A 41,920-nucleotide genomic window follows, 5' to 3' on the forward strand; every position below is an offset into this window, starting at 1 on the left:
CTTTCCGGCACGGTGGAGAACCTGTCCATCCGCACGCTGCGCCTGCGGGCCAGCGACGGGTCGGTGCATATCATCCCCTTCAGTTCGGTCACGACGGTGACGAATATCAATCGCGGTCTGGGCAATGCCGCGGTCACCGTGACGATTTCCTATGAGGAAGACACCGATCGCGCGGCCGATCTGCTGAAGAAGATCATCCTGGACCTGCGCGCCGAGGAAGCCTTCTCGGCCGGCATGTTGAGCGACTTCCAGTATTGGGGCGTCGATAAGATCGACGGCACCATCGCGACGCTGGCCGGGCAGGTCGTCTGCACCGACAAGGCGCGCTGGGGCGTGCAGCGCGAACTCAACCGGCGCATCAAGCTCGCCTTCCAGGAGGCCGGTATCCGCATCATGCCGCCGGCAACCGTCTCGGCCTTCCAGCATCCGCTGGATGTGCGCGTGGAAATGGCGGAGCGCGCGGGGCCGGACCGGGCGCCGGCCTTGCCCGACATCGAACCGCCCACTAACGAACCGCCGGCAGCGACCGCCGGGCCACCGCCACAGGGATCATAAGCCATGGGTCTGTTTTTCTGGCGTGCGCGCCCCGTTCCGGTGGTCGAACTGCGGGGCATCATCGCCGGGCGCCAGGGCGCTTTGAACATTCAGGGGGCTGGCCCGCTGCTGGAACGCGGCTTCGCGCTGGCCAAGGCCGGTCCGCATAAGCGGCTGATCCTGGCGATCGAAAGCCCCGGCGGGTCGCCCGTGCAATCCGACCTCATCGGCCAATTCATCCGCCGGCGCGCGGATGAAACCGGCGTCCGCGTCATCGCCGTCATCGGCGATGTCGGGGCCTCGGGCGGCTATTGGATTGCCTGCGCGGCGGATGAGATCCGCGCCAATCCGATGAGCATCGTGGGCTCCATCGGCGTCATCGGCGGCGGCTTCGGCGTGCCGCGCCTGCTGGAGAAGCTCGACATCGACCGCCGGGTCTATACGGCCGGCGAGAACAAATCCCGTAATGACCCGTTCAGCCCCGAGAAGCCCGAGGATGTGGCCTTCACCCGGGCGCTGCTGACCGATCTGCATGGGCATTTCAAGGACTGGGTGCGCAGCCGGCGCGGGACCAAACTGACGCGACCGGAGGCCGAGCTGTTCGACGGCAGCTATATGATCGGCTCACGCGCGGCGGAGGCCGGGCTGATCGACAAGCTTGGCGACGTCGACGGGCTGCTGCGGGAAATCGGCGGCGCCAAGGCCCGCGCCGCCTGGCTGAAGCCGAAGCGCAAGACCGGGCTGGTCATGCGTCTTCTCGGCCGTGGCGCCGAGGCGGCGGCGGCCGAGATGGCGGAAGTCTGGCAGGCGCGGGCCGAGTTTCGGAAGCCCTGACCCCGCCTGGCGCGGCGCATTGATCTGCGTCAGGTCTTGGTCTGCGTCGGCCGCTTGCCACCGGCCCAGAGCCTTCATGACGCTATCGCGATCTGCGTGCTAGTCTTGCATCGTCAAGCGCCCGATGGTGAATTCGGGTGGGTTTTGGGGACGGTGAAGACAATGCGCATGGACGCCCTGAGAAAGTCCTGGGATGAGCTGCCTTTGGTCAGCCTGGATGAGATGTTGCGGGGCCGGCTGCCGCTGATCATCGCGCCGCATCCCGATGACGAAAGTCTCGGCTGCGGCGGGCTGATCGCCCAGCTTTGCGCCGCCGGCACGCCGCCGCATGTGGTGATCTTGACGGATGGCTGCCTGTCGCATCCCAATTCACAGACCCATCCGCCGGAAAAACTGCGTCATATGCGGGAGGAGGAAGCGCGCGAGGCGCTGCATATTCTGGGCCTGCCGCATGGCTATACTTGGTTCCTTGGCTATTCCGACCATGAAATGCCGAGTGCCGGACCGGCCTATCAATTCGCCGCCCGCCGCGTCGCCGGCATCTGCGAAAGCCATGGCTGCAACCTTATCATCGCCACCTGGCGGCATGATCCGCATGCCGACCACCTGGCTGCCGCAACGCTCGCCGAGCATGTGGCAGCGCGCGAGGGACTGCCGCTGCTCAGCTATCCGACCAGCGGCTGGGCGCTGCCGGATGAGACGGAGGTGGATGAGCCGCCGGCCCATGGCTATCGGCTGGATATCGGCGACGAGATCACGCTGAAGCAGCAGGCGATCATGACGCATGCCTCGCAATATGGCGGCGTCATCCTGGACTGCCAGGGCCATGCTTCGCCCGAGACCGAGGCGGTGATGGCGGTGATGCGCCGCCCGGTGGAAACCTTCCTGGCATCTTGATTTTTACGAAATCAGAATAATTTCCTAGGATTAGAATCCTAGGAAATTATTCTGTGTCGTTGCGGAACGTCACCTGCCGCCCATCACCTTCATGCGCGGGCGGTGTGGATCGCAGGGTGATTGTGCGGATGGTTTGTTTTTACAACCATCACGAAATAGCGAGACAATATCTGAAGAATTGCGCGGCGAGTTCCGCGATCACAATCACGTCACGTTTCAAACTGTAAACGGCGCCGCCGCAATCTTGCCCGTCTCTTCCGCGAAAGCAGAGAGGAATGAGCATGAATGTGAGGCAATGATGAACGCTCTCGCGACAGGGACCGCCGTCAGACGGCGTCTCGGGCAGCAATGGGCCAAGCTGGCCGTTCTTGCCGGTATCGGTGCGCTGGCGGCGGTCCAGCCATCGGCCGCACAGGGCTATTGGCATGGCGGCGGTGGCCAGGGGCATGGCGGTGGTGGCCATTACCAGGGGCATGGTGGCGGCCAGCCCGGCTGGGGCGGTCATCCGGGCGGCGGATGGGGCGGTCATTCCGGCGGACCGGGATGGGGCCGGCAGGCCTATGGCGGTCCCGGTTGGGGCCATGGCGGCTGGGGTCGCCCCGGTTATGGCCCACCCGGCTGGGGTCATGGCGGCTGGGGTCGGCCAGGCTATGCCGCTCCGCGCTATGCTTATGCCTATCGCGGCCCGGCTTATCGTGGCCCGGCCTATGTCGCTGCCTGGGGCCCCGGCCGAGCCGGGTGGCATGGCTGGGACTGGCACAATTCCTGGGGCGTGGGGCAGCCCTATGCCTGGGGTGCGCGCAGTTGGGCCTGGGACAGCATGATGGTGGGTGTCGCCGCCGGGCTGGTCTTTGCGCCGCCGGTCGTCTTCGCGGCCCCGCCGATCTATGCCGTGCCGCCGCCCGTGGTGCTGGGCCTGCCGGCGATCGCGCCGCCGCCGGTCATGCTGCCGACCATGCCCGTCGTCGCTTCCGCGCCGCCACTGCCGCCGGTCGCCTTGCCGCCGGCGCCGCAAATGCTGATGGCGGCGGCCCCGCCGCCCATCGTCGTGCTGCCGCAGCCGGCGGTCGTCGTGGCCGCCGCGCCGCCGCCGGTCATCTTCGCGCAGCCAGCCTACGCGCTGGGCCTGTGCCCGCCTTCGCTCGCCTTCGTCGCCCCCCGGCCTGAATGGTATTCGCACGGCTATATAACCGGTGGCGCGGTCGTCGGTGGTCTGGCGGTGGCGGCCGTCGGCCTCGCGGTCATCCATCCGCACGGCTATTACGCCGTCCCTTACGGCCATGCCGGATGGGCGCGTCCGGGCTGGGGCGCCCGGCCGGGCTATCGCGGTCAAGGCTGGGGCCGTCCCGGCTATGGCTACGGCCATGCCGGATATGGCTGGGGCCATGGTGGTGGCTGGGGTCACGGCGGCGGCGGTGGCGGATGGCATGGCGGTGGCCATGGCGGCGGCAATCCCTGGCGCCACTAGGGCAGATCCTGGTCAGATGGAACCATCTGGCCGGGTGAAGATGCTCGCGAAAACAATAATCTAGAGCGGCGTCTGTGAGCGTAAGCGAACAGGAAACGCTCTCGTCTCACGTCATTCGCATTTCGCAGAAAAATACAGGACCATCATGAAGACCTCTATGACGCTCCGCGCCGCGGCCCTGGCCCTGGTGCTGATCCCGACGCTCGGCCTCGCACATAGCTTGACCGCTCATGCGGCGACGACAGCCGATGTCAGCAACAGCACCGCCAAGGCGATCGATGACCGTATCGCGGCGTTGAAGGCGCGGCTTGCCATCAACGCGGCCGAAACCCCGGCCTGGGACGCCTTCGCCCAGGCCATGCGCGACAATGCGGCCGCCACGGACGCGGTATTCGCGCAGCGCGCGCAGACCGCGAAGACCATGAACGCGCTGCAAAACATGCAGTCCTACGCACAGGTAGCCCATGCCTATGCCGATAATACGCAGAAGCTCGCCGATGCCTTCGCAACCGTCTACGGCCAGTTGTCAGTGACGCAGAAACAGACGGCCGATACGCTGTTCCGGGAGCAGGCGACGACCACGGCAAAGTAAAACGGCTGGTCCGGGCGGCAAGGGCGGAGAGGACGTGACAGATTAAGGCGTCATCCTCCTCTCGCGCTATGCCGCCGATTTACGCCTGACAGACGGCACCGAAACCCCTATCATCCGGCAGCATGCCAGCCGCAACGCCGGCCGGCGGCAGAAACCCAAGCGACAACGAAGCGACGACTAAAAAGTTGTCAGTCAATAAAAGGGAAATGCCGATGTGGGGTTTGGACGGACGAGTGATTCTGGTGACAGGGGCATCCGGCGGCATCGGTGGTGCGACCGTGCGTCAATTGGTCGCGGCGGGCGCCGAGGTTATCGCAAGCGGCCGCTCGGCGGCGGCTTTGGACAAGCTGGCGACAGAAACGGGCTGCCGCACACTCGCTTTCGATCTTGAATCTGAAGAGAGCATCAAGGGCGCGCTGGACGGGCTCGATCTTTGGGGCGTCGTCAATTGCGGCGGTTTCGGCGGAGAGATCGCAACACCGATGGATACGGATATTGCGGTGTTCGACCGAGTGATGAGCATCAATGCGCGCGGCGCGCTGCTGGTGACGAAATACGCCTCGCAATCCATGATCCGCTTGGGGCAGGGCGGATCGATCGTCAATGTCTCCAGCCAGGCAGCGCTGGTCGCCTTGAAGGGGCATATCTCCTACGGATCATCCAAGGCAGCGCTCGACAACATCACGCGGGTTTCGGCGCTGGAACTGGGCCGCTACAATATTCGCGTCAATAGCGTGAACCCGACGGTGGTGATGACAGAGATGTCGGCCTTCTATTGGGGAAGGCCGGATATCGGTGACCCGTTCCTGGCGCAGATGCCGCTGCATCGTTGGGCGACCGAAGATCAGATCGCATCGCCGATCGTGTTTCTGCTGGGTGAGGGGGCTGCGATGATCACCGGCGTATCCCTGCCGATCGATGGCGGTTTTACGGCCTGTTGAGGCGATGAGCGGGGTCTCTCCCGCTCGATCTACCTCTCGTTGCAGGCGAAACGATTATCTCTCACCCCCGCAAAACGGCTTCGGTAATTTCCTGATCCGCTTCCAGCTTGCGGCGCGGACGCAGACCTTCCTTGGCCAGCGCATCGTGATAGGCGCTGACGGCATCGGACGGCGCGACATCGCCGTCCGCGACCGCGCGCATGAAACGCAGCAGCGTCAAGGGCGATTCGGCCAGGTTGATCTTACGACCGAACAGCGCCAGCCGGGCGCCCGCACGTTCCGCCTGATGCAGCAGCTCGAACGTATCCCGCGTCGTGCCCGCGCCGCCGCCCAGCACGCCGATGACGACGGACGGATCGTAATGCGCGAGTTCCGAGATGGCGCGATGCCCGTTGAAAGGAATCTTCAGGAAGCGCGGGCGTTCTACCTGCGTCAGCCCGGACAGGCAGCGCAGCAGGCAATCATTCATGAAAGCGGGCGATGTCTCCGGCGTCAGCCCGACCGGCGCATTCGGATTGAAGACTTCCAGAAAATAGGTGAAGCCCAAACGAACGGCGTCCTCGCGAAAGGCCGCGAAAGCGTCGAGCGACCGCATATCGGCGTCGAGGTCGTTGTTGAAGGTGATGGAGTATAGACCAAGATCGGTGCCGGTGATCGGGTCGCCTTTCTTGCCGTCCTGTTTGCCATACATGACCTGGGCGATATTGGCCGTGCGATAGGGACGCGACATCTCCTTCGCATAGGACGATCCGCGCACCCCGCCCCAGCAATCCGTCGCGTCATTGCCGCGAATGGCGGGTTTGACGGCGGAACCCTTATAGACGCCCTCCTGTGTCAGCCGTTCCATATTGGATGCCGAGGTCAGCATGATATCGACGACGTCCTGTTTCACGACGGCCGCGATCTGATCCAGATAGTCGCGCCGCGTCTTCCAGCCGATCTGCTCGCCCTGGGTATCGTAAAGTGGGCCGCCGGTGGTGACGCCGGACCCCATATCGCCGTCCTTGGCGTCGGCGATGATGAAATCGCCCCGGCGGTAATTGCCGGACAGAATACGGTTCAGCTTTTTGTCGAGACGGGCCATGAGGGAAACTCCCGGAAACGGATAAGGGACAAGGATGTCAGGTCAGCGGCGCCGCAAAGACGGTTGCGGCATGAAGCGGAACCGAAAGATCGGAAAATTTCGGCTGGCCGAGCACGAGCAGACAGCCGGCCATGAAGGTGTCGCCCAGACCCAAGGTCGTCCGGGGCTGATGCAGATGCGGGCTGGGGCAGGAGACGATATGCCAGCCGCCATGGCTCTCCTCGGGCGGCGGGGCTGAAAATTCGGCACCCAAGGGCAGGCCGTCCGGCAAAGCCAGGCCGCCGGCCGCGGCGCGCGTGCTGGCAAGCAGGCAACCCATCATCAGGGCCTCGCGCTCCTGATCGGGGTCCGCCCGCGTCGCGGTCATGGCCCAGTCATCGGCATGGACGGTGACGCGCGAGACGCTCAGCTTTTCGCCCAGGCAGCGCATGCCTGCGCCCAGATCGCTTGTCTGCGCATCGATCGCGCGGAATTCCGACAGGCTCATGCCGATGGAGGTCATCGCGCCGACCATTTCCCGCAGCGTATGGTCGCGATAGTCGGGCCGCTCATAGCCCGCCAGTTCGACATGGATGATGCCGATACCGGCCGCTTTCCAATCGGCCGCGAGTGTGCGCGCATAGGCGATGCCGGCATCCAGCCGCGCGCCGCCGCCGAGGGAACTGAAGCCGGACAGAATGCCGCTGCCTTGCCCGGCGCAGCCCAGCAGCAGGCGTGACGACAGGCGGGCGAAATCCGCATCCTGCTCCAGATCGAAATCGTGAAAGCGCACGATGATGCGGGAGGAGCGCGGCGGGATGACGCCGCCGATACTGTCATGCGCCGTATATTCGAACACATAGACGCGCGACCGATCCTCGCCGGTGGCGGGCACGTCGGTGGCGCGCACAGGACCGCCTGCCGCCAGCAGCATGTCGGGGTCCAGCACAGCCAATTGTTCGGGCGTGCGATGCTCCAGCGCCAGCAGCGCCGGCGCGCCCAGCCGCGTCAGCAGCCGCGCGGCATGGGCCGGCGTGCCGCCGAGGGCGATACGCATGGGGATATGCGCGTCCAGCCAGGCCGGGCCTTCGTCCCAATCGACGCGCAACTCCCCGCCAATCCCTGCCGCCGCGCGACGCTGCAATTCGGCGCCCAGCGCGCTTGCCTTGTCCGGACCGGCCGCCAGGCGCGCGGCACAGGCGGAATCCAGCCGGGTGAAGGCGTCGACGCAAAGCGACAGCCCGCACAGTGTCCAATTTGCCCGCGCGGCATAGGCGCCCAGCCTTTGGTGGATTGCCGAATAGGCCTCGTGCCAGACGCTTTGCACGTTTTCTTCCCCCCGCGTTGTCGCGGCTTGTGGCGGTCTTTTGATTGGACCGGCTCGTTCTCATGCAACATTTGACGCAAAATGACGCAAGGTCAATTGGAAATATGCGCATTTATGCGATAGGTTGCGCTGCCTTGCCGGCCGCCCTGGCGCGTCTCGCGTCGTCCGGATAGGAGGTGGGGGTCGAAAAGCCAGTCCTGTCAGGGGGAAAGCCGCGTTGTGAGCGAAACGACAGAGGATTTCATGCTGCCGGGCTCACGCCAGCGCAGCCTGGTCGATTTCATCCGGCACAAGGGTCACGTCACGGTCGCCGAACTCACCACCATGTTCGGCGTGTCGCGCGATACCATCCGCCGCGATCTGCAGGTGCTGGAACGCCAGGGCGTGCTGACGCGCACCCATGGCGGCGCGCTGGCGGGCGACGGGCTGGTGGCGCGGGAAACCCGCTTCCAGTCGCGCATGACCGAACAGACCAGTTCGAAACGCCTGATCGGCCGTGCCGCCGCCGGGCTGATCCGCGAGGGCGAGACCTTGATCCTGAACGGCGGGTCCAGCACCTGCGCCTTCGCCGCCGAACTGGGCCGGCTGCGCGATCTGACGATCGTGACCAACAACCTCATGCTGCCGACGCTGGTGCCGCGCAGTGCCGCGCGGTCCATCTATCTTCTCGGCGGCGCCTATTGGGACAATGCGCAGATCACGGTGGGGGCGGTGAAGATCGCGGGTTCGGCCCGCATCAGCGTCGATACGGCGGTGGTGGGCGTCACCGGCATCGATGCCACGGGGCTTTCCATCAGCCGGTTGGAGGAAGCGCAGGTGACGGTCGAGATGATGGACGCGGCGCGGCGCGTCATCGTTGTCGTCGACAGTTCCAAATTCGATGCGCCGGCCTTCGCCCATGTCGCGGATTTTGCGCGCGTGCAATATGTGGTGACGGATCGGGCGCCGCCCGCCGATATCGCCGATGCGATGGCGCAAGCGGGGGTTGAACTCGTGATCGCGAGCGGCTGAGCCGGCCGCTTTGAAGGAATGACTGGCATGGATCGGAGATTGCGGCTCGGCTGCCAGACCTATACCTGGGAAATGCTCGGCGATGCCTATCAGGACGGGCCGGACAAGTTGCTGGAGATGATCGCCGGCGCCGGCTATGCGGGGATTGAGATGACCGATCGGATGATCGGTCATTACAAGGACAGTCCGCAGGCTTTCGCGCGCGCCCTGGCGCAGCAAGGGCTGGTCTTGGTCGCTTATGCCGTCGGCAGCGACAGCGGCTTTACCGAACCCGCGATGCTGTCGGCGGACCTCTCGGCTGCCGAACAGGCCATTGCCTTTGCCGGGTATTTTCCCGGTGCGCTCGTCTGTTTCGGCAGTGCGACGATCCGATCACCAGGCGCGCGGGATGATAAATTCGCCGCCGCCGCCGCTTTCTATAATGCGGCCGGGGAGCTGGGTCGCAGGGCAGGGGTCGGTATCGCGCTGCACCCAAGCTCGCATCACAATACGCTGCTGTTCAATCGCGCTGATTACGACATGATCTTTGCGCGCACGGACCCGATGCTGATCGGCTGGGTGCCCGATACCGGTCATATCCTGCGCGGGCATGAGGATATGCTGGACCTGTTGCGCACCTATAGCGACCGCATCCGCTATCTGCATCTGAAGGATCTCGACGAGGACGGGCAATGGGCGATGCTCGATACCGGGGATTGCGATCTTGACGCGGTTGTCACGACCGTGCGGCGGGCTGAAAATTTCAACGGCTGGCTGGTGATCGAGGAGGAATCGGACCAGGCGGCCCGTGATCCGCTGGCGGCGGTCAAGGCGAACCGTGATAAGATGCGGGAGTTTGGGCTTTAGGCCGGGTTGTGCGCGCGGTAGCGGGTAGGTCCCCGGGACAAGCCCGGGGATGACGAAGCAAGATAAGCGCCTGCCCAATCATCGTCATCCGCGCACTTGTTGCGCGGACCTACCCGATACCGCAGGCGAGACCAGCTCAACTCGCCGTATAGCCGCCATCGACCGGGATGGTGACGCCGTTGATGAGCTGTGCCGCCGGGGAGGCGAGAAAGATCGCCGTGCCCGCCAATTCCTCCGGCTCCGCCCATTCGCCGTTGGGAAGCCGCGCGACGACTTTGGCGTTGAAGTCCGGGTCCTCGCGACCGCGCCGGCTGATTTCCGTCTTGATCCAGCCGGGGGCGATGGCATTGACGCGAATACCGTCGGCGGCAAAGCCGAGCGCCAATGACTTGGTCAGCGACACAACGGCCGTTTTCGCGGCCGAATAGCCCGGCACATGCGCCGCGCCGAAATAGGAATACATCGACGCGATATTGATGATGCAGCCCTTCGTCCGTTTCAAATGCGGCCGAAAGCTGGTCGCCAGGCGCAGATTGCCGACAAGGTGAATGTCCAAAATATCGGCAAAGACCTCGGGCTTATATTCCTCCCACCGCACCAGCTTGCCGGCACAATGGATGAGCACGTCCAGGCGGTCGATCGTCCCGGCCAGTGCTTCGATTGCGGCGCTGTCGCGCACGTCAAGCTGGACATGGCGGATCTCGGGGTCCGGGTCGCTCGGCAAGGTCAGGTCCGCGACGATGACCGACGCGCCATGGTTGAGGAATCCTTGGGCGAAGGCACGGCCGATGCCGCCATTGCCCCCGGAAATGAGCACGGTCTTGCCGGCCACGCTGAAGCTTGGCGTAATCATCATCGACGTTTCCACTTTTCTTATGATTGTGTCAGCGATGAGCGATCACCAGATCGTATAGCCGACATCCGCCAGAACGATCGAACCCATCAGCGCGCTTGCGGCATCCGAGGCCAGGAACAGGATGACGGAGGCGATTTCCTCGGCCGTCACGGCGCGATGGGCCGGCGTATTCTCCATCCAGATCTTGGAGAGTTCAGGCGTCCTTAGCCCGCGACCGGACATGGCGGTATCGACATAGGTCGGCGCCACGCAATTCACCCGCACGCCGCGATCCGCCCATTCCCCCGCCAGCGACCGCGTCATGTGATGCACGGCGGCTTTGGCGGCGTTGTAATGCACCTGCCGCTGCGGCTTGTTGGAAATCACGCCGGACATGGACCCGACGGTGACGATGCTGCCCGCGCCGCGCGCCAGCATATGCCGGCCGAACGCACGGCAGCTCCAATAACAGCCGTTGAGGTTGATATCGATCATCTTCAGCCAGACATCGTCGCCCATTTCCTCGCCCGGCGTATCGGGCCAGGAGATGCCGGCATTCGCGACCAGAATATCGACGCCGCCCGCCTGGTTGAACCGGTCGGCGGCGGCCGTCACCGCGTCCGATTGCGTGACGTCAAGCTCAATGCCCTCGGCGGCAGGGTAAAGGCGCCGCAGGGCCGTCAGCCCCTCGTCCAGAACGGCAGGGTCGCGGTCCGCGATAATCGGCTTCGCCCCGCATTCGGCCAGCGCCATGGCGGATGCCAAGCCGATTCCGCGACCGCCGCCGGTCACGAAAGCGGTCTTGCCGGTGAGGTCGTATTTTTCACGATACATGCGCTTGGCCGTCTTTTATTTAGCGCGAGACTTGCCGCCGATAGCCGCCGAGTCAATCGAAGACGGCGCAAATCTGCATGAGCCGTCCTGCATGAACCTATGGCGCAGTGGCGCCCATCCGTGCAGGATCACGCGGGTTTTTCGGAAAGTCTTGCCATGCCGTCGGTGCAGGATCCCTTACGAGACGGCTGGGCCTGGGCCGAGGCCGGGGAGGCTGTCGCCGTCGCCACGGTGCTGCGCACCTGGGGCAGCGCACCCTCCGCCGCCGGCAGCCATATGGTCGTCAGCGGGTCCGGGCGGATCAGCGGCGCGGTCAGCGGCGGCTGCGTGGAAGGCGCCGTCATCCAGGCAGCGCAGCGCCTTCTGACCGAGGGCGGCACGGAACGGCTGAGTTTCGGCGTCGCGGACGAAGTCGCCTGGTCGGTCGGTCTGGCCTGCGGCGGTCAGATAGACATCTATGTCGCGCCGCTTTGGACCGAGACTCTGCCGGCACTCTTCGCCGCTCAGGATAGACGGGACATTCTTGCCGTCGCGCATCGGCTGGACGGCGGCGGCAATGCGGCGGTCATCCTGCCCGGAGATGCGCTCGCGTCGGCAGCAGCGGAGGCATTGTCGCGTGATGCGCCTGTTCTGCTGCCGGGGGATGAGGGGGAAATCTTCGTCGAGGTCTTCAACCCGGCACCGCGCCTTGTCATCATCGGCGCCGTGCGCATCGCACAATCCCTGGTGCCGATGGCGCGGCTGGCGGGGTTCGAGGTGATCGTCATCGACCCGCGCGAGAGCTTCTGCACGGCAGAGCGCTTCCCTGAGGCAAGGCTGATGCTGGATTGGCCGGACAGCGCCTTGGCGACGCTCGGGCTCGACGCCGCGACAGCCGTGGTGACGCTGACGCATGATCCGAAATTCGACGAGCCTGCCTTGGCGGAAGCGCTCGCGTCGCCGGCTTTCTATGTCGGCGCGCTCGGGTCCCGCCGCACCCATGCGGGGCGGCTGCTCCGGCTGGCGGAGAGTGGTGTCGCGCAGGCCGCGCTGGCACGCATCGACGCGCCGATCGGCCTGGATATCGGCGCCATAGGACCGAACGAAATTGCGGTGTCCATCCTCGCGGGTTTGATCGCGGCGCGGCGGCGGCCGATATCATGCGTTTCGTAAGCCGGCCGCTGGATCAGGCCGAGGGCTGCATGCTCGCCCAGACGGTGCAGGCCGGCTCGCAGCGCTTGCGCAAGGGCGTGGTGCTGACAGGTTTGATGTGTCATTGGCTGGCCGCCGCAGGCTATGCGCAAGTGGCGGTCGCTGAGTTCGGGCCTGAGGATCGGGCCGAAAACCTGGCCGCCCAAATGCTCGCCGCGGCCTTGGCGGGCGAGGGGCTGGTGCATGACGCGCCGGTCAACGGCCGCTGCAATCTGCGCGCGGCGGCGGATGGGCTTTTTCGGCTGGACGCGACACGTCTGGCGCGTCTCAACCTGCTGGACGAAGCCGTCACGCTCGCGACATTGGCGGATCGGCAGCCGGTGAGGGCAGGGGAGGTTGTCGGTACCGTCAAGATCATTCCCCTGGCCGTCGAGGGCAAGCTGTTGCAGCGGGCTCAGCGTATCGCGCGCCAGGGCGTCTGCCGCTTGGCGGCCTATCGCGCGCGGCATTGCGCGCTCATCCTGACGCGGTCGCCCTTGCGAAAAGACGCCGTGCTGCTGAAGACGGTGGCGAGCATGAATGCCCGTATCGCGCTACGCGGTGGGGTGATGCTGCCGCCGCGCTTCTGCGCCCATGAGGCCGAGCCATTGGCCGCCGAAATTGCTGGCGCCCAAGCGGATGGCGCGGATCTGCTGCTGATCGCGGGGGCGTCCGCCGTCGCGGACCGCGAGGATGTCGCGCCGCGCGCCGTGGGTCTGGCCGGCGGGCAGATCCTGCGCTTCGGCATGCCGGTCTTTCCCGGCAATCTCATCTGCCTCGGCCTTGTGGGCGGCGCCGATCTGATCATTCTGCCCGGCTGTGCCGGGACCGACCGGCTGAATGGTGCCGATTGGATTCTGGACAGGTTTTGCAGTGGGGAGCAGGTGACGCCAGAGGATATCGCGCTGATGGGCGTGGGCGGGTTGCTGGACGGTGCGGAAGCCGCGCCGGGTGTTTTGGCACGGACGAAGGCAAGACGATGATCGCGGCGATCGTTCTGGCGGCCGGCCTGTCGCGCCGTATGGGGGCTGCCAATAAGCTGCTGATGCCCTGGCCCTCCGGCGGCACGGTCTTGACGGCGAGCCTGTCGCAGGTGCTGGCGACCGGTGCCGCGCCGGTCATTCTGGTGACAGGGCATGAGCGTGCGGCGGTGGAGCGCGCAACCTTCAACCTTCCGATCAGCTGCGTGCAAGCGCCAGACTATGCGGATGGATTATCCGCCAGCCTGCGCGCGGGCATCGCCGCCGTTCCAGCCGATTGCGAAGGCGCCTTGATCTGTCTGGGCGATATGCCCTTCGTGCCGGCATCCGTCATGCAGGCGATGATGGCGGCTTTCGCCCCGGATAGGGGCCAGAGCATCATCCGCCCGTGTTTCGGCGGGCAGAATGGGAATCCAATCCTATGGGGCCGTGCGCATTTCGCCGCACTCAGCGGTTTGACCGGGGATCGCGGCGCGCGGGATATCCTGGCCGCCCGCACGGACGTGCATCTGGTTACGGTCGACAGCGCCGGCATTCTGGACGATCTGGATACGCCGGAGCAGTTCGCCGCGATCAGCTATCCTGGGTAGAGACCGTGCGCCGGACACCCGCCTGCCGATAGAGCATAAGCGCATCATCGTCGGCGTCGGACACAAGGTCATCGATCTCGCTGCAGGGACAGACGACGGTGCGGCTGACCCAGCCGAGCTTGGTATGATCGGCCAGGACCAGAATGCGCGCGGCATTCTGCGTCATGGCGCGGGCGACCGCGCCTTCGTCCAGATCGTGATAGGTAAAGCCGGCGCTCGCGTCCAACGCGACCGGTGAGAGGATCGCGACATCGACGCGATGGCGGCCGATCTCGGCGATCGTCACATCGCCGTGGGTGGAGGGCACTTCCAATCCCATGCGACCGCCGAGCAGAAGGATCTCGGCATTGCTTTGCGCCGCGCGCAAGGTCATCGCGACTTCCAGGGAATTGGTGATGACCAGGAGATCGGACAAGCGCACCAATTCCGCCGCGAAGGCGGCCGTGGTTGTGCCTGCATCGATGAAGCAACTGCTGCCGGGCTTGATCAGTGCCACGCCCGTGCGCGCGATCTCGCGCTTCGCGTCCATCTGCACGCGTTTGCGTGTCCGAAACGGCCGCTCGGGCGGCGGGTCAGCACGCACGGCGCCGCCATGAACACGGCGCAGCTTGCCGTCACGCTCCAGCAGCAGCAGATCGCGCCGGACCGTCTCTCGTGATACTTGAAGCTCAGCCGCAATCGCATCGGTCTCGACACGGCCGACCGTGCCGATCATCTCCATGATGCGTTGCTGGCGTTCGTCGACCCACATAGCGCGCCCTCGGTCCAGCGCCGAATGATGCCGTGCGTCCCCGGCGGACCGCAAGCGGGTTTGTGTGGTTTTTTGTTTTTTTGTGGATTTGTGGATTTTCCTCTTGGCGGCGGCGAATGTCTGCCGCTAGGATCGCGCATGACAGACCTCCGGCGGCGGCCTTCAATGACTGCCGGATATTCAGGGACTACCCAGTCGCTAACACGGTACCGGAGTTCACGCGTTTCACGCTGAGGGTTCTATGTACCAGTTATCTCGTCGCAAGCTGCTGACGGCCACAGCCGGTTCGGCGGCCGCCTTGGCTTTGCCGATGCCGTTCATTCGCCGTGCGAATGCGGCCGGCCGCAATACGCTCGTCTTCGCATCCGCGGAGCCCGTGACGGGCAACTGGGATCCGACGAGCCACACGTCCCTGGGCCAGATCAACTTCGAAGGCTTCGTCTTCGGGCAGTTGTTCCGCACGCCCATGCGCGCGGCAGACCCGACCGCCATGGTCTGGGAATTGGCGACGGGCCAGAAGCTGGTCGACCCCTATACGCTTGAAATCACGCTGCGCGACGGCGTCACCTTCCACAACGGCGCGACCTTCGGGGCCGAAGACGTGAAGGCGACGATGGAATATTTCACCGACCCCGCGCGCCCCGCCAGCGCCTTCTTTCCGGGCCAGTGCGAGGTCGAGGTCGTCGACCGTCTGACCGCCCGCGTGCACACCAAAAAGTTCGGCTTCCCGGCCTCGGCCTTCCAGTTCATGGGCGGCTATATGGCGATCCTGTCCGCAGCCGATGTGAAGAACCCGGCCATTCTGGCGCAGCGGCCGAACGGCACCGGGCCGTTCAAATTTACCAATCAGAAGGGCAACGTCACTTATCTCGACGCCTTCGACAAATACTATCAGGGTCGTCCGATCCTGGATCAGGTCCAGTTCAGCTATGTCGGTGACGCGACAACCCGCGTGCTCGGCCTGCTCAGCGGCGATATCGACATTCTGCAGCGGCTGGAGCCGGAGCAGTATGCGACGCTGAAGAAGGACAAGCGCGTGGCCGTCAGCCGCACGCTGTCGACGGAAAACAAGTATCTGCATTTCCGCTGCAACAAGAAGCCCTTCGACAACCCCCTGGTGCGTCTGGCCGCCTGCCATGCCATCGACCGCTCGCAGATCATGGATCTGATGGGCGATGCCGGCGGGCAGTCCAGCGACTATATCAGCCCGCTGAAATTCGGTTATGAGGCGGTGCCGAACTATCCGGAATTCGATGCCGACAAGTGCCAGGCGCTACTGAAACAGGCGGGCTTCCCCAATGGTCAGGGCCTGCCGGAAATCGACTATATCACCTCGACCGGATTTTACCCCAAGACCAAGGATTACGGTGAGCTGATCACCGGCATGATGCAGGACCAGGGCTTCAACGTTAAGCTGAACGTCATGGAAACCGGCGCCTGGGGCGATGTGCTGTATCAGCACAAGGGCCAGGAACCGGCCGGGCATATGATCGATTGCGGCTGGTCCACGGCGACGCCGGAGCCCGACATGGTGCTGCGCGCCATGTTCTATTCCAAGGCGGGTCCCGTCGGCGGCATCATCAACGGCATTTCCGATCCCGATATCGATGCGGCTTTCCTGGCCGAGCATACCGAGACGGATACCGCGAAGCGCAAGATGCTGGTGGGCAAGGCAACCGAGGTCATCGCGTCCAAGGCGCCGTCGCTGTCGCTGTTCACCTCGGTCAATCTGAACGCCGTCAATGCGGGCCTCAAGGATTTCTATATCTATCCGAACGGGCCGATGGATGTGCACAAGGCGAGCTTCGCAGCCGCCTAAGACGGAGGCCGCGTCATGGCTTTTCTCGCGACCTTTCTGATCCGCCGCCTGGCGCAGGGTCTGCTCATCGTGCTGATCGTGTCTTTCGCGATCTTCACGGCGCTGCGCCTTGTGCCGGGTGATCCGGCGCGCCTGATCCTGGGCCCCATGGCAAGCGACGCCGTGGTGGAGCAGACGGCGCGCGAGATGGGCCTGCGCGACCCGATCCCCGTGCAATATGTCCATTGGCTTGGGCAGGTTCTGCACGGGAATCTCGGTACCTCCTTCATCAAGGCGAAATCGGGCGGGGAGGCAGCCGGTGGCCGCGATGTCTCGGCTTTAGGCGACAAGGCAACGGTTGTGGAACTGCTGGAGCAGTCGGTACCGATGACCTTGCAGCTGGCCGCCCTCGCACTCGTCTTCGCCTTCATGATATCGCTGCCGATCGGCATTCTGGCGGGGATGAATTCCGGCGGCTGGTTCGACCGTTTCGCGGTCTATCTGGGCTCTGCCTTCGTCTCCATCCCCAATTTCTGGCTGGCGATCGTGCTCGCTCTGGTGGTGACGGCCGAACTGCAATGGATTCCCTCCATCGGTTATGAGGGCTTCGCTTATACCATCCTGCCGGCCTTCGTGATCGCGATCGAGATGTCGCCCATCTTCATGCGCAGCCTGGCGAGTTCCATCGCTTCGGCCAAGCAGCGCAATTTCGTGCAATTAGCGGATGTGCGCGGCCTCTCCAAACGCCGCGTCTTCCTGCGTCATATCCTGCGCAATGCGGCGGTGCCGGTGCTGAACGTCTTCGGCGTGCAGATCGGCGCCATGCTCGGCGGTGTGCTGATCGTCGAATATATCTTCAACTATCCCGGTGTCGGGCTACTGACCGTACAGGCGGTGCTGGAACGCGATTTCCCCGTCATTCAGGGCGTCGCGCTGATCTCTGCCTGTCTCTTCGTCGTGATCAATATCCTCGTCGATCTTATTTCGACGAAGATCGACCCGAGGTTGGATTTCTGATGTCCTCAGACACGGTTATCGAAACGGCCCCGCCGCGCACGCGCGCGCGGATGGAAACACCGGGCCGGCGCATCTGGCGCGCGACCTATCAACAGTTCGAGTTCAAACTCGGCCTTTTCCTGTTGGTCGTGCTGGTGGGTGCGGCGCTGATCTATCCGCATATGACCAAGCTGTCGCCGACGCGCATGCATATCATGCAGCGCTTCTGGCCGCCGGTCTTTCTGCCGGGCGGGCATTGGTCGCATCTGCTCGGCACCGATCAGCTGGGCCGCGATCTGTTCCTGCGCTCGCTGATCGGTTTGCAGAATGCGTTGATGATCAGCGTCTCCGCCGTCATCATCATGTTCGTGGTCGGCGCCATCGTCGGGCTTCTGGCGGGTTTCTACGGCGGCATCATCGACACGGTACTGATGCGCATCACGGACGCGCAGCTGGCCGTGCCGGTCATCATCCTGGCCATCACCATCCTGACGGTGCATCGGCCGAGCCCGGAAAGCGTCACTCTGGTGCTCGCCTTGTCTGGCTGGCCTGGCTATGCGCGCGTCGTGCGCTCCGTCACGCTCGCCGAGCGACAGCGCGAATATGTGCGCGGCGCCAAGATCCTCGGCGCATCGCCGATCCGCATCATGCTGCAGATGATCGCGCCGAACGTGTTGCCGCCCATCGCTTTCGTCGCCGTGCTGGATATCGCGCGCATGATGATTTTCGAGGCGATCCTGGGCTTCATCGGCATCGGCGTACAGCCGCCGACGCCGACCTTCGGCAATATCATCGCCGACGGCCGTCAGTACCTGATCAATGCCTGGTGGATTTCCACCATGCCGGGCGCCTTCCTGTTCACGACGCTGCTCGGCATCAATCTGGTCGGCTCCTCCATCGAGCGTGCGCGCAACAAGGTTCTGGAGGGACGGATCTGATGGCGACCTTGGCGTCAGTCCCGCTGCTGCGGCTGGAGAATCTGTCCATTACCCGGCCGGATGGGTCATTCGTTCTGGCGGGCGTCGATCTGACGGTGCCGGCGGACGGCGTGCTCGGCATTCTGGGTGAAAGCGGCGCCGGCAAGACGACGCTGGCCAAGGCCATGGCGGGCTGGGTCTCGGACCCACTGCGCGTGACCGGCGGCGGCATCCGCTTTCGCGGTGAGGATCTGCTCAGCCGCGACGTGCAGAAGAAAGTCCGCCCGCGCATCGGCTTCATCGGCGCCGACCCCGGCAATGCTTTCGACCCGACGCTGCCCGTGGGCGTGCAGATCGCCGAGAAGCTGTTGGCCGTGGCCCCGGACACGGCTGCGGCCGAGGCGAAGAAGCGCGTCATCGCGCTGCTGGATGCCGTGCGCATCCCTTCCGCCGCGCGACGGTTCGCGGAGTTTCCCGGCCAGTATTCGGGCGGCATGCTGCAGCGCGCGGTGATTGTGGATGCGCTGATCAACGAGCCTGACCTGCTCATCTGCGACAATATCATCCAGCCGCTGGACGTGACGGTGGCGGCCCAGATCGTGCGGCTGCTGAAGGAACTGCGCGTCCGCACCAATGCCGGCATCGTCTTCATCACAACCTCCGTCCCCTCGGTCGCCGAAATCGCGGATGAGGTTGCGGTGCTCGCCGCCGGGCGCATCGTCGAGCGTGGTCTGCCCATGGCCATCGCCCGCACGCCGCAGCATGCGGTGACGCAGGAACTGGTCGCCCGCACGCCGCGTATCTGGACGGGCGAACCCGCGCCGGAACCGTCATCCGCCGAAGTCACGCCCATCCTGCAGGTCTCCGACATCACCAAGACCTATTCGGTGAAGGATCGCGCCCGCTTCTTCGGCAAGCAGCATGTGCAGGCCGTGCGCGGCGTCAGCTTCGATGTCTATCAGGGCGACAATTTCGGTCTGGTCGGCGAATCCGGCTGCGGCAAGTCCACGCTGTCCCGGCTGCTGTCCTGGGTGGAGGAGCCCGACAGCGGCGCCATCCTGTTCGAAGGCAAGAATATCGCGGAGATGACGGGGCGCGAGCGTTTCGGCATGCGCCGTGGCTTCCAGCTGCTGTTGCAGGACCCCTATAACTGCCTGCCGCCGCATCTGCCGGTGGGCCGCACCATCGGCATGGCGCTGTCCATCCATGGCGTCGGCCGCAAGGAGACCGCCGAGCGGGTTCGCGCCGCCATGGCCGAGGTCGGGCTGTCGCCCGACGATCTGCACCGTCTGCCGGTGGGGATGAGCGCGGGGCAGCGCCAGCGCGTCAATATCGCGCGCGCCTTGGTGCTGGAGCCCAAGCTGCTCATTCTTGATGAGACGCTATCGGCGCTCGATCCGGTGGAGCAGGGGCGTTTGCTCAATCTGTTCGAGCGGTTGCAGGCCAAGCATGGGTTGACCTATCTCTTTATCTCCCATGACCTCGCCATGGTGCGGCGCGTCTGCACCCGCATCGCGGTCATGTATCTGGGCAAGATGGTGGAAATCGCCGATACCGGCGGTGTCTTCTACGACCCCGGCCACCCTTACACGAAGGCGCTGCTTTCGGCCGTGCCGACGCTGGACGAGCGGCCCTATCGGACGGAAGATGTGCTGCTGGACGGGGAACCGCCCAGCCCGATCGACCTGCCGCCCGGCTGTTCCTTCACCGCGCGCTGCCCGGAAGCGATGACGACCTGCCGCATCAAGGAACCGGCTTTGTGGAGCCGCCAGCCCGGCCGGCTCGCCGCCTGCCACGTGACCGCGCCCGCGCCCTGATTCTGCTTCACGGAAGACTGAGACTGCCATGATCAATACGACCCGCCTGCATAAGCTGATGGATGATTTCATCCCCCATGGCGGCACGCCGGACGGCGGCATGCATCGGCTGACGCTTTCGGCCGAGGACGGTGCGGCGCGCGACCATCTGGCGGCATGGTTTACCGAGCAGGAAATGACGCTCACCGTCGATCGCATGGGCAATATGGTCGGGTTGCTGGATTGGGCCGGGCCGGACGCACCGGTGGTCATGACCGGCTCGCATCTCGACAGCCAGCCGCGCGGTGGGCGTTTCGACGGCGCCTATGGCGTGCTGGCCGCCTGCGAAGCGGTTCAGGCCGTGCGGGAGGAGATGGCGGCGACCGGAAAGGCCCCGCGCTGCAACCTCGCCATTGTCGATTGGACGAATGAGGAGGGCGCGCGCTTCCAGCCCAGCCTGCTCGGTGCCTCCGTCTATACCGGCATGATGACGGCCGAGGACGCGCTGTCCCGGCGTGACGGCGACGGCATCACGGTCGCCGAAGCGCTGAAGGACATCGGCTATGATGGGCGCGACAAAAACTTCCCTTATCCGCAGGCCTATATCGAGCTGCATGTGGAATGCGCGAAGGTGCTGGAGGCGAACGGCCAGCATTTCGGCGCCATTACCCGCCACTGGGGCGCCGTGAAATACCGGCTCGCCTATATCGGTCGTCAGGCCCATACCGGCCCGACGCCGATGGCGGACCGGCATGACGCGCTGCTGGGCGCGGCGCATCTGATCTCCGCCCTCGGCGCCATGCCGGCGCGGGCCGCCGGCACCTTGCATACCTCGGTCGGGCGGCTGGAAGTATCCCCGAATTCCCCCAATGTCGTGCCCGGTGAAGCGGTGATGTTCCTGGAACTCCGCTCGCCGGATCAGGCCGTGCTGGACTGGGCGGAGGCTGAGATGCTCGCCGCCGCCGATGTCGGCGCGGAGATTGCCCGCGTGACGCATGAGACGCGCTTCATCGACCGCCGCCCGGTCGGCTATTTCGATGAAGGGTTGGTGGCGCTCGCGACCGATTGCGCGGCCGAACTCGGCCATGGCACCATGCGGCTGGATACCATTGCGGCGCATGACGGCATCTGCATGATCCCCATCTGCCCCTCCATCGTCGTGAACGTGCCGAGCGTCGACGGCGTCTGCCATCACCCATCCGAATATACGGCGCCGGATGATATCGAGCTTGGTGTCGAGATCCTGGCCCGCATGCTCTACAAGCTTTGCGATGAAGGTCTGGACGTTTTGCAGGGAAAAGCATGAACCTCGCGGACGCGATTGCGGCCTCGCCCTGGGCCGGGGCGATCCCGCGTCCGGGTGTCGCGGCGGTGGCTTCCCCCATGTGGCAGGCGGTGGAATGGTCCAACGCGATCATCGGCGACGGCGCTGACGCGATCTTCCTGAAATGCCTGGAGCCTGATATGGCCGGCGCGATCGACCCGGTCGCGGCCTATGACGGCGCGCTGGCGGCAGCCGGGCAGGGCGTCGGGCCGGAGGTGCTGTTTGCATCGGCGGATCGGCAGGCCATCGGCTTCCGCTATCTGGCCGCGCCCTGGCGTCATGCCTGGCTGGGCGATTTGCAAAATCCCGATGTGCTGGCAGGCGTGATCGCGGCAAAAAAGGCATTTCGGCAGGCGCCGCCGCTGACCCGTGTTTGGGATGTCTTCGCGGCGTTTCGGTTCTGGCTTGCCCGTGCGGCAGAGACGGGCACGGCACTGCCCGCCGATATGCCGGCCTTGGCGCAGGTCGTGGATCAGATCGCGCAGGCGATCACCGCTGCCGGGTTTGATCTGGCACCCGGCCATAATGATGGTCAGGCCTCCAATATCATGCTGGGGTCAGACGGCGCGGTCATGCTGGTCGATTGCGACTGCGCGGGGATGAGCGATCCCTATTACGACTTGGCAGCCATCCTGGGCGAGGCCTGCCTGTTCGAGGCCGATTGGCGCGCCGGCATCGTCCTGCATGACGGTGCCTGCGCCGAGCCTGTGCTGCTCCGCTGCCGCGCCTATAGCGTGGTCGATGACCTGCTATGGGGTCTGCGCGGCCTTGTTCTGTCTCAGACCTCGCCACGACGCGGCCTCGAATTCCTGAAATATGGGGAGTGGCGCCTGCTGCGCGCGCGCTCCGCCTTGCGGGATGCCAAGATCCCCCAACGCCTGAATCAGATCTAGGTCGCACCCATGGAAAGACGGTTGGGAGAGGCGGATACGGAAGCCGAGGTCGATCTGGAAGTGGCGGTCGGCCGCGTCTCGGCCTGGGCCGGGCAGGACCTGCGCTATGCGCCCGTCTCAGGCGGCATCAGCAACCCTAATTGGCGCGTTTGGGTAGGCGATTCCCCGGCCAGCTTCTTCGTCAAAATCCCTGGCAAAGGGACGGAGATGTTCATCGACCGTGCGGCGGCGCTGGATGCCAGCCGCAAGGCCGCAAGTCTGGGCATCGGCCCCAAAGTCTACGAATATCTGGCGGCTGACGGGATTGAGATCACCGATTTCATTGAGGGCCGGCGGTCCTGCACCCATGTCGATTTCCGCAATCTCGATCTTTGCCGCACCGCGCTCGATGTTTATCGCCAGCTGCATGACGCGAGCCCGCTGGTGCTGACCAAGACGGTGTTCGACATGATCGATGAACATGTCGATCAGGTGAAGACGCTCGGCGGCTGGGTGCCGCCCGATTTCGATTGGCTGAATACGGAATATCGCCGCGCGCGCGCCGCGCTGGAGGCATCGGGCCTCGACCTCGTGCCTTGTTTCAACGACCCGATGGCCGGTAATTTCATGGTCGACGATGCCGGCACCATCATGCTCATCGACTACGAATATGCATCGAACAACGACCGTTGCTACGACCTGGGCATCTGGTTCGGGGAGATGTTTTTTGATGAGGCAACGGAACTGGCGCTGATCGAGCATTATTTCGGTCGTGTCGATCCGGCCTTGGTCGCGCGCGTCGCGGTGCATCGGGCGCTGGCCGACGTCAAATGGGCGACCTGGTCGATGGTGCAGCAGAAAGTCTCCGCGCTCGACTTCGACTTCTATAAATACGGCGTCTGGAAACATATGCGCGCCCGCGCGGTCTTCCTCGACCCGCGCTGGGATAGCTGGCTGGCGGCGGTCTAGAATCTCTGTTGGGCTTTGATCGGAAGCGCCCCTCTATCGTCGCCCGCGGCCTGTCCGGCCGAGCCTCGTGCCGCGGGTCTACCCATTCCGGCGCCCAGACGCTGATGGGGCGCCGCGGCGGGTGGGTCCCCGGGACAAGCCCGGGGAAGACGAAGGGGGAGGTGGGCGGCGGCAGTAGAAGGCCACAAAAGTAAAAGCCAACAGTCGTTGAGAAAACTCAGCGCTTTTCCGTCGTCATTTCCGTGCGACCTCATCGCCATCGGCGCGCCCCTCTATCGTCGCCCGCGGCCTGTCCGGCCGAGCCTCGTGCCGCGGGTCTACCCATTCCGGCGCCCAGACGCTGATGTGGCGCCGCGGCGGGTAGGTCCCCGGGACAAGCCCGGGGAAGACGAAGGCGGAGGTGGGCTGGTCGGCTAGTCGTCTATCCAAACGCGACAGACTATAGAATGCAGCCCTTTATCGCAGAACCGTCCAGATGCGTTCCGACGGCAAGCGACCGCCGACGCCGGATGTATAGGCGCGCAGTTCATTGACCATGGCCTCGTCGCTGTCGAACAGCTCCTCGATCTGGCTGGCATAGCAGCGGGCAACCGCCAGACGATGGTCGATGTCGATCCCGGTGGTTGAAGGCTCTGCGTGCCATTGGAAGAAGTCCAATGTCTCTGCAATGCGGCCGGGGCGCTCCTTCGGAAATCGCCCGGCGGCATAGGGCCATTCCTCATACAGGCGCAGCTCCAGCGCTTCGCTGTCGGCAAGGCGTCTGGCGGCTGCGATGACAGCCTGATGGTCGGCATGCCGGCCCAGTCCCAGGGGTGCGTAGACAATGTCCGCTTTGAAATCCTGAACTTGGGCCAGCATTCTGGCTTGGATCTCATCGACAATGGCGTCGTCGCGGCCGTCGATGGTCCTGAACATGTCCGCTCTCGTGGGATAGAGCGCTTCCCCGTCCGTGCCGCGCCGATAGATCGCTTCGAGCAACCCCTCGTGATGCACATCGACGCCGAGAAGCGCGCAGGCCTGCCGATCCTCCTCACGACGCGCGACATAGGGGCGGTCGCCGCGTCCCCAGATGGCATGATATCTCTGGGCCAGCGGAGACAGGGGTTCAGGCGCGTCCCCGGTAAACAGGGTGATCATACGGACATTCTCCCCCGCAGCCCTTTGGGACGAAATCACCCCTGCGCAGCTGAGTGGGACATCGTCCAGATGCGGAGAGAAATACAGATGGTTCATGGTTGGCTTCGACTTTCGCGCAATCCTCGGAACCTTATCGCTGACCGATTTGCGCCGCAAACGGCCGGCTATCCGGTCGTTTGGTCGTGCGATGCCATTGTGATAAGGTCGCGCGCTACCAGTGGAGGGGCAAATGTCCCAGGCATCGCGCGGCGGTGACGGGCTGACCAAGTTCCAGCGATATCGGCAGCGTCAGCAACATCGCGGCATGAAAATGCTGCGGATTTGGGTCCCGGATACCAGCCATCCTGACTTTGCCGCCGAAGCGAAGCGGCAGGGCGCGCTGCTGCGTGGCCGACCGGAAGAGGCCGAGGCGATGGGCGTTATCGAGGCGAGTTTCGACTGGCCTGAGCGGTGAGGCTCGGGCTGAACCGCTCATCCCTCACCGGAACCCACCCTCCCGCTGCAGTTTGAGGCGTTTGATCTTCCGGTGCAGCGTGGCGCGGCTGATGCCGAGCAGGGCCGCCGCCGCGCTGACATTGCCCTGGGCGGCGGCGAGCGCGCCTGCCAGAACCTGCTTTTCGGCGGCGGCCAAGCCGTAAGGCTCGGCCGGCAATTGCCCCAGCGCATCGCCCAGGCTGACCCCGCGCTCCATCTGCTGGGCATCGAGATTGAGAATCCGCCGCGCGGCACGGGTGGCCCCCATGATGCGCCGCTCGCCGTCCAGCGCCACCAGCGGTACGGAGACCGCATTGTCCGCCGCACAATCCTCCGGCAGCGACAGGATCAGGCAGCGGGCGAAAACCTCGTGAAAATAGGCCTGCTCGATGCGCCGCGCCGTTTCCTGCACGGCCGCCATGGCAAGCGGCAAAATATTCCCCTCCGGATCGGGCCGGAACGACGAAATATCCAAGGCGCCGGCGACCTCGCCGCCGGCATCGAACAGCGGTGCGACGGTGCAGGTGAGCTTGGTATGGCGGCTGCGGAAATGCTGATCGCGATGCACCGTCACCGGCCGCTGCTCCGCCAGACAAGTGCCGACGCCGTTGGTGCCTTCCACCGCCTCGCTCCACAGCGCACCGGTCCATAACTGCCAGTGGCGGCAGCCGCCCTCGTCGATCTCCTGCACGCGACGGGCAAGGATGACGCCCTCGCTATCCGTCATCAGCACGGCATAGCCGAGGCCGCTGGTCAGCCGATGCAGCCGGTCCAGCTCCCTGTCCGCGACATGGATCAGCCGTCCAGCATAGCCCCGCGCATGACGCAACTCCATGCCGCTCAGCATCGTCGGCGGTTCGGCGCGTTCCGGATCCAGGTTGTAGTGCAAAAGGCAGCGTCGCCAGGACGCTGATAAACCAGTGCCGTCACTCGGCCTCTCCAGAACCGACAAAACACGATCCGTGTGATGCTGTGCATGGAGCCGCCTGGAAGGGGTGAGCTGGCTCATCGTCATTGTCCTCCGAGCCACCTCTGCGTGTGGTCTCGGCCGCGATCATGTCACGCGCCCGCGCGGATTTCCATGCCGTAAGCCGGATTGCTGCGGCACAGCATGACGCAGCGCTGCGACAGCTGTCGCAGGGTTGCGACACTTCCTGATGCGAGCGGTCAAAAACGCCATCCGATCAAGTTTTCTTGTTTACCCGCCGGTGGAAACGCGCGCGACAATCAGGCTCCGCAAAACGGTTGCCGTAAAGGCCGTGGCGGAGAGGGACGGGACGAGAGACCTGAAAATCCTCATCGCCACCGCTCGCTGAAGCCATAACAAGAAACGGGAGTATGCAGATATGCAGATGAACCGAGAGGATCTGCTGCGCGCCTATCGCACCATGCGGACGATCCGCGATTTCGAAGAACGCCTGCACGTTGAATTTGCAACCGGAGAGATACCGGGATTCGTGCATCTTTACGCGGGCGAGGAGGCATCGGCCACCGGCGTCTGCACGCATTTGCGCGACGATGACTTTATCGCCTCCACCCATCGCGGCCACGGCCATTGCATCGCCAAAGGTGTCGAAGTGCAGGGCATGATGCATGAAATCTACGGCCGCAGGGACGGCGTCTGTGGCGGCAAGGGCGGATCGATGCATATCGCCGATCTCTCCAAGGGCATGCTCGGCGCCAATGGCATTGTCGGCGGCGGCCCGCCGCTCATCTGCGGTGCGGCGCTGAGTGCCAAAATCCGCAAGACGGGCGGTGTGGCCATCGCTTTTCTGGGCGACGGGGCTTCCAACCAGGGCACGACGCTGGAAAGCCTGAACCTCGCCAGCGTCTGGGCGCTGCCGGCGATCTTCGTGGTCGAAGACAATGGCTATGCCGAGGCGACGTCCTCCTCCTATTCCGTGGCCGGGTCACAGGCGGCAAGGGCGGCGGGTTTCGGCATGCCTTGCACGGAAGTCGATGGTTTCGACTTCTTCGCTGTCCACGAGGCGGCGGGTGCTGCCATCGACCGCGCCCGGCAGGGCGGCGGCCCCACCATGCTGCATGTGAAGCTCGCGCGCTATTACGGGCATTTCGAGGGAGATGCCACAACCTACCGCGCGCCGGGCGAGGTCGATCGTCTGCGTGCCGAGAAGGATTGCCTCAACCGTTTCCGCGCGCGCGTCACCGAAGCCGCGCTGATGGACGGTGTGGAACTGGATGCCGTTGATCAGGCCGTCGCGGATGAGATCGAGGTCGCGGTGCGCAATGCCAAGGCGGCCGTGATGCCGGCGGAAGCCGACCTGCTGACCGATGTCTATGTGCAATACTGACAACAGCCGGGACGGGGAGAGAAAGCGATGAGCAAGAAAAGCTATCGTCAGGCGATCAATGAGGCGCTGCGTCAGGAAATGCGGCGTGATCCGACGGTCATCATCATGGGCGAGGATGTCGCGGGCGGTGCCGGTGCGCCCGGCGAGCAGGATGCCTGGGGCGGTGTGCTGGGCGTGACCAAAGGTCTGCTGGCCGAATTCGGCCGCGACCGTATCCTGGATACGCCGCTCAGCGAAAGCGCCTATATCGGCGCGGCGGCGGGGGCGGCCGCGACCGGCCTGCGCCCGGTGGCGGAGTTGATGTTCGTCGATTTCCTGGGCGTCTGTTTCGACCAGATTTTCAATCAGGCCGCGAAATTCCGCTATATGTTCGGCGGCAAGGCGCGCACGCCGCTGGTGATCCGCGCGATGTATGGCGCGGGCTTTCGCGCCGCCAGCCAGCACAGCCAGAGCCTTTATCCGATCTTCACGCATATCCCTGGGCTGAAGGTCGTGATCCCGTCTTCCGCCTATGAGGCGAAGGGGCTGCTGATCCAATCCATCCGCGACGACGACCCGGTGATATTCCTGGAACACAAGGTTCTGTACGACACTGAGGAGGAAGTCCCGGACGAGGCCTATACCATCCCCTTCGGGGAGGCGAACCTGACGCGCGAGGGCCGGGATGTGACGATCGTCGCCATCGGCCGCATGGTCGGCCTGGCCAATGAAGCGGCGGATCGGCTTGCGAAACAGGGCATTTCCTGCACGGTGCTCGATCCGCGCACGACATCGCCGCTCGACACCGCCACCATTCTGGAATGCGTCGAGGAGACGGGGCGGCTGGTGATTGTTGATGAGGCAAGTCCGCGCTGCAATATCGCGACCGATATTTCGGCGCTGGTCGCGCAGGAGGCGTTCGGCGCGCTGAAGGCGCCGATCCGCATGGTCTGTCCGCCGCATGTGCCGGTGCCCTTCGCACCCAATCTGGAAGACGCCTATGTGCCGAGCGCTGCCAGGATCGAGGCAGCGGTGCAGAGCGTCATGGTCGCGCAGAAGAAGGCGGCCTGATCATGTCGCAAATCACGCCGATCACCATGCCGAAATTCGGTCTGGCGATGACCGAGGGCAAGGTCGCGCTCTGGTCCAAACCGGAAGGTGCGGAGATCAAGGTGGGTGACGAACTCGCCGATATCGAAACCACCAAGATCACCAATGCCTATGAAAGCCCGGTGCGGGGCAATTTGCGGCGCCATGTCGCGCCGGAGGGGGAGGATCTGCCGGTCGGCGCGCTGATCGCGGTCGTGGCCGACGCTGGCGTGCCGGATGCCGAGATCGACGCCTTTATCGCGCAGTTTCAGGCGAGTTTTGCGATTAAGGGGGGCGACGTCGCCGCTGCCCCGCCTGAACCGAAAACGATGCAGGCGGGCGCTTGGACCATCCGCTATCTTGAAACCGGGGAAGGGCAGGACGGCACGCCTATTCTGCTCATCCACGGCTTCGGCGGCGACCTCAATAACTGGCTATTCACGCAGCCGGCGCTGTCGGAGCGGCATCGGGTGATCGCGATCGATCTGCCCGGCCATGGCGGTTCCACGAAGCAGATGGATAGCGGAGACCTATCAACACTCGCCGGCGCCGTCGTTTCCCTGATGAAGGCTCTGGATTTGCCGGCCTGCCATCTCGTCGGTCATTCGCTGGGCGGCGCGGTCGCACTTCAGGTGGCACTTGACGAACCGGGGCGTGTGGCGGCGGTAACGCTGCTGGCCCCGGCGGGCATGGGCGGACCGATCAATCATGCGTTCATCCAGGGCTTCATCACCTCTGGTCGTCACAAGCAATTGCAGCCGGTGCTGGAACTGCTCTTTGCCGATCCGACGCTCGTCAGCCGCGACATGGCGGAGGAGGTGCTGCGCTTCAAACGGTTGGATGGGGCCGAGCAGGCGCTGCAAAGGATCGCGGATGCCAGTTTCGACGGCGACAGACAGCGCATCAGTCTGCGTGAGCAGGCGGCGGCACTCGGGGCTGTGCCGGTGCAGGTGATCTGGGGCGAGAAAGACCAGATTCTGCCGCCGGGCGCTGATTTGCCCGGTGGATGGACGCTGCACACGCTGCCCGATACCGGCCATATGCCGCATATGGAACGCTCGGCCGAGGTCAATCGGCTGATCCTCGATTTCACGGCCGGCTGAGCGGGGCAAGACAGGCATGTCCGAGAGTATCAAGGGTCGCGCCATTATCGTGACGGGCGCGGGAAGGGGCATAGGTGCTGCGATGGCACATGGCCTCGCCGCCGATGGCGCGTTTCTGGTCATTGCCGACCGTGACGAGGCTAATGCGCGGGGTGTCGCCGAAGCGATCACGGAAGCGGGCGGACGGGCCATGGCGCAGCCTGTGGACGTCACGCAACGCGCCAGCGTGCGGGAGATGATCAAGGCGACCGTCACGGCGTACGATCGGCTGGACGTCATCTTCAACAATGCCGGCATCGCGCAGACAAGGCCGTTCCTAAACATCACCGAGGAGGACTGGGATCAGGTGATGGATGTGAATGCCAAGGGTGTGCTTATTGCGACACAGGAGGCCGCCCGGCAGATGATCGACCAAGGGGGCGGTGGCAAGATTATCAATACCGCCTCCATCGCCGGCAAACAGGGCTATGATCCGCTGGCCCATTATTGCGCCAGTAAATTCGCGGTCGTGGCGCTGACCCAGGCCGCCGCGCGGGCCTTCGGCAAGCACCGCATTAACGTCAATGCCATTTGTCCCGGCGTCGTCGCGACCGATATGTGGAAGGTCATCGACAAGGGGTTTGTCGATGAGGGGCTGACGACGAAGGAGAACGAGGCTTTCGACAATTTCGCCAGCACCGTCCTGATGGGGCGCCCGTCACGGCCCGAGGATATGGTGGGGGTGGCGCGTTTCCTGGCCTCTTCCGCCTCCGACTATATGACCGGCCAGTCATTGATGATCGACGGCGGCATGGTTCTGGTCTGACGTCGCGCGACCGGCTGGCGCCGGTTGATCCTGATTCCAAGCCCGCGCGTTTTCATTCTTGCGCGCGGGAGAAAGTTCTGACTAGGATTGGACAGGATCATACAGGTTCGTACAGGTGGCGGCAAAATATCAACGCTTGGCCGATCTGCTGACCAGGGACATTCAGGCCGGCGCCTTCCAGCCGGGTGAGCGTCTTCCCGGTGAAATCGACCTCGCGCGCAGATTCGATGTCAGCCGCGGCACCATTCGCCAGGCGCTGTCCAGCCTGCAGGATGCCGGGCTGATCGAAACCTGGACCGGTGCCGGCTCCTTCGTCTGCTATAACGGCGCCCGTCTGGAAGATGAGCTTGGCTGGTCGCGGGCTTTGGCCCGCCACGGCGTGGCGCTGGAACCGCGCATTCTGCGCTTTGAACGGCTGGACGACAGCGCCCTGGCGGAAACTTTGGCGCTGCCGTCACCCGCATTCCTGGCGCTGGACCGTGTCCGCAGCACGGATGACGGCAAGCCGATTTCCCTCGAACTCAGCCGCCTGCCCTGGCGGGAGGATTATGCCGCTGTGCTGGAGCACGGATTGGTTGAGGGGTCTTTGCGGCGGACGCTGGAAATGCTGGAGATCCGCGCGGTCGGCGGGACCGAGGCTGCAGACCTCGTGCGTCTCTCCGCATCCGAGGCGATGGAGTTGCAGCAGACGGAAGGCGAGCCCTTCCTCGGCACCACCCGCATCGTGCATGACGCGTCAGGCGCCATCATCGAACATGTGCGCAGCCGTCTGCATCCCTCCCATTTCACGCTTCAGCTCAGCTTCGGTGAAAGCCAGAAATGACCAGTCTCGATCGCGCTTACGGCGCCTTGTTGGGTCTCGCCATTGGCGATGCCCTGGGCATGCCGACGCAATATACGCCGCGAAGCACAATTGCTGGCCGCTATGGCATTCTCGACAGTTTCCAGCCGGGGCCGGAGGACAATTTCATCAGTCGTGGCATGGCGGCCGGCCGTGTGACGGATGATACCGATCAGGCCGTCATCCTTGGTGAATTGCTGATCGAGGGCGAGGGCGTCGTCGATCCTGAGATATTCGCGGCCCGGTTGCTCGCCTGGGAAAAGCGGATGATCGCGATCGGATCGCATGATCTGCTTGGCCCCTCCACCCGCGCCGCGCTGACGCTGGTCGCGGGCGGCATGTCGACCGAACTCACCGGCCGCAGCGGCTCCACCAATGGCGCGGCGATGCGGGTCGCCCCTGTCGGTATCGCTGTCCCGGCCGCGCCGCTCACCGGCATTGTCGATGCTGTCTTTCAGACCGGCCATGTCACCCACAACACGACGGTCGCCATAGCGGGTGCCTCGGCTGTCGCGGCGGCCGTCAGCGCGGGCATTGACGGCGCATCGGTCGCCGATGCGCTGTCGATCGCCGTCGAGGCCGCAAAGCTGGGCGCGGCGCGGGGCTTTTATTTCGCGGGCGGCGATGTCGCGTCGCGCAGCGCCTGGGCGCTGGATCTGGTGCGCGGTCAAAGCGAGGAGACGGCGCTCGACCTCATCTATCGCTTGGTCGGCACAGGGGTCGCCACGAACGAGGCCGTGCCGGCGGCCCTCGCCATATGCAGCGTGGCGCCGCATGACCCCTGGCGCGTCTGCTGTCTGGCGGCCAGCCTGGGCGGGGATTGCGATACGGTCGGCGCCATCGCGGGCGCCATCATGGGCGCCTGTCATGGCGCAAGCGCTTTCCCGCCGGCCAGGGTCGCGGAACTGAACGCCGCCAATCCTGATTTGAAACTGCAAGCTTTGGCCGCCGATCTTCTCGCCCTCCGCACGCGGAAAGCGGCCTGATGGCAAACGGGGCACCGCCGCGACTGTTCACGGTCGGCAGTGTCCTCGCCGATATCCGGCTCGACGTGCCGCATCTGCCCGGTCGTGGTGGCGACGTCATCGGATCGGGCGCCAGCATCTCGGCCGGCGGCGGCTTCAATATCCTGGCCGCCGCCGCGCGGCAGGGAATGGCCTGCATCTTCGCGGGTCGTCACGGCAATGGGCCTTACGGCGCGCAGATCCGCGCGGATTGCGCGCGCGAAGGGATCGCGACCGTTCATCCGCCGGCCAGCGACGGGGATAGCGGTTTCTGTCTCGTCATGGTCGAGCCTGACGGCGAGCGGACCTTCGTCTCCAGCCCCGGGGTTGAGGCCGCATTGGCGGGGCGTCGCTTCGCGGACCTGCCGCTGCGGCCTGGCGATATCGTCTTCGCCTCCGGCTATGATCTCAGCTACCCGGAATTAGGGCCGGCGATTGCGGCTTGGATGGCCAGCCTGCCGCGCAGCATCGGCTTCGTTATCGATCCTGGCCCGCTCGTCGCGGATATCCCCGCGAGCGTGATGGCGCAGGTCATGCCGCGCGCGACGGTCTGGACCATGAACCGGCGCGAGGCTGAGCTGTTGACCGGCACCGCAGACCCGGCAGCGGCCCCGAGACGGATGCAGCTTTCACCGGACGCGCTGTTCGTTCTGCGCGACGGCGCGGCCGGCGCCTTTGTGTTAACAAGCGCGGATCAGGCGCCGGTTCTGGTGCCGTCACCGGCCGTCACCATGGTGGATTCCACCGGCGCCGGGGACACGCATGCCGGCGTGCTGATTGCGGCCCTCGCATCCGGGCTGGATGCGCTGACAGCGGTCGCACGTGCCAATGCGGCGGCGGCACTGTCGGTGACGCGGCGCGGCCCGGCGACCGCGCCGGACGCCCGCGCGCTGGACAGGTTTATTGGCGTGGCGGCCAAGTGCCCCGTGCGACGTGCAGCAGAGGTTGATTGACGATCCAACGATAACTCCAACCCGATAGGAAGCTTGACGATGTCCTTCACTCGCCGCTCCGTGCTGGCTGCCGGTGCCCTGATGGCACTTCCCGGAATTGCCCGCGCCCAGACTGCCGCTTTCAAAGGCCAGGCCTTGACCGTCGCTTCCTGGCAGAATTATGGGGCCGATGATGCGGCCACGATCAAGATGTTCGAGGATATGACCGGTGCGACGGTCAAGAACGTCTATTTCACCTCGGAAGACGATCTGCTGCAGATGCTGCGTCAGGGCGGCATGGGCAAGATCGATGTCGTTCTGCCCAATCTGGAATATGTCGCGACCGGCGCCCAGCAATCGCTGTTCCAACCGGTCGATACCTCCAAGGTCCATAGCTGGTCGATGCTGGAGGAGCGGTTCAGCGCCGACCCCTCGATCCGTCTCAACGGCCAGGTCTATGCCGTGCCCTGGGTGCAGGGTGCGACCTCGCTCGCTGTCAATACGGATGTGCATCCGACGCCCACGAGTTGGAAAGTGCTGTGGGACCCGGCGAATAAGGGCAAGGTCGGTTTCTTCGATGATCCGACGACCGCGATCATGACGGCCGCGCTTTATCTGGGGGAGGACCCGCAGAACCCGGACCTGGCCAAGGTCCGCACCGCCCTTCTGGCGCTGAAGGACAATGTGAAGCTGTTCTGGTCATCGGGCGATGACTGGAACAAGGCTTTCACCACGGGTGAAATCACCATGGGCAATCTGTGGTCGGGCCTCGCCGGTACCTTGAAGACCAACGGTCATCCGCTGGACTTTATCTTCCCCGATGACGGCACCGTCGTCTGGGGCGATACCTGGGCCATCGTGTCGAAGACGCCGCATCTCGACCTTGCCTATGCCTGGATCAATTTCCTGACCAGCCCGGCCTATTTCACGCAATGGATCGGCTCGCCCGGACCCAATCAGGAACTGGCGGTGCCGGTGAACACGGATGCCGTGAAAGCCTTGCCGCAGGCCGCCGCCGATAAGCTGATGGCGGGCCCGCTGCTCAACTACAAGGGCAAGGTTGCCTTGCAGACCGGCATCTCTCCGGCCGCGCTCAAGAAATGGACGCAGCTTTGGGAAGATGTGAAGGCATCCTGATCCGATGATGCGGCGCCTCCTCAACCGTCTCGCGACGCCCATTCTGCTTCTGCCGGCGGCGATCGTGCTGGCACTGATGGTCGTCATTCCGCTGGCCGTGCTGATCTGGTTCAGCTTCGCGCCGGACGGGGCAGGGGCGCCGCTATCGCTCGACAGCTATAGCCGCATGGTGCAAAGCCCGCTTTACGCGCGGCTTGCGGTCAAGACGCTGTGGACGGCGGGGCTCGCCGCGCTGATCACGGCGGCGATCGCCTGGTGTCCGGCCTGGGCGCTGTCGCGCCTGCCGGGTCGCACACGCAACCTGATCCTGCTTGCTGTCGTCATTCCTTATCTGACGTCCTATTTGCTGCTGATCTACAGCATCTTCGTGGTCCTCGGACCGGGCAGCCCGATCATGGCCTTGTTGCGCCTGGTGGGGCTCGCTGCCCCTGGTGCCTCGATCCTCTATAGCCAGCCGGCGACGATCGTCATGCTGGTCTATGAAAACCTGCCGCTGATGATCTTCGTGCTGTTTTCCGGCATGCAGCGGATCGACGGCAATCTGCTGGCCGCCGCCGGGTCACTCGGCGCCGGCCGCTTCCGGCGCATGCGCCATATCGTCTTTCCCATGGCCGCACCCGCGCTGGTCTCAGCCCTCGTCATGGTCTTCGTCCCCATGGGCGGCGCCTTCGTGGAAAGCCAGATCCTGGGCGGGCCGCACGGGCTGCTGCTGGGCAATATCATCGCCGATCAGATGACGCGGGCGGATGATCCGTCATTCGGCTCGGCGCTCTCCATCCTGCTGCTGCTCGGCATGCTGGTGATCACCGGCCTGGTCTCGGCCATCAGACCTCTCGCCCAATGGGTGAAAGGCTATGCCCATGCGTAAAAGCCGGTTGCGGGACGCGGAAGCGCTTTCGCCTTTCATGATCGGGATGCTGGCGCTCAGCCTCGCGATCCTGTTCGTGCCGCTCGTCATCATCATCCTTCTGTCCTTCAATACCTCGCCCTACGGCACCTTTCCCTTCCAGGGCACGCTGAAATGGTATGCGGCACTGTTTACAGATTCAGGTCTGCTCGGCCCGACCTGGCTGTCGGTTGAGCTGTCCTTCCTCGTCGCCGTCAGCGCTGCCGTCTTCGGCACCATGGCGGCCGTCTGGCTGGACCGGCGGGCGTCGAAGATCGCCGGCACGATGTTTCGGGCGGCCCTTCTCAGCGCCATCACGGTGCCCTGGCTGATCCTGGGCCTGGCGATGCTGCTGGTGATGAATGCCATAGGGTTAGGCCGCAGCCTGTTCGCCATCTATCTCGGCCTGCTCGCGACCGTTCTGCCTTATGTCGTCTTCATCGTCTCGGCCCGGCTGAACGCGCTGGACCGCGATTTGGACTTCGCGGCGCGGTCACTGGGGGCCAGCCCCATCGTCAGCTTCCTGCGCGTCAGCGCGCCCCTGATCCTGCCTTCCATCCTCAGCGGGACGCTGATTGCCTTCATGGTCTCCTTCAACAACTTCCTGATCCAGTATTTCCTGGCACCCTTCGGCGTGCAGACCCTGCCGCTGAAAATCTACACGCTCATCCGTGTCGGCTATCTGCCGGATCTCAATGCGCTGGCAACGCTTATCGTCGGCATCACCTGCCTGCTCATCGCGATCCTGCATCGCCTGGGCCTGCGCAATGCCGGATTGCCTGGAGGAGCCGCGCTATGAGCAATATGGACGATGGCCTGAACATCACTGCCGTTGGCAAGGGTTTCGGCCCCGTTCAGGTTTTGCGCGATGTCAGCCTGTCGGTGCCGCGCGGGGCGTTTCATACGCTGCTCGGCCCCTCAGGCTCCGGCAAGACGACGCTGCTGAAGATCGTCGCGGGTTTCACCCCGGCCGATAGCGGTGCCGTCACGCTGGCCGGTCGCGCGATCACCGACATGCCGCCCGAACATCGCAATATCGGTGTCGTGTTTCAGCATTACGCATTGTTTCCGCATATGAGCGTCACCGAGAATATCGGTTTCGGCCTCAAGATGCGCGGTGTCGCGAAGGCCGAGCGTGCCGCGCGGGTGGAGGAGGTTCTGCGCCTCGTCCGCATGACGGGCTTCGGCCATCGCAAGCCGGCGGCGCTCTCCGGCGGTCAGCAGCAACGTGTCGCCCTGGCACGCGCCCTTGTCATCAAGCCGCAATTGCTGCTGCTGGATGAGCCGCTCTCCGCCCTCGACCGCAAGGTGCGGCAGGAGGTGCGGGAGGAGTTGAAGCGTATCCAGGCCGAGACGGGCGTCACCACGGTGATGGTGACGCATGATCAGGAGGAGGCGCTGTTCCTCGCGGACCGCGTGCTGGTGCTGGAAGGTGGTGCGTTGCGGCAGCAAGGCGCACCCGCCGATATCTACGGCAATCCGGCGGATGAATTCGTCGCTGGCTTCCTCGGCGCTATCAACCTGCTGAAGGTCAAGGCTGAAGGGCAGATGCTGCGCCTCGGCAGCCAGAGTTTCGCGCCGCCGGCCGACGTCATCGGCGCGCTTGCCTGCGCAAGCAAGGGCGCGGTGCTGCATCTGGCCGTGCGGCCGGAACAGCTTCTGGTGGAACCTGGGGAGGCCGGAACCGGTCAACTCGGCGGACGATTGATCGCGACGGAATTCGGCGGCCCGGTGGTGACGCTGCGCATCGATGTGGAGGGGCAGGCGGTCTCCGTCCTGTCGCTCTCGCCGGATGTGCTGGCGGCGGGCCCCTGGGAAGTCGGCATGCCGGTGCGCCTGATGGTTCGTGGCGGGAGCCTGCTCGCGTGACGGTCAGCCCAAGCCGTCAGTGGAATAGCTGGGACGCACGCGATCCGCTGGCCATGGTGCATCTGCCGACCGGCCTGACTTTGCGCTTTTCCGTCTTCAGCAGCGCGGACGGTCAATATCGGTTGCTGGGGCAAGGTGGTGGGATCAAGCTTCTTGAGCACGCGTCTGACGGCAGTTTCATCCGCGCGCGCATCACCCATGCCGGGGCCGAGCTGGAACTGACCTATAGCAAGCCCGATCCGCATCGGGTCTGCGCGCGCCTGCGCGTGCTGAAACTCGGCGAATGGGGCCTGCGCTTCTGGATGACGCTGGAACTCGGCTTTCAGGATCTGCAAGGCGGGCCGGCGCCCTGGCGCGCGGATGAGCCCTGGGTGACGGTCGAGAATAAGGAGCCGATGCCACCGCACGCGCCGCCAAGGTTGCTGGCGCGTCACCGCTCGCTTTGGGCCTCCGTGCAATCTTCCGAACCCGCCGTCTATGGCGGTGCCTATGCGGCGATCGAGAGTTTTGCGCAGGATTTGAATACGCGCGGCTATTACGCGCCACCACGCGCGGAGGATACCAGCCGCTGGGGCGTGCTGCGCTTCAACGCGCAGATGCATTCGGAGGTTTGCATCGCCGTGGCACTCGGCACGGATCGCGCCATGGCGGAAGCCGGCAGCGCGGCGCTGCTGACCATGCCGCCGGCAGAATTGCCAGTCGCGGACAGGGCCTTTGCGGCGGTGCGGGATATCCTCGCTTGGAATACGCTTTGGGATAAGGACAATCACCGCGTCACCACGGTGCTGACGCGCCATTGGCTGACCGGCAAATTCTCCGGCTGGGGCGTCTGGCTGAACGACATTCTGTTCCATGCGCTGCTCGCCGGCATGGTCGGGGATTTCGCAACCGCGCGGGCCAATCTGGACGCGGCTCTCGGCTATCAATCACCTGAAGGCAATCTGGCTTGCCTGCGCACGACGAATGAGGAATGGATCGACCGTGCGCAGTCGCCGATAGGCGCCTATGTGCTGTGGCGGCTGTTTGAGATGACGGGGGATCGGTCCCTGCTCATCGAGCATTTCCCGACCCTGCTGCGCGCGCATCGCTGGTGGATGACACAGCGCGACGGCAACGGTGATGGGCTGATCGAATATGGCAGTTCCCCCACCGGTACCGGTGCTTTCGTTCATACCAAGCAGGGGGCGATGGACGAATCCTTCATGGATAATGCGCCGATCTTCGATTCCGCGGGTTTCGACCCTGACGCGCATACATTGACCATGGCCGAGCCTGGCTTGAACTCTCTTGTGTCTCTCGACGCCCAATGCCTCGCCAAGATCGCGACAGTCTTAGGCGAAACGGAGACGGCGATCACGTTGCAGGAAACGGCCAAGGCGCTGAACGCGCGTATTGCCGAACTGCTTTGGGATGCGGAGCGGAAGGTTTTCGGGGGCCGGCATTGGTCCGGCGCGTTTGAGCCGTCACTCTCCGTCACCTGCTTCTATCCGCTGCTGGCGGGGGCCGCGACGGCGGCGCAGACCAAGGCGCTGATCGACCTCTATCTGCTCAATCCCGATAAATTCTGGGGGGAGCGGGTTTTGCCGTCATCCGCCCATGATGATCCGGCAAGCGCGGACAATGTCTATTGGCGCGGGCGCATCTGGCCGCCGCATATCTTCCTGGTCTGGGAAGGGCTGCGCCGCGCCGGTCGGGATGATCTGGCGCGCGACGTCTCGCAACGCGCCTGGGCGATGTTCGAAACCGGTTGGCAGGACGAGAGACTATGCCGGGAGAATTTCCACCGGCATGATCCCAAAGGCGACGAAAGCCCGGACGCCGACCGTTTCTACACCTGGGGCGCGCTCATCCCCGCGACGGTCATGCTGAGCGCGACGGGGACTTATCCGCCGATCGCGTAGAGTTTGTCACGTTTTGATAGATAAATTCGTCATCCGCGCACTTGTTGCGCGGACCTACCCGCCGCGGCACCACATCGGCGTTTGGGCGCCGGAACGGTTAGACCCGCGGCACGAGGCTCGGCCGAACAGGCCGCGGGCGACAGATTTTGGGGGCGTTTCCACCTAAACCCGACGGACTCTAGTAATCCAGCAGATTGTCGCGGAACTGTTGATGCGCATAGGCTTTCCGCGCCAACCCGCGCTTCTGTAGCGCCGGCACCAGACCGTCCTCGATCTCGGCCAGCAGGCGGCGCGACAGGTTGGAGAAGGACAGCAGGAAGCCGTCACCGCCGACTTGCTGCATCACCTCATCCATTTGCGCGGCCACGTCATCGGCGGAGCCGATCAGTTCCACCGATCCGCCATCATTGTTGTAGCTGGCAATGGCCTGACGCAGCGTCTTATTGCCGGCCTTGCGCTTGAACTCATCCAGCGTCTGCTGATGTCCGTTCGTTTTCAGCTCACCGACCGGCGCGTCGAGATCGAATTGCTTGAAGTCGATATTGGTGATCTTGCCCAGAAAGGCGAGCTTCACCTCAACCTGATCCGCGATCCTGGCGGTGCGCTTTTCCTGCAGCCGTTGAGCATCTTCCCTGGTCTCCCCAACCAAGGGCGAGGCCAGGAACAGCACCTTGCAGCTGTCAGGGTCGCGCCCTTCGGCGACCATGCGCTTACGCACGTCATCCCTGAAGGCGCGCATGGCGTCGACGCCTTTGACCGCCGCGACGATGGTGTCGGCGTGTTTCGCCGCGAACTGACGGCCGCGCGGCGATCCGCCGGCCTGCGCGATCACCGGCTTGCCCTGCGGGCAAGGCCCGGAATTGAGCGGTCCGCGTGACTTGTAGAAACGCCCGGCATAGTCGATCTGCTGCACCTTGGTATGATCGATCAATACGCTGCTATCGGTATCGGCGATGATCGCCCCCGGTTCCCACGAATTCCATAGCTGGCCGACGAGATCGATATATTCATCGGCCATGTCGTAGCGCAGGTCATGGTCCGGCAGCCCGTCCATGCCGAAATTCCGCGCCGCGAAATCCGAACTGCCGGTCACCATGTTCCAGCCCGCGCGCCCGGCAGAGATCTGGTCGAGCGACGATACCAGCCGCGCCAGCAGATAGGGCGGATAGGCGAAGGTCGCGAAGGTCGGCACGATGCCGATGCGTGAGGTCGCGGCCATCATCAGCGTTGCGACCACGGACGGGTCCTGCCGGGGAACGGCGAGCCCGTTCTGGAGGTAGATATCGCGCGAATTGCCGTAGCTTTCGCCGATATAGGAGGAGTCTTCCAGCAGAATATAGTCGAAACAGGCGCGTTCCAGGGATTTCGCAACGTCGATGAACAGGTCCGGCTGCATCCAGGTCTCGCCGATGCGGCCGGTCCAAGGCTCGCCCCAGGCCTGGACGCTCGATCCTTGCAAAAACAATCCCAGATGAAACGGCTTACTGGTCATATGCGTCTTACACCCCTGGCGGCGAGCGATCGTCGGAATCACAAGCAACCAAGCTAGTTCCGGTCTTTTGCACAGCACAAGACCGGAAATGAGCGCCCGCGTGAATCCTGACCGTTCGACGCTGTTTCAGGCGGCAAAACGCAGAATGGCGCGGGGGATGCCCGCGCCATGCCGCTTAGCCAAGTCGAAAAGCTTTAGGCGGCCTTGATCGTCTTCGTCTTCTTCTTGGTCTTCTGACCCGCGATGACCTTCGCCCGCGCGGCCAGGGTCGCGCGGATCGCATCCACTTCGGCGCCCGTCACCTTCAGGTCGGCGCAGCCCAGCACGTCCCAGGCCAAGGGCGAGAAGTCGGCATGCAGCACAACCGGCATGCCGCCATTCTCGAACATCGCGCGGCCGCCCGTCTCCAGATAGCTTTCGGCCGGCAGGCCTTCCGCCAGCAGAACCTCATGCTGCGCCAGTTCGACATGGAAGTAGGTGACGCGCTCGATCGAGAGGTCGAAGCGCACAGTGCTGTCGTTGATGAGGTATTTCACCGGCACCAGCACGCCTTCGGCGAAGACCGCATGGTCAGGCGACAGCAGCAGGTCGCGCACCGGCATGTTTTTGCCGAAAGCACCCGCTGCGACGCGCACCGGCCGCACCTTCTCGGGTGCTGCATGGCGCGCGATATTGACGGTCCGATGACCGATCCAGGTCACCGGGGTCAGGCGCCGCTCGCCATCGGTCACCGTGATGACCTGGTCGCCGTCGCGCAGCGCTTCCACCGCAATCTCGCCGCGCGCGGTCAGAATGCGCGTGCCGGAAGCGAAGCAGGGCAGCACATCGATGCCGAGGATCAGATCGCCCGCCGGGTCGGTGGCATAGGTGAAGTCGGACGCCTGATAGTCGCCGTCGAAGGTGATCGTGCCGGTAACCTTGCCGTCCTGGCTGAAGGTCATCACATCATCGGCGAAGCTATGCGTATCATCGGCCAGACCCGCAAGGGTGATGCTGTCCCCGGCTGCGAAATGCGCGACGGTGGCGGCGAAGGCGCTCGGGTCGTCCACAACCACGCTGTTGCTGCCGGCGCCGAAGTCGATGGTCTGGCTGGCGTCGACCGCGATTTCGAATGTCGCCGTGCCGCCATTCTCGACCGTGATCATGCCGGCAGAGCCACCGGCCTTCAGGTTTGTATCGACCACCAGCTGCCCGGCATCGACGTCAATCACGCCCGTATTGGTGAAGGTGTTGATGAATTGAATATTCGCTGTGCTGCCCTGGCCGACAGTGAGCGTTCCAGCATTCGCGAAAGTCCCGAAAGGCTGGACATCCAGCGTCGCACCACCTGCGACGGTGATGGCACCATTGTTGATGAAGGCCGGGCTCTCCAGATCCATCTCGCCGGAGGCCGCGTCGGCGATGATGCTGCCGTCGTTGATGATGGTGCCGGCGCCGTCGCTGGCGAGTGCGACGTCAAGGAAGGCCGTGGTGGTTGTCTGGACGACGACGCCGGTGCCGAGCGTCAGGATGCCGCCGGCGCTGAGGCTGTCGAGGCCGCCGGCGCTGCCGATGGTGATGGTGGTATTGTCGAGACTGTCGGTCGCGTCGTTGAACAGCAGGGTGCTGTCCGCG

At 64.5% G+C, this 41,920-nt stretch carries 40 protein-coding genes (1 of these 40 only partly in view); 31 read left to right on the plus strand and 9 right to left on the minus strand.

The genetic code is table 11. The features are described from left to right. The 6 genes from ACELLULO517_RS17315 to ACELLULO517_RS17340 form a co-directional block, all read left to right on the plus strand. On the plus strand, positions 1–555 hold the final stretch of the coding sequence (locus tag ACELLULO517_RS17315) for a mechanosensitive ion channel family protein (RefSeq protein WP_227308655.1). 2,112 nt of this gene lie to the left of the window's left edge; only the last 555 of its 2,667 coding nucleotides appear in the window; its start codon lies off the left edge, out of view; its stop codon occupies positions 553–555. A 3-nt stretch (positions 556–558) separates the two neighbouring features. Further along, on the plus strand, positions 559–1,368 hold the full coding sequence (locus ACELLULO517_RS17320) for a S49 family peptidase (RefSeq protein ID WP_227308656.1): 810 nt from the start codon (positions 559–561) through the stop codon (positions 1,366–1,368). A 168-nt stretch (positions 1,369–1,536) separates the two neighbouring features. Next, entirely contained in the window at positions 1,537–2,265 is a 729-nt protein-coding gene (locus ACELLULO517_RS17325; protein ID WP_227308657.1) for a PIG-L deacetylase family protein, read from the plus strand. A 295-nt stretch (positions 2,266–2,560) separates the two neighbouring features. Then, positions 2,561–3,733 carry a hypothetical protein gene (locus tag ACELLULO517_RS17330; RefSeq protein ID WP_227308658.1) on the plus strand — a complete coding sequence of 391 codons (1,173 nt, stop codon included), beginning with the start codon at positions 2,561–2,563 and terminating at the stop codon, positions 3,731–3,733. 157 nt (positions 3,734–3,890) lie between these two features. After that, positions 3,891–4,325, plus strand: coding sequence for a Spy/CpxP family protein refolding chaperone (locus ACELLULO517_RS17335; protein ID WP_227308659.1), 435 nt, complete (start codon positions 3,891–3,893; stop codon positions 4,323–4,325). Positions 4,326–4,537: 212 nt separating this feature from the next. Beyond that, complete coding sequence (locus ACELLULO517_RS17340) at positions 4,538–5,266, plus strand: SDR family oxidoreductase (RefSeq protein WP_227308660.1); 729 nt, start codon at positions 4,538–4,540, stop codon at positions 5,264–5,266. A 61-nt stretch (positions 5,267–5,327) separates the two neighbouring features. On the opposite strand, the gene ACELLULO517_RS17345 is transcribed toward ACELLULO517_RS17340, so the two are convergent. After that, positions 5,328–6,350: a hypothetical protein gene (locus ACELLULO517_RS17345; RefSeq protein ID WP_227308661.1), complete on the minus strand. Its 1,023-nt coding sequence runs from the start codon at positions 6,348–6,350 to the stop codon at positions 5,328–5,330. Between the two features lie 37 nt (positions 6,351–6,387). Then, positions 6,388–7,656, minus strand: coding sequence for an ADP-dependent glucokinase/phosphofructokinase (locus ACELLULO517_RS17350; protein WP_227308662.1), 1,269 nt, complete (start codon positions 7,654–7,656; stop codon positions 6,388–6,390). A 219-nt stretch (positions 7,657–7,875) separates the two neighbouring features. Here ACELLULO517_RS17350 and ACELLULO517_RS17355 point away from each other — a divergent pair, with 219 nt between their 5' ends. Together ACELLULO517_RS17355 and ACELLULO517_RS17360 are read left to right on the plus strand one after the other, a co-directional pair. Further along, positions 7,876–8,667, plus strand: a complete 792-nt coding sequence (locus ACELLULO517_RS17355; RefSeq protein ID WP_227308663.1) for a DeoR/GlpR family DNA-binding transcription regulator — start codon at positions 7,876–7,878, stop codon at positions 8,665–8,667. Positions 8,668–8,694: 27 nt separating this feature from the next. Beyond that, positions 8,695–9,513 carry a sugar phosphate isomerase/epimerase family protein gene (locus ACELLULO517_RS17360; RefSeq protein ID WP_227308664.1) on the plus strand — a complete coding sequence of 273 codons (819 nt, stop codon included), beginning with the start codon at positions 8,695–8,697 and terminating at the stop codon, positions 9,511–9,513. Between the two features lie 136 nt (positions 9,514–9,649). Here the strand turns inward: ACELLULO517_RS17360 and ACELLULO517_RS17365 are convergent, their stop codons facing one another. Both ACELLULO517_RS17365 and ACELLULO517_RS17370 read right to left on the minus strand, forming a co-directional pair. Then, the gene (locus tag ACELLULO517_RS17365; protein WP_227308665.1) at positions 9,650–10,369 is read right to left on the minus strand and encodes an SDR family NAD(P)-dependent oxidoreductase; all 720 of its coding nucleotides are present in this window, start codon (positions 10,367–10,369) and stop codon (positions 9,650–9,652) included. Between the two features lie 42 nt (positions 10,370–10,411). After that, positions 10,412–11,182, minus strand: a complete 771-nt coding sequence (locus tag ACELLULO517_RS17370; RefSeq protein ID WP_227308666.1) for an SDR family NAD(P)-dependent oxidoreductase — start codon at positions 11,180–11,182, stop codon at positions 10,412–10,414. A 156-nt stretch (positions 11,183–11,338) separates the two neighbouring features. On the opposite strand from ACELLULO517_RS17370, the gene ACELLULO517_RS17375 reads away from it, so the two are divergent. The 3 genes from ACELLULO517_RS17375 to ACELLULO517_RS17385 are packed head-to-tail and all read left to right on the plus strand — an operon-like array spanning position 11,339 to position 13,922. Beyond that, entirely contained in the window at positions 11,339–12,334 is a 996-nt protein-coding gene (locus tag ACELLULO517_RS17375) for an XdhC family protein (protein WP_227308667.1), read from the plus strand. Then, the gene (locus ACELLULO517_RS17380; protein ID WP_227308668.1) at positions 12,322–13,335 is read left to right on the plus strand and encodes a molybdopterin-binding domain-containing protein; all 1,014 of its coding nucleotides are present in this window, start codon (positions 12,322–12,324) and stop codon (positions 13,333–13,335) included. Before ACELLULO517_RS17375 ends, ACELLULO517_RS17380 begins: the two co-directional genes overlap by 13 nt. Further along, on the plus strand, positions 13,332–13,922 hold the full coding sequence (locus ACELLULO517_RS17385) for a nucleotidyltransferase family protein (RefSeq protein WP_227308669.1): 591 nt from the start codon (positions 13,332–13,334) through the stop codon (positions 13,920–13,922). Before ACELLULO517_RS17380 ends, ACELLULO517_RS17385 begins: the two co-directional genes overlap by 4 nt. Here the strand turns inward: ACELLULO517_RS17385 and ACELLULO517_RS17390 are convergent. Next, positions 13,906–14,673, minus strand: coding sequence for a DeoR/GlpR family DNA-binding transcription regulator (locus ACELLULO517_RS17390; RefSeq protein WP_227308670.1), 768 nt, complete (start codon positions 14,671–14,673; stop codon positions 13,906–13,908). The two genes, ACELLULO517_RS17385 and ACELLULO517_RS17390, sit on opposite strands and share 17 nt — an antisense overlap. A 241-nt stretch (positions 14,674–14,914) precedes the next feature. On the opposite strand from ACELLULO517_RS17390, the gene ACELLULO517_RS17395 reads away from it, so the two are divergent. From ACELLULO517_RS17395 to ACELLULO517_RS17425, 7 genes are read left to right on the plus strand one after another with little or no spacing between them, the layout of a single operon-like run. After that, a complete protein-coding gene (locus tag ACELLULO517_RS17395; protein ID WP_227308671.1) occupies positions 14,915–16,492 on the plus strand; it encodes an ABC transporter substrate-binding protein in 1,578 nt (525 codons plus the stop codon). A 15-nt stretch (positions 16,493–16,507) separates the two neighbouring features. Beyond that, positions 16,508–17,488: an ABC transporter permease gene (locus ACELLULO517_RS17400; RefSeq protein ID WP_227308672.1), complete on the plus strand. Its 981-nt coding sequence runs from the start codon at positions 16,508–16,510 to the stop codon at positions 17,486–17,488. After that, complete coding sequence (locus tag ACELLULO517_RS17405; RefSeq protein WP_227308673.1) at positions 17,488–18,405, plus strand: ABC transporter permease; 918 nt, start codon at positions 17,488–17,490, stop codon at positions 18,403–18,405. Before ACELLULO517_RS17400 ends, ACELLULO517_RS17405 begins: the two co-directional genes overlap by 1 nt. After that, entirely contained in the window at positions 18,405–20,201 is a 1,797-nt protein-coding gene (locus ACELLULO517_RS17410) for an ABC transporter ATP-binding protein (RefSeq protein WP_227308674.1), read from the plus strand. Before ACELLULO517_RS17405 ends, ACELLULO517_RS17410 begins: the two co-directional genes overlap by 1 nt. A gap of 28 nt (positions 20,202–20,229) precedes the next feature. Then, a complete protein-coding gene (locus tag ACELLULO517_RS17415; protein WP_227308675.1) occupies positions 20,230–21,486 on the plus strand; it encodes a Zn-dependent hydrolase in 1,257 nt (418 codons plus the stop codon). Next, positions 21,483–22,397 (plus strand): phosphotransferase family protein, encoded by a 915-nt coding sequence (locus tag ACELLULO517_RS17420; protein ID WP_227308676.1) that lies wholly within the window; start codon positions 21,483–21,485, stop codon positions 22,395–22,397. Before ACELLULO517_RS17415 ends, ACELLULO517_RS17420 begins: the two co-directional genes overlap by 4 nt. A gap of 9 nt (positions 22,398–22,406) precedes the next feature. Beyond that, positions 22,407–23,345, plus strand: a complete 939-nt coding sequence (locus ACELLULO517_RS17425) for a choline/ethanolamine kinase family protein (protein ID WP_227308677.1) — start codon at positions 22,407–22,409, stop codon at positions 23,343–23,345. Between the two features lie 456 nt (positions 23,346–23,801). On the opposite strand, the gene ACELLULO517_RS17430 is transcribed toward ACELLULO517_RS17425, so the two are convergent. Continuing rightward, a complete protein-coding gene (locus ACELLULO517_RS17430; RefSeq protein ID WP_227308678.1) occupies positions 23,802–24,578 on the minus strand; it encodes a PIG-L deacetylase family protein in 777 nt (258 codons plus the stop codon). A gap of 133 nt (positions 24,579–24,711) precedes the next feature. Between ACELLULO517_RS17430 and ACELLULO517_RS17435 the strand changes: the two genes are divergently transcribed. Continuing rightward, positions 24,712–24,936, plus strand: coding sequence for an antitoxin MazE-like protein (locus ACELLULO517_RS17435; RefSeq protein WP_227308679.1), 225 nt, complete (start codon positions 24,712–24,714; stop codon positions 24,934–24,936). Positions 24,937–24,960: 24 nt separating this feature from the next. On the opposite strand, the gene ACELLULO517_RS17440 is transcribed toward ACELLULO517_RS17435, so the two are convergent. Next, positions 24,961–25,965: a GAF domain-containing protein gene (locus tag ACELLULO517_RS17440; RefSeq protein WP_227308680.1), complete on the minus strand. Its 1,005-nt coding sequence runs from the start codon at positions 25,963–25,965 to the stop codon at positions 24,961–24,963. A gap of 337 nt (positions 25,966–26,302) precedes the next feature. Here ACELLULO517_RS17440 and ACELLULO517_RS17445 point away from each other — a divergent pair, with 337 nt between their 5' ends. From ACELLULO517_RS17445 to ACELLULO517_RS28930, 12 genes are all read left to right on the plus strand, one after another. Next, a complete protein-coding gene (locus ACELLULO517_RS17445) occupies positions 26,303–27,268 on the plus strand; it encodes a thiamine pyrophosphate-dependent dehydrogenase E1 component subunit alpha (protein WP_227308681.1) in 966 nt (321 codons plus the stop codon). 27 nt (positions 27,269–27,295) lie between these two features. Then, positions 27,296–28,318, plus strand: a complete 1,023-nt coding sequence (locus ACELLULO517_RS17450) for an alpha-ketoacid dehydrogenase subunit beta (RefSeq protein WP_227308682.1) — start codon at positions 27,296–27,298, stop codon at positions 28,316–28,318. 2 nt (positions 28,319–28,320) lie between these two features. Then, on the plus strand, positions 28,321–29,439 hold the full coding sequence (locus ACELLULO517_RS17455; protein ID WP_264481530.1) for an acetoin dehydrogenase dihydrolipoyllysine-residue acetyltransferase subunit: 1,119 nt from the start codon (positions 28,321–28,323) through the stop codon (positions 29,437–29,439). Between the two features lie 16 nt (positions 29,440–29,455). Then, positions 29,456–30,244 carry an SDR family NAD(P)-dependent oxidoreductase gene (locus tag ACELLULO517_RS17460; protein ID WP_227308683.1) on the plus strand — a complete coding sequence of 263 codons (789 nt, stop codon included), beginning with the start codon at positions 29,456–29,458 and terminating at the stop codon, positions 30,242–30,244. Positions 30,245–30,359: 115 nt separating this feature from the next. Continuing rightward, complete coding sequence (locus ACELLULO517_RS17465) at positions 30,360–31,067, plus strand: GntR family transcriptional regulator (protein ID WP_227308684.1); 708 nt, start codon at positions 30,360–30,362, stop codon at positions 31,065–31,067. Continuing rightward, on the plus strand, positions 31,064–32,071 hold the full coding sequence (locus ACELLULO517_RS17470; RefSeq protein ID WP_227308685.1) for an ADP-ribosylglycohydrolase family protein: 1,008 nt from the start codon (positions 31,064–31,066) through the stop codon (positions 32,069–32,071). The genes ACELLULO517_RS17465 and ACELLULO517_RS17470 overlap by 4 nt, the downstream gene beginning before the upstream one ends. Then, the gene (locus ACELLULO517_RS17475) at positions 32,071–33,042 is read left to right on the plus strand and encodes a PfkB family carbohydrate kinase (protein WP_227308686.1); all 972 of its coding nucleotides are present in this window, start codon (positions 32,071–32,073) and stop codon (positions 33,040–33,042) included. The genes ACELLULO517_RS17470 and ACELLULO517_RS17475 overlap by 1 nt, the downstream gene beginning before the upstream one ends. 39 nt (positions 33,043–33,081) lie before the next feature. After that, a complete protein-coding gene (locus ACELLULO517_RS17480; RefSeq protein WP_227308687.1) occupies positions 33,082–34,158 on the plus strand; it encodes an ABC transporter substrate-binding protein in 1,077 nt (358 codons plus the stop codon). Positions 34,159–34,162: 4 nt separating this feature from the next. Then, positions 34,163–35,026 (plus strand): ABC transporter permease, encoded by an 864-nt coding sequence (locus ACELLULO517_RS17485; RefSeq protein ID WP_227308688.1) that lies wholly within the window; start codon positions 34,163–34,165, stop codon positions 35,024–35,026. After that, positions 35,019–35,843: an ABC transporter permease gene (locus ACELLULO517_RS17490; protein WP_227308689.1), complete on the plus strand. Its 825-nt coding sequence runs from the start codon at positions 35,019–35,021 to the stop codon at positions 35,841–35,843. Before ACELLULO517_RS17485 ends, ACELLULO517_RS17490 begins: the two co-directional genes overlap by 8 nt. Beyond that, positions 35,840–36,913 (plus strand): ABC transporter ATP-binding protein, encoded by a 1,074-nt coding sequence (locus tag ACELLULO517_RS17495; protein WP_227308690.1) that lies wholly within the window; start codon positions 35,840–35,842, stop codon positions 36,911–36,913. Before ACELLULO517_RS17490 ends, ACELLULO517_RS17495 begins: the two co-directional genes overlap by 4 nt. After that, complete coding sequence (locus ACELLULO517_RS28930) at positions 36,910–38,814, plus strand: MGH1-like glycoside hydrolase domain-containing protein (protein ID WP_227308691.1); 1,905 nt, start codon at positions 36,910–36,912, stop codon at positions 38,812–38,814. Before ACELLULO517_RS17495 ends, ACELLULO517_RS28930 begins: the two co-directional genes overlap by 4 nt. Before the next feature lie 178 nt (positions 38,815–38,992). Here the strand turns inward: ACELLULO517_RS28930 and ACELLULO517_RS17505 are convergent, their stop codons facing one another. Then, positions 38,993–40,306, minus strand: coding sequence for an NtaA/DmoA family FMN-dependent monooxygenase (locus ACELLULO517_RS17505; RefSeq protein WP_227308692.1), 1,314 nt, complete (start codon positions 40,304–40,306; stop codon positions 38,993–38,995). Between the two features lie 194 nt (positions 40,307–40,500). After that, positions 40,501–41,920, minus strand: a 1,420-nt coding sequence (locus ACELLULO517_RS17510; RefSeq protein ID WP_227308693.1) for a Hint domain-containing protein, incomplete at its 5' end; no start/stop codon positions are given.

Origin of the sequence: Acidisoma cellulosilyticum (genome assembly GCF_020621385.1) — a bacterium.
GTDB lineage: Bacteria > Pseudomonadota > Alphaproteobacteria > Acetobacterales > Acetobacteraceae > Acidisoma > Acidisoma cellulosilyticum.

Coding starts and splice junctions, on each gene's coding strand:
- ACELLULO517_RS17320 (WP_227308656.1), top strand. CDS start 559: ATGGGTCTGTTTTTCTGGCGTGCGCGCCCCGTTCCGGTGGTCGAACTG.
- ACELLULO517_RS17325 (WP_227308657.1), top strand. CDS start 1,537: ATGGACGCCCTGAGAAAGTCCTGGGATGAGCTGCCTTTGGTCAGCCTG.
- ACELLULO517_RS17330 (WP_227308658.1), top strand. CDS start 2,561: ATGATGAACGCTCTCGCGACAGGGACCGCCGTCAGACGGCGTCTCGGG.
- ACELLULO517_RS17335 (WP_227308659.1), top strand. CDS start 3,891: ATGACGCTCCGCGCCGCGGCCCTGGCCCTGGTGCTGATCCCGACGCTC.
- ACELLULO517_RS17340 (WP_227308660.1), top strand. CDS start 4,538: ATGTGGGGTTTGGACGGACGAGTGATTCTGGTGACAGGGGCATCCGGC.
- ACELLULO517_RS17345 (WP_227308661.1), bottom strand. CDS start 6,350: ATGGCCCGTCTCGACAAAAAGCTGAACCGTATTCTGTCCGGCAATTAC.
- ACELLULO517_RS17360 (WP_227308664.1), top strand. CDS start 8,695: ATGGATCGGAGATTGCGGCTCGGCTGCCAGACCTATACCTGGGAAATG.
- ACELLULO517_RS17365 (WP_227308665.1), bottom strand. CDS start 10,369: ATGATGATTACGCCAAGCTTCAGCGTGGCCGGCAAGACCGTGCTCATT.
- ACELLULO517_RS17370 (WP_227308666.1), bottom strand. CDS start 11,182: ATGTATCGTGAAAAATACGACCTCACCGGCAAGACCGCTTTCGTGACC.
- ACELLULO517_RS17375 (WP_227308667.1), top strand. CDS start 11,339: ATGCCGTCGGTGCAGGATCCCTTACGAGACGGCTGGGCCTGGGCCGAG.
- ACELLULO517_RS17380 (WP_227308668.1), top strand. CDS start 12,322: ATGCGTTTCGTAAGCCGGCCGCTGGATCAGGCCGAGGGCTGCATGCTC.
- ACELLULO517_RS17385 (WP_227308669.1), top strand. CDS start 13,332: ATGATCGCGGCGATCGTTCTGGCGGCCGGCCTGTCGCGCCGTATGGGG.
- ACELLULO517_RS17390 (WP_227308670.1), bottom strand. CDS start 14,673: ATGTGGGTCGACGAACGCCAGCAACGCATCATGGAGATGATCGGCACG.
- ACELLULO517_RS17395 (WP_227308671.1), top strand. CDS start 14,915: ATGTACCAGTTATCTCGTCGCAAGCTGCTGACGGCCACAGCCGGTTCG.
- ACELLULO517_RS17400 (WP_227308672.1), top strand. CDS start 16,508: ATGGCTTTTCTCGCGACCTTTCTGATCCGCCGCCTGGCGCAGGGTCTG.
- ACELLULO517_RS17405 (WP_227308673.1), top strand. CDS start 17,488: ATGTCCTCAGACACGGTTATCGAAACGGCCCCGCCGCGCACGCGCGCG.
- ACELLULO517_RS17410 (WP_227308674.1), top strand. CDS start 18,405: ATGGCGACCTTGGCGTCAGTCCCGCTGCTGCGGCTGGAGAATCTGTCC.
- ACELLULO517_RS17415 (WP_227308675.1), top strand. CDS start 20,230: ATGATCAATACGACCCGCCTGCATAAGCTGATGGATGATTTCATCCCC.
- ACELLULO517_RS17420 (WP_227308676.1), top strand. CDS start 21,483: ATGAACCTCGCGGACGCGATTGCGGCCTCGCCCTGGGCCGGGGCGATC.
- ACELLULO517_RS17425 (WP_227308677.1), top strand. CDS start 22,407: ATGGAAAGACGGTTGGGAGAGGCGGATACGGAAGCCGAGGTCGATCTG.
- ACELLULO517_RS17430 (WP_227308678.1), bottom strand. CDS start 24,578: ATGAACCATCTGTATTTCTCTCCGCATCTGGACGATGTCCCACTCAGC.
- ACELLULO517_RS17435 (WP_227308679.1), top strand. CDS start 24,712: ATGTCCCAGGCATCGCGCGGCGGTGACGGGCTGACCAAGTTCCAGCGA.
- ACELLULO517_RS17440 (WP_227308680.1), bottom strand. CDS start 25,965: ATGAGCCAGCTCACCCCTTCCAGGCGGCTCCATGCACAGCATCACACG.
- ACELLULO517_RS17445 (WP_227308681.1), top strand. CDS start 26,303: ATGCAGATGAACCGAGAGGATCTGCTGCGCGCCTATCGCACCATGCGG.
- ACELLULO517_RS17450 (WP_227308682.1), top strand. CDS start 27,296: ATGAGCAAGAAAAGCTATCGTCAGGCGATCAATGAGGCGCTGCGTCAG.
- ACELLULO517_RS17455 (WP_264481530.1), top strand. CDS start 28,321: ATGTCGCAAATCACGCCGATCACCATGCCGAAATTCGGTCTGGCGATG.
- ACELLULO517_RS17460 (WP_227308683.1), top strand. CDS start 29,456: ATGTCCGAGAGTATCAAGGGTCGCGCCATTATCGTGACGGGCGCGGGA.
- ACELLULO517_RS17470 (WP_227308685.1), top strand. CDS start 31,064: ATGACCAGTCTCGATCGCGCTTACGGCGCCTTGTTGGGTCTCGCCATT.
- ACELLULO517_RS17475 (WP_227308686.1), top strand. CDS start 32,071: ATGGCAAACGGGGCACCGCCGCGACTGTTCACGGTCGGCAGTGTCCTC.
- ACELLULO517_RS17480 (WP_227308687.1), top strand. CDS start 33,082: ATGTCCTTCACTCGCCGCTCCGTGCTGGCTGCCGGTGCCCTGATGGCA.
- ACELLULO517_RS17485 (WP_227308688.1), top strand. CDS start 34,163: ATGATGCGGCGCCTCCTCAACCGTCTCGCGACGCCCATTCTGCTTCTG.
- ACELLULO517_RS17490 (WP_227308689.1), top strand. CDS start 35,019: ATGCGTAAAAGCCGGTTGCGGGACGCGGAAGCGCTTTCGCCTTTCATG.
- ACELLULO517_RS17495 (WP_227308690.1), top strand. CDS start 35,840: ATGAGCAATATGGACGATGGCCTGAACATCACTGCCGTTGGCAAGGGT.
- ACELLULO517_RS17505 (WP_227308692.1), bottom strand. CDS start 40,306: ATGACCAGTAAGCCGTTTCATCTGGGATTGTTTTTGCAAGGATCGAGC.